The organism is Alphaproteobacteria bacterium (genome assembly GCA_030739735.1).
Lineage (GTDB): Bacteria > Pseudomonadota > Alphaproteobacteria > UBA7887 > UBA7887 > UBA7887.
On sequence record JASLYQ010000001.1, the window covers coordinates 114071 to 170621 of the forward strand.

General features: G+C 62.9%; 56 protein-coding genes and 2 pseudogenes (2 of these 58 cut by a window edge). 27 read left to right on the plus strand and 31 right to left on the minus strand.

Translation table 11 applies throughout. The annotated features are described in order from the left end of the window. The 5 genes in view from QF629_00580 to QF629_00600 are tightly spaced (at most 48 nt apart) and all read left to right on the plus strand, a layout consistent with a single transcriptional unit that may run on beyond the window. Positions 1-786: the 3' portion of an MATE family efflux transporter gene (locus QF629_00580; protein MDP6012034.1), read on the plus strand. 513 nt of this gene lie to the left of the window's left edge; only the last 786 of its 1299 coding nucleotides appear in the window; the start codon falls outside the window, past its left edge; it ends in the stop codon at positions 784-786. Between the two features lie 48 nt (positions 787-834). Then, positions 835-1989, plus strand: coding sequence for a Re/Si-specific NAD(P)(+) transhydrogenase subunit alpha (locus tag QF629_00585; GenBank protein MDP6012035.1), 1155 nt, complete (start codon positions 835-837; stop codon positions 1987-1989). A gap of 2 nt (positions 1990-1991) precedes the next feature. Next, complete coding sequence (locus tag QF629_00590) at positions 1992-2306, plus strand: proton-translocating transhydrogenase family protein (GenBank protein ID MDP6012036.1); 315 nt, start codon at positions 1992-1994, stop codon at positions 2304-2306. A 9-nt stretch (positions 2307-2315) separates the two neighbouring features. Beyond that, a complete protein-coding gene (locus tag QF629_00595) occupies positions 2316-3704 on the plus strand; it encodes an NAD(P)(+) transhydrogenase (Re/Si-specific) subunit beta (GenBank protein MDP6012037.1) in 1389 nt (462 codons plus the stop codon). 11 nt (positions 3705-3715) lie between these two features. Then, positions 3716-4453: a glycerophosphodiester phosphodiesterase family protein gene (locus tag QF629_00600; GenBank protein MDP6012038.1), complete on the plus strand. Its 738-nt coding sequence runs from the start codon at positions 3716-3718 to the stop codon at positions 4451-4453. Positions 4454-4935: 482 nt separating this feature from the next. Here the strand turns inward: QF629_00600 and QF629_00605 are convergent, their stop codons facing one another. The 7 genes from QF629_00605 to QF629_00635 all read right to left on the minus strand — a co-directional run bounded on the left by QF629_00605 (position 4936) and on the right by QF629_00635 (position 10057). Next, positions 4936-5310 carry an EthD domain-containing protein gene (locus QF629_00605; protein MDP6012039.1) on the minus strand — a complete coding sequence of 125 codons (375 nt, stop codon included), beginning with the start codon at positions 5308-5310 and terminating at the stop codon, positions 4936-4938. Continuing rightward, on the minus strand, positions 5307-5522 hold the full coding sequence (locus QF629_00610) for a hypothetical protein (GenBank protein ID MDP6012040.1): 216 nt from the start codon (positions 5520-5522) through the stop codon (positions 5307-5309). Before QF629_00610 ends, QF629_00605 begins: the two co-directional genes overlap by 4 nt. Continuing rightward, on the minus strand, positions 5492-6100 hold the full coding sequence (locus QF629_00615) for a hypothetical protein (protein MDP6012041.1): 609 nt from the start codon (positions 6098-6100) through the stop codon (positions 5492-5494). The genes QF629_00610 and QF629_00615 overlap by 31 nt, the downstream gene beginning before the upstream one ends. Further along, positions 6097-7326, minus strand: coding sequence for a CoA transferase (locus tag QF629_00620; protein MDP6012042.1), 1230 nt, complete (start codon positions 7324-7326; stop codon positions 6097-6099). Before QF629_00620 ends, QF629_00615 begins: the two co-directional genes overlap by 4 nt. 12 nt (positions 7327-7338) lie before the next feature. Further along, positions 7339-8016 (minus strand): glutathione S-transferase family protein, encoded by a 678-nt coding sequence (locus QF629_00625; GenBank protein ID MDP6012043.1) that lies wholly within the window; start codon positions 8014-8016, stop codon positions 7339-7341. Continuing rightward, complete coding sequence (locus tag QF629_00630; protein MDP6012044.1) at positions 8013-8195, minus strand: hypothetical protein; 183 nt, start codon at positions 8193-8195, stop codon at positions 8013-8015. Before QF629_00630 ends, QF629_00625 begins: the two co-directional genes overlap by 4 nt. 317 nt (positions 8196-8512) lie before the next feature. Beyond that, positions 8513-10057: an acetolactate synthase large subunit gene (locus QF629_00635; protein MDP6012045.1), complete on the minus strand. Its 1545-nt coding sequence runs from the start codon at positions 10055-10057 to the stop codon at positions 8513-8515. Between the two features lie 76 nt (positions 10058-10133). Between QF629_00635 and QF629_00640 the strand changes: the two genes are divergently transcribed. Together QF629_00640 and QF629_00645 are read left to right on the plus strand one after the other, a co-directional pair. Continuing rightward, positions 10134-11114, plus strand: a complete 981-nt coding sequence (locus tag QF629_00640) for a 2-dehydropantoate 2-reductase (GenBank protein ID MDP6012046.1) — start codon at positions 10134-10136, stop codon at positions 11112-11114. Between the two features lie 4 nt (positions 11115-11118). Continuing rightward, the gene (locus tag QF629_00645; GenBank protein ID MDP6012047.1) at positions 11119-11466 is read left to right on the plus strand and encodes a TraR/DksA C4-type zinc finger protein; all 348 of its coding nucleotides are present in this window, start codon (positions 11119-11121) and stop codon (positions 11464-11466) included. Positions 11467-11521: 55 nt separating this feature from the next. Here the strand turns inward: QF629_00645 and QF629_00650 are convergent, their stop codons facing one another. The 3 genes from QF629_00650 to QF629_00660 all read right to left on the minus strand — a co-directional run bounded on the left by QF629_00650 (position 11522) and on the right by QF629_00660 (position 14612). Next, positions 11522-12922: an FAD-linked oxidase C-terminal domain-containing protein gene (locus QF629_00650; GenBank protein ID MDP6012048.1), complete on the minus strand. Its 1401-nt coding sequence runs from the start codon at positions 12920-12922 to the stop codon at positions 11522-11524. A gap of 160 nt (positions 12923-13082) precedes the next feature. Further along, the gene (locus QF629_00655; GenBank protein MDP6012049.1) at positions 13083-13511 is read right to left on the minus strand and encodes a heme-binding protein; all 429 of its coding nucleotides are present in this window, start codon (positions 13509-13511) and stop codon (positions 13083-13085) included. 192 nt (positions 13512-13703) lie between these two features. Next, entirely contained in the window at positions 13704-14612 is a 909-nt protein-coding gene (locus QF629_00660) for an aminotransferase class IV (protein ID MDP6012050.1), read from the minus strand. Between the two features lie 69 nt (positions 14613-14681). Here QF629_00660 and QF629_00665 point away from each other — a divergent pair, with 69 nt between their 5' ends. The 3 genes and pseudogenes from QF629_00665 (at position 14682) to QF629_00675 (ending at position 17746) form a co-directional block, all read left to right on the plus strand. Continuing rightward, a complete protein-coding gene (locus tag QF629_00665; protein MDP6012051.1) occupies positions 14682-16430 on the plus strand; it encodes a monovalent cation:proton antiporter-2 (CPA2) family protein in 1749 nt (582 codons plus the stop codon). Between the two features lie 6 nt (positions 16431-16436). Beyond that, positions 16437-16862 (plus strand): annotated as a pseudogene (locus QF629_00670) (hypothetical protein). Beyond that, the gene (locus QF629_00675; protein ID MDP6012052.1) at positions 16859-17746 is read left to right on the plus strand and encodes a DMT family transporter; all 888 of its coding nucleotides are present in this window, start codon (positions 16859-16861) and stop codon (positions 17744-17746) included. The pseudogene QF629_00670 and the gene QF629_00675 overlap by 4 nt, the downstream one beginning before the upstream one ends. Positions 17747-17984: 238 nt before the next feature. On the opposite strand, the gene QF629_00680 is transcribed toward QF629_00675, so the two are convergent. From QF629_00680 to QF629_00730, 11 genes are all read right to left on the minus strand, one after another. Continuing rightward, positions 17985-19478: a carboxypeptidase M32 gene (locus QF629_00680; GenBank protein ID MDP6012053.1), complete on the minus strand. Its 1494-nt coding sequence runs from the start codon at positions 19476-19478 to the stop codon at positions 17985-17987. Further along, positions 19468-20373, minus strand: a complete 906-nt coding sequence (locus QF629_00685) for a COX15/CtaA family protein (protein MDP6012054.1) — start codon at positions 20371-20373, stop codon at positions 19468-19470. Before QF629_00685 ends, QF629_00680 begins: the two co-directional genes overlap by 11 nt. Next, a complete protein-coding gene (locus tag QF629_00690) occupies positions 20370-21032 on the minus strand; it encodes an SURF1 family protein (GenBank protein ID MDP6012055.1) in 663 nt (220 codons plus the stop codon). The genes QF629_00685 and QF629_00690 overlap by 4 nt, the downstream gene beginning before the upstream one ends. After that, a complete protein-coding gene (locus QF629_00695) occupies positions 21007-21354 on the minus strand; it encodes a DUF983 domain-containing protein (GenBank protein ID MDP6012056.1) in 348 nt (115 codons plus the stop codon). The genes QF629_00690 and QF629_00695 overlap by 26 nt, the downstream gene beginning before the upstream one ends. Before the next feature lie 23 nt (positions 21355-21377). After that, positions 21378-22205, minus strand: a complete 828-nt coding sequence (locus QF629_00700; GenBank protein ID MDP6012057.1) for a cytochrome c oxidase subunit 3 — start codon at positions 22203-22205, stop codon at positions 21378-21380. A gap of 28 nt (positions 22206-22233) precedes the next feature. Then, positions 22234-22833, minus strand: a complete 600-nt coding sequence (locus QF629_00705; protein ID MDP6012058.1) for a cytochrome c oxidase assembly protein — start codon at positions 22831-22833, stop codon at positions 22234-22236. Positions 22834-22835: 2 nt separating this feature from the next. Beyond that, a complete protein-coding gene (locus QF629_00710; GenBank protein MDP6012059.1) occupies positions 22836-22967 on the minus strand; it encodes a hypothetical protein in 132 nt (43 codons plus the stop codon). Then, a complete protein-coding gene (locus QF629_00715) occupies positions 22964-23881 on the minus strand; it encodes a heme o synthase (GenBank protein MDP6012060.1) in 918 nt (305 codons plus the stop codon). Before QF629_00715 ends, QF629_00710 begins: the two co-directional genes overlap by 4 nt. Positions 23882-23922: 41 nt before the next feature. Beyond that, positions 23923-25524 (minus strand): cytochrome c oxidase subunit I, encoded by a 1602-nt coding sequence (gene ctaD, locus QF629_00720; protein MDP6012061.1) that lies wholly within the window; start codon positions 25522-25524, stop codon positions 23923-23925. Positions 25525-25547: 23 nt separating this feature from the next. Then, positions 25548-26399 (minus strand): cytochrome c oxidase subunit II, encoded by an 852-nt coding sequence (gene coxB, locus QF629_00725; GenBank protein ID MDP6012062.1) that lies wholly within the window; start codon positions 26397-26399, stop codon positions 25548-25550. 159 nt (positions 26400-26558) lie between these two features. Further along, a complete protein-coding gene (locus tag QF629_00730) occupies positions 26559-27881 on the minus strand; it encodes a DUF3422 domain-containing protein (protein ID MDP6012063.1) in 1323 nt (440 codons plus the stop codon). Between the two features lie 93 nt (positions 27882-27974). Here QF629_00730 and tldD point away from each other — a divergent pair, with 93 nt between their 5' ends. Further along, positions 27975-29408, plus strand: a complete 1434-nt coding sequence (tldD, locus tag QF629_00735) for a metalloprotease TldD (GenBank protein MDP6012064.1) — start codon at positions 27975-27977, stop codon at positions 29406-29408. A gap of 178 nt (positions 29409-29586) precedes the next feature. On the opposite strand, the gene QF629_00740 is transcribed toward tldD, so the two are convergent. Then, positions 29587-29895, minus strand: a complete 309-nt coding sequence (locus QF629_00740; GenBank protein ID MDP6012065.1) for a putative quinol monooxygenase — start codon at positions 29893-29895, stop codon at positions 29587-29589. A 68-nt stretch (positions 29896-29963) separates the two neighbouring features. Here QF629_00740 and QF629_00745 point away from each other — a divergent pair, with 68 nt between their 5' ends. Next, positions 29964-30743 (plus strand): enoyl-CoA hydratase-related protein, encoded by a 780-nt coding sequence (locus tag QF629_00745; protein MDP6012066.1) that lies wholly within the window; start codon positions 29964-29966, stop codon positions 30741-30743. 462 nt (positions 30744-31205) lie between these two features. Here the strand turns inward: QF629_00745 and QF629_00750 are convergent, their stop codons facing one another. Both QF629_00750 and QF629_00755 read right to left on the minus strand, forming a co-directional pair. Beyond that, entirely contained in the window at positions 31206-32564 is a 1359-nt protein-coding gene (locus QF629_00750) for a glutamate--cysteine ligase (protein MDP6012067.1), read from the minus strand. 31 nt (positions 32565-32595) lie between these two features. Next, positions 32596-33354, minus strand: coding sequence for a 16S rRNA (uracil(1498)-N(3))-methyltransferase (locus QF629_00755; protein ID MDP6012068.1), 759 nt, complete (start codon positions 33352-33354; stop codon positions 32596-32598). 42 nt (positions 33355-33396) lie between these two features. Between QF629_00755 and ubiA the strand changes: the two genes are divergently transcribed. The 4 genes and pseudogenes from ubiA to QF629_00775 all read left to right on the plus strand — a co-directional run bounded on the left by ubiA (position 33397) and on the right by QF629_00775 (position 36624). Beyond that, positions 33397-34272 (plus strand): 4-hydroxybenzoate octaprenyltransferase, encoded by an 876-nt coding sequence (gene ubiA / locus QF629_00760; GenBank protein ID MDP6012069.1) that lies wholly within the window; start codon positions 33397-33399, stop codon positions 34270-34272. 356 nt (positions 34273-34628) lie between these two features. After that, positions 34629-35063 carry a DUF411 domain-containing protein gene (locus QF629_00765; GenBank protein ID MDP6012070.1) on the plus strand — a complete coding sequence of 145 codons (435 nt, stop codon included), beginning with the start codon at positions 34629-34631 and terminating at the stop codon, positions 35061-35063. Next, positions 35063-35827: a fumarylacetoacetate hydrolase family protein gene (locus tag QF629_00770; protein MDP6012071.1), complete on the plus strand. Its 765-nt coding sequence runs from the start codon at positions 35063-35065 to the stop codon at positions 35825-35827. The genes QF629_00765 and QF629_00770 overlap by 1 nt, the downstream gene beginning before the upstream one ends. Before the next feature lie 8 nt (positions 35828-35835). Next, positions 35836-36624 (plus strand): annotated as a pseudogene (locus QF629_00775) (phytanoyl-CoA dioxygenase family protein). Here the strand turns inward: QF629_00775 and phaZ are convergent. Both phaZ and QF629_00785 read right to left on the minus strand, forming a co-directional pair. Further along, on the minus strand, positions 36602-37828 hold the full coding sequence (gene phaZ / locus QF629_00780; GenBank protein MDP6012072.1) for a polyhydroxyalkanoate depolymerase: 1227 nt from the start codon (positions 37826-37828) through the stop codon (positions 36602-36604). The pseudogene QF629_00775 and the gene phaZ overlap by 23 nt on opposite strands. 66 nt (positions 37829-37894) lie before the next feature. Beyond that, positions 37895-38431, minus strand: coding sequence for a GNAT family N-acetyltransferase (locus tag QF629_00785; GenBank protein ID MDP6012073.1), 537 nt, complete (start codon positions 38429-38431; stop codon positions 37895-37897). A gap of 136 nt (positions 38432-38567) precedes the next feature. On the opposite strand from QF629_00785, the gene QF629_00790 reads away from it, so the two are divergent. The 6 genes from QF629_00790 to htpG all read left to right on the plus strand — a co-directional run bounded on the left by QF629_00790 (position 38568) and on the right by htpG (position 47224). After that, positions 38568-40076, plus strand: a complete 1509-nt coding sequence (locus QF629_00790; protein MDP6012074.1) for a UbiD family decarboxylase — start codon at positions 38568-38570, stop codon at positions 40074-40076. Beyond that, positions 40067-41050 carry a TraB/GumN family protein gene (locus QF629_00795; protein MDP6012075.1) on the plus strand — a complete coding sequence of 328 codons (984 nt, stop codon included), beginning with the start codon at positions 40067-40069 and terminating at the stop codon, positions 41048-41050. Before QF629_00790 ends, QF629_00795 begins: the two co-directional genes overlap by 10 nt. A gap of 61 nt (positions 41051-41111) precedes the next feature. Beyond that, entirely contained in the window at positions 41112-42452 is a 1341-nt protein-coding gene (locus tag QF629_00800) for a TldD/PmbA family protein (protein MDP6012076.1), read from the plus strand. Beyond that, positions 42449-43234 (plus strand): 3'(2'),5'-bisphosphate nucleotidase CysQ, encoded by a 786-nt coding sequence (locus QF629_00805; GenBank protein ID MDP6012077.1) that lies wholly within the window; start codon positions 42449-42451, stop codon positions 43232-43234. Before QF629_00800 ends, QF629_00805 begins: the two co-directional genes overlap by 4 nt. Continuing rightward, complete coding sequence (gene msbA, locus QF629_00810) at positions 43231-45015, plus strand: lipid A export permease/ATP-binding protein MsbA (GenBank protein ID MDP6012078.1); 1785 nt, start codon at positions 43231-43233, stop codon at positions 45013-45015. The genes QF629_00805 and msbA overlap by 4 nt, the downstream gene beginning before the upstream one ends. 325 nt (positions 45016-45340) lie before the next feature. Continuing rightward, positions 45341-47224, plus strand: coding sequence for a molecular chaperone HtpG (gene htpG / locus QF629_00815; protein MDP6012079.1), 1884 nt, complete (start codon positions 45341-45343; stop codon positions 47222-47224). A 183-nt stretch (positions 47225-47407) separates the two neighbouring features. Here htpG and QF629_00820 read toward each other — a convergent pair whose 3' ends face one another. From QF629_00820 to QF629_00840, 5 genes are all read right to left on the minus strand, one after another. After that, the gene (locus tag QF629_00820) at positions 47408-47983 is read right to left on the minus strand and encodes a PAS-domain containing protein (GenBank protein ID MDP6012080.1); all 576 of its coding nucleotides are present in this window, start codon (positions 47981-47983) and stop codon (positions 47408-47410) included. Continuing rightward, the gene (locus QF629_00825) at positions 47980-48744 is read right to left on the minus strand and encodes an SDR family oxidoreductase (protein ID MDP6012081.1); all 765 of its coding nucleotides are present in this window, start codon (positions 48742-48744) and stop codon (positions 47980-47982) included. The genes QF629_00820 and QF629_00825 overlap by 4 nt, the downstream gene beginning before the upstream one ends. An 18-nt stretch (positions 48745-48762) precedes the next feature. Beyond that, entirely contained in the window at positions 48763-49605 is an 843-nt protein-coding gene (locus QF629_00830; GenBank protein ID MDP6012082.1) for a crotonase/enoyl-CoA hydratase family protein, read from the minus strand. Positions 49606-49724: 119 nt separating this feature from the next. After that, positions 49725-50228 carry a transcriptional activator RfaH gene (locus QF629_00835; protein ID MDP6012083.1) on the minus strand — a complete coding sequence of 168 codons (504 nt, stop codon included), beginning with the start codon at positions 50226-50228 and terminating at the stop codon, positions 49725-49727. Further along, entirely contained in the window at positions 50225-51010 is a 786-nt protein-coding gene (locus QF629_00840) for a YdcF family protein (GenBank protein ID MDP6012084.1), read from the minus strand. Before QF629_00840 ends, QF629_00835 begins: the two co-directional genes overlap by 4 nt. Positions 51011-51112: 102 nt before the next feature. Here QF629_00840 and QF629_00845 point away from each other — a divergent pair, with 102 nt between their 5' ends. The 5 genes from QF629_00845 to QF629_00865 form a co-directional block, all read left to right on the plus strand. Beyond that, positions 51113-52591: a glycosyltransferase gene (locus tag QF629_00845; protein ID MDP6012085.1), complete on the plus strand. Its 1479-nt coding sequence runs from the start codon at positions 51113-51115 to the stop codon at positions 52589-52591. Further along, positions 52588-53580, plus strand: a complete 993-nt coding sequence (locus QF629_00850; protein ID MDP6012086.1) for a glycosyltransferase family 4 protein — start codon at positions 52588-52590, stop codon at positions 53578-53580. Before QF629_00845 ends, QF629_00850 begins: the two co-directional genes overlap by 4 nt. Positions 53581-53616: 36 nt before the next feature. Beyond that, positions 53617-55221, plus strand: a complete 1605-nt coding sequence (purH, locus tag QF629_00855; protein ID MDP6012087.1) for a bifunctional phosphoribosylaminoimidazolecarboxamide formyltransferase/IMP cyclohydrolase — start codon at positions 53617-53619, stop codon at positions 55219-55221. A gap of 106 nt (positions 55222-55327) precedes the next feature. After that, a complete protein-coding gene (locus QF629_00860; GenBank protein ID MDP6012088.1) occupies positions 55328-56158 on the plus strand; it encodes a methyltransferase domain-containing protein in 831 nt (276 codons plus the stop codon). Between the two features lie 363 nt (positions 56159-56521). Beyond that, positions 56522-56551, plus strand: partial view of an NADP-dependent oxidoreductase gene (locus QF629_00865; GenBank protein ID MDP6012089.1) — the 5' portion only. The gene runs 993 nt beyond the window's last position; 30 of the gene's 1023 nt are visible here — the first part of the coding sequence; it begins with the start codon at positions 56522-56524; its stop codon lies off the right edge, out of view.

Here is a 56551-nt window from a genome sequence, read left to right on the forward strand (position 1 = left end):
GATATGGCCCTTGCCCGCGGCCTGGAGATGAACGTGGCCGGCGTGGCGCTAGCAACTGTGATCGGGCAATGGCTCGGGGCCGGGGCTGGCATCGCCGTGATCCTGCGTCAGAGCCCCCGCCTGGCGCCCGCTTGGCCCTGGGCAAGCGTACTCGACAGAGTGCAGCTGGCAGAAATGCTGCGCCTCAATGTGGACATCCTCGTGCGCACCCTGCTAGTCATCACCAGCTTCTCGATGATGACCGTGCTCGGCGCGCGCTTTGGCGACGAAGTGCTAGCCGCCAACGGCATATTGCTGCTGTTACAGGGCTTCCTCTCCTATGGCCTCGACGGCTTTGCCCACGCGGCGGAAGCACTGGTGGGTGAGGCCGTAGGCGCTCGCGATAAGCGGGCCCTGAGCGCCGCGGTCAAGGGCACCACGATTGCGGCGGCAAGCGTTGCAGCGGGCTACATGATCGTCTTTTGGCTGGCCGGTAATACCTTGGTTGGGCTGGTGACCAGCGTGCCGGAGGTACGCGCAACCATCGCGCTTTATCTGCCTTGGACCGTCGCCTCCCCGCTGATCTCGGTCTGGTCCTATCAACTCGATGGCATCTTCATCGGCGCCACGCGAGGCCGTGCCATGCGCAATGCCATGATCGCTTCCGTCGCGTTCTACGTGGTAGCGCTACTACTGCTCGTACCAGCCTATGGCAATGGCGGATTGTGGACCGCTTTCCTGGTGCTGATGGCGGCGCGCGGCGTTACTTTGACAATCGCTTATCCACGGCTCGCGCGCACGATTTAAGCGTGTTAATAAGGGGTCCTATTTGCTACTTCACTCTGGAAAACTAGTATGAAAGTCGCGATTCCGAAGGAAATCCGCGAGAACGAAACTCGTGTGGCCGCCTCGCCAGCCATGGTGAAAAAGCTCGTCGAACTAGACCTTGAGGTGGTCGTACAAAGCGGTGCCGGTCTGGCCGCGTCCACCCCCGACGAGGCCTTCGTTGAGGCTGGGGCCGACATCGCTACCGATGCTGCCGCCACCTACGATGGCGCCGATCTCGTGCTTAAGGTGGCGCGGCCGATGACGGCTAACGAGGGCACGGACGAGATGGCGTTGCTGCCGAGCGGCGCGACGTTGGTAGGCCTGCTCGCGCCCTTGCAGCATCGCGACCAGGTGGCGGCCTATGCTGCGGGGGGCATCACCGCCTTCGCCATGGAGCTGATCCCGCGCATCAGCCGGGCCCAGAGCATGGATGCGCTGTCGTCCCAAAGCAATCTCGCGGGCTACAAGGCGGTGCTCGACGCGGCCAACGAGTTCGGCCGCATCTTCCCCATGATGATGACCGCCGCCGGCACAGTTGTCCCCGCCAAGGTGCTGGTGCTCGGCGCCGGCGTCGCCGGTTTGCAGGCAATCGCGACGGCCAAGCGCCTCGGCGCCGTGGTTTCCGCCTTCGACGTGCGGCCCGCGGTTAAGGAGCAAGTCGAGAGCCTCGGCGGCAAGTTTATCGAGGTCGCTGACGAGGATGCCGAAAGCGCCGAAAGCGCGGGCGGCTACGCCACGGAGATGAGCGAGGACTATCAGCGGCGCCAGAGCGAGCTGATACACGAGACCCTTAAGAGCCAGGATATTGCCATCTGCACCGCCCTGATCCCAGGGCGCACGGCACCGACCCTAATCACAGAGCTAATGGTTAGCGGCATGAAGCCAGGTTCGGTGATCGTCGATTTGGCGACCGAGACCGGCGGCAATTGTGAGCTCAGCGAACATGGCAAGGTGGTGGTCAAGAAGGACGTGAGCATTGTCGGCCACGCTAATGTGCCGGGCCGCGTGCCAGTCGATGCCAGCGCGCTTTATGCCCGCAACCTGCTCAATTTTCTCAGCCCCATGATCAATACCGAGTCCAAGAGCTTGGCAATCGATTGGGAGGACGAGGTAAACACCGGTGCCTGCCTCACCCGCGACGGCAAGGTGCTCCACCCGTTGTTGACAGGGGGAGTGAACTGAAAATGATCGATCCGTTCATCGTTGATTTCACTATTTTCGTACTTGCCGTATTCGTCGGCTATTACGTGGTCTGGAGCGTCACCCCGGCACTCCACACACCGCTTATGTCGGTAACCAACGCCATTTCTGGCATTATCGTGGTCGGCGCGCTGATCGCCGTCGGCACCCAGGTCGATACCATTGCGAAAGGCGTCGAGGAAGGTATGACATTCTCGCAGGTGATCGGCATCGTCGCGGTTGCCATCGCGTCTGTAAACATATTCGGTGGCTTCATCGTCACCCAGCGCATGCTAGCGATGTTCAAGAAGCGGCGCTGAGGGGCGGCCATGTCAGTAAATCTCTCTGCGCTCGCCTATCTTGCCGCCGCAGTCTGCTTCATTTTTGCCTTGAAAGGACTGTCCTCACCAACTTCGTCACGGCGCGGAAACCTGTTCGGCATGGCCGGCATGGCCATCGCTATCGCAACCACGTTAGCCCAGCCTGGCATGAGTTCGTTTGGCTGGATTGTCACCGCCATGGCGGTCGGCGGCGCGGTCGGCGCAATCATCGCGTTAAAAATCGAGATGACGGCGATGCCACAGCTCGTTGCGGCCTTCCACAGCCTGGTCGGCCTAGCGGCAATATTCGTCGCGGCAGCCGCATTATATGCGCCCGAAGCATACAGTATTGCCGGCGCCGACGGCGTTATCAAGACCGCCAGCCGCATCGAGATGTCGCTCGGCGTGATTATCGGCGCCATCACCTTCACCGGCTCAATCATCGCCTTTGCCAAGCTGCAGGCACTGATGTCGGGTGCGCCGGTTACCTTTCCCATGCAGCACCTGGTAAACCTGTTCGTGGGCGTGGCAATCGTTGGACTGATGATAGGCTTCTGCCTCAATCAGAGCCCGGAGCTGTTTTGGGCCATGACGGCGCTAGCTCTGGCCATCGGTATCATGATCATCATCCCTATCGGTGGCGCAGACATGCCGGTAGTGATCTCTATGCTCAACTCCTATTCGGGCTGGGCCGCGGCTGGCATCGGCTTCACGCTGCAGAACACTGCACTGATTATCGTCGGGGCGCTGGTCGGTTCGTCCGGCGCAATTTTATCCTACATCATGTGCAAAGGTATGAATCGCTCCTTCATCAGCGTCATTCTCGGCGGTTTCGGGGCCGAGGACGGGGCGCAGGCTACAGGCCGCAGCGACAAGACCGTGAAGTCGGGCAGCGCTGACGATGCTGCCTTCATCATGACCAACGCGGAGACAGTCATCGTCGTGCCCGGCTACGGCATGGCGGTGGCGCAGGCCCAGCATGCCCTGCGCGAGATGGCGGATGAGCTGAAGAAGGCAGGCGTCACGGTAACCTATGCCATCCACCCCGTCGCCGGCCGCATGCCGGGACACATGAACGTGCTCTTGGCCGAAGCAAATGTACCCTACGAGGAAGTTTTCGAGCTCGAGGAGATCAACTCCGACTTCCCAACAGCCGACGTCGCCTTCGTTATCGGCGCCAACGACGTCACCAACCCGGCCGCGCATAACGATCCGCAAAGCCCAATCGCCGGCATGCCCATCCTCGATGTTGAGAAGGCGAAGACGGTACTATTCGTCAAGCGCTCGCTGTCGCCGGGCTATGCCGGCATCGACAACGAGGTGTTCTACCAGGACGACACCATGATGCTGTTCGGCGACGCCAAGAAAATGGTTGAGGAGATCGTTAAGGCTTTATAATAGCACCTATCGTGATAGGTCACCGGGGCGCCCCGGCGCTCGCGCCCGAGAACACCCTGAGCGGCATTCGTGAGGCACAACGAGCGGGGCTTGACTGGGTCGAGCTCGATGTCATGCTGACCAGAGACAGGGTGCCGGTGATCTTCCACGACCACCGCCTGGAGCGGCTAACAGGAACAAATGGCTTCGTTTCACAAACGCTGTCGGACGATGTCGTCGGCCTGTCTGTATCGGGTTGTAAGTCGCCAGAGAACACGGTGCCTACGCTTGCCGATGCCTTAGCGTTGGTTGTCGAGCTATCTCTCAATCTGAGCCTTGAAATCAAGGTCAACAGGCTCGCCCACGGGCGGACGCCAGAGCGCTGGCAGGTAGCGACAGCCGAGACCGTCTGCGCCGTGCTGGGGACCTGGCGACCGACGAGCAAGCAGCGCATCATTCTTGGCAGCTTCCATGCCGCTTGCCTGCATGTAGCGCGCGAACGCCTGCCGCAATGCGACCGCGACTTCAAGGTCGGCCGCCACCGCCGCGGCTGGCGTCAGATAGTAGCCGAAACTACACCGCAGATCCTCTCCTTCGACCATCTCTATGATGGCCCACGGCGCATCGCTGACTATGCCGGGCGCGTGTCCACGGTCTGGGCCTACACGATCAACGACCCCATCGCCGCCCGCAAGCTGGCCGGGCGCGGCGTCAGCGGCATCTACACCGATAGGCCGGGACCGATATTGGCGGGCTTCGACCGGCCCTAAGCCTCCAGATCTATGATGTGAGATCTGTAATAGGGCCGCTTCTATAGGCCATAACACAGCGTGACCAGCCACGATTCTGGCCATGTTTACACACTACACTCCAGAATGTGGTAGCGCCGTTCCTCAACGGGCGCTGTGCGCAAATAGTGGTCATAAGGGTGGCCAGAGTAGGTGGTCTTGAGCTTTATCTGCCGCTGCTCGACGTCCTGCAAGTCGCAGGTGCCCTTGGCACTCGCAATCGATGCTGTGGCACCAGACCTCAACGAGACCGACCACTTGGCATTGCACCAGCGTGCAATCGACGAGGGTGTTCACGTTGTGGCTCGGTATGTCTGTATTCTGCACCAGTACGAAATCTGGAGTGGTCCCTCCCGAGGTGTGGACGGGATTAGGCGCCAATGCGGCGGCGGTATAGCACACAGACAAAGAAGAGAAGCCCTGCAGGCATCGCAGCCTGCATATCCTCCCCTGTCCTTAATGGTCTATCCACTCGCTATCACCTCGTGCTCCTCGCCGACCCAGATAGCCGAGTTGGCAAGATCGATAAAGCGACATTCATCCTCGTAGAGGGCCTTACCTGCGGCACGAGCCTCCGGGCTTTCATGCAGCGTAGCGACGGCCTCGCGACTTTCATACCAGAGCTCGGCGATGCCGTCATAGGCTTGCTCGCAGCCGCGCGAGGCGGTCAGCCCCTCGGTCAGTGCACCATGGTCGGTGTGGAGTTGGACGTAGCGCAGAATGCCGAGCGCCTTCTGGTTCTGGCGCACCAGCGGCGCATGATCCTCGCGCCAGGTGCGCTGGAATTCCTCGACGCTAAGATGGGGCAGACGCCGCAGACAAAAAGCAAGCTTGATCATGCGGCGATATCCCTTTTTAGCTTCTCCAGATACGGCGCGACGTCGGGCGCAAAGGCCTTGTGTGTGGCGAGACGACGGTAATGTGCCATGGCGCTCGGATAAGTATTATCCTCACCTACGATGGGGGCAAGGTCTTGTGCTGCAAGCTTACGGTGCAATGCTTTCTCTCGCGAGAACAGTGTTAGCTCACAAACAAAATAGATATCTGCCAGCGTGATACCGTCGCCGACCAGATAATCATGCCGTGCAGCGCCCGCTCGATGCCGCTCATCCAGGTGTCCCAGACAGCGGCGGCGCGGACATGGATCTCCAACGTCACACTATCGGCGTTCATGGCTAGCAAATAGATCTGGCTGTCACGCGCAAAGACCAAGCTGGCATCGAGAAAGCTGTCGATACGCGAGGCCTGGTAGGCGTCGTCCCCATAGAGCGGATAGCGCGCGGTGCCAAGGCGCGCGACCGTACGCATGATGCTGTTGGATTCGAAAATACCGGTCTCGCCGTCGGGGCTGAAAGCGGCGGGCACGGTACCGAAGGGATGGGCTTTGAGAAAAGTGTCGGTCTTGTAGAGCACGCCGTCGAAGCCGGTGCGGCTTTGCCGTGCTAAAGGGCCGTCTGGGTCGCCCTCGCCGTCTCGAAGCGGACGGGCGTCGAAATCCCACAGCCAATCGCGTAAGGCCCGCGGCTTGTCGCCACGCACCTCGATCTCCAAACCACTGAGCCGCGCCGCGATCGCCGCCTTCCAGAGCCGCGGATTGGGCAGGTAGATGAAGACGCGCAAAGCACTCATTTTGGGGCTCTCTCGCGCGGTGGGCTGTGCTGGAGAACGCCCGTCTCGTGCAGGCGGGCGATCTCGTCTTCCGCATAGCCGAGCTCGCTCAGGAGCTCGTCATTGCTGGCGCCGAGAAAAGGTGCCATGGCCCGCACCTGCGCCGGCGTGGTCTCGAAGCGTGCGGCGGGACGCGGTTGGCGCACCTGGCCGAGCACGGCGTCCTCATGGATCTCGATAATCGCGTTGCGCTGTACCTGCTCGTTGTCTAGCAGCGCTTCACGGCTGAGGATCGGCGCACACGGCACTTGCTCAGCAACGAAGCGGGCGAGGATCTCTTTCATCTGCCACTTAGCAATTTCCTCGCTCATGATACGCCGACGATCGGTGATGTTGGCAAAGCGCGCGGCGGGGCTGATGAAGCGCTCATCCTCAATCAACTCCTCGCGCTTTATGGCGCGGCACATGCCGGCCCATTCGCGGTCCGTCACGGCCCCAGCGGTAACGTAGCCGTCCAGTGTCTTGAAGACCAAGTCGAGACCCATCTGACTGCGCTTCGGATCACCCTCGTTACCGACGAAGTTAAGCGCTGACATGGCCTCTGGCCAGAGATAGGCAACCATAGTGTCGAGCATGGCGAGGCGCACATGCTGGCCGCCGCCGCCACGCTCGCGCGCCAGCAACGCCGCGGTAATCGCCTGAGCCGCGGTCACCGACGTGGTCTTGTCGGGGATGATGGTGCGCACCATACGTGGCTCGCCAGTGCCATGGTCGGCCTGGATCTCGGCCAGTCCCGAAAGCGCCTGAATGACCGGATCGTACACGCGCTGCTGAGCATAGGGTCCGTCCTCACCAAAGCCCGAGATCGAGACGTAGATGATGTCCGGGCGTATCTCGCGCACCACATCTTCGCCGAGGCCCATGCGCTGGATGGCACCCGGCCGAAAGTTCTGCACCAACACGTCGGCGGTGGCGACGAGCTTCTTGAGTACAGCAAGACCATCTTCGGTTTTGACGTCGACAGAGAGCGAGCGCTTGGAGCGGTTGCACGACAGGAACGACGAGGTCATGCCGCGGTTGTCGATGCCGACGCGGCGCATCAGCTCGCCTGCTGGCGGCTCGATCTTGATCACGTCGGCGCCCTGGTCGGCCAGCATCATGGTCGCGATTGGCCCTGAGACCATGGTCGTCAGGTCAAGCACGCGAAAGCCGTGCAGCGGGCCCGTTAATTCTTTTTTATCAGCCATTCTCTCGCATCTTTACTTCGCTTTCTCGCCAACGATACGCCCGTCCTCTATCACAAAATCAGGGAAGTTCTGCGCCAGCGCCTGGCGAAACGCGGGGCGCTCGGCAACGCGCTCGCGATAGGCGAGATAAGGCCCTGGTACCTTTGCGCCATAGAGAATCGCCCAGTCAACGCAGGTCATCAAGACCACGTCGGCGACGGACAAACCCGCGCCAAGCACATAGGGTGCGGCGACAGCGATGCGCGGCGCCATGGCGGAAAGCTGCTTTTCGCAATATTCGAGCGCCGAGGCGACGGCCACGGGCGCCTCGCCATAGATGTGCGAAAGGTATTGGTGGCGGCGCACGAGATAGAGCGAATGGGCGTCAAGCTCCATGGCAGCGAAGGAACACCATTCGTTGAGTTTCGCCCGGCCCGCGGCATCGTCCGGAACAAGGAACCCGGCCGGCACTGGAAAAGCCTCGCTGATATATTGGGCGATGGCGACGCTTTCGCTCAGGACCAGATCACCGTGCCGAAAGGTTGGAATTTTCTGTTTTGGATTCAATGCTTTATAGGCATTTGTCAGAGTTTCGCCCGTCCGCGAGCCGATAGCGTGGTGGGTGAACGGCAGGCCAAATTCCAACAACGTCCAGACCACCCGCATGCTACGCGTGGTGCCCGCCCCCCAGACATCTACCTTTTTCGTCATTCCATCTCCCCAACCGACAGCGCCAGCGGATAAACGAGTGGTACGTGCGGATCGCCAGTGCGCCCGCACGCGCTCCAGGTCTTAAAGCTAAAGCACCCCACATCGGTTTTAGCCGTCGCTACATCGCGGGTCGGCTCGACAATCGTATCGTCGGGCCGCCAGGGCATCATCTGGTCCATGCTCCCCCTCCTTCGTTCGCGGCGCACTATGCCATAAGAGTGCTCACTCGTCGAAGTAGCCCAGCCGCATGCGGTTGAAATAGGGCACCAATGGAAAGCAGGCCCGCTCGCTCGGTCAGCACTGACCGAAGCTCACACCCTCGCACTCGCACCAGATGCCGTGGACGCACCGTCAGCGGCAGGGTCGACGATGATATGAAGGTCGCCGTTTCTATGCTCAATGTCGGTCATTGCCGTTTCACCAGGCTCTCTTTAGCCGAAAGCACCCACGCACGGAGCAACTTGAATCAGTGATCGCGGGCCGCACATACCGAGCTCTACAAAACCACTTCGATCAGATACGGCTTATCGCTGGCCAAGCCCCGCGCTAGGGCGCCGCTCAGAGTCTCGGCATCGTCGACGCGTTCCGCCTCGACACCCATGCCGACGGCGAGCTGGGTCCAGCCTAGATCGGGGCGGTCCAGTGTCAGCATGTCGTTGGCCCGCGGCCCTGGGTGGTTGCCGGCGCCAACCTTGGCGAGTTCGCCCTTGAGGATGTTATAGGCGCGATTGGAGAAGATTAGCGTGGTCACGTCACAGCCCTCGCGAGCCTGGGTCCAGAGCGCCGGCAGGTTGTACATGGCGCAGCCGTCGCTTTCGAGGCAGACGACCTTACGGTCCGGGCAGGCGATCGCCGCGCCCGTCGCCATGGGTAGGCCGAGCCCGATGGCACCGCCACGGTTCTGCAGCCAGTCATGTGGCGGCGCGCCGGCGGTGGCGGGGAGAAAGTGCCGGCCCGTGGTAACGCTTTCGTCGACCACGATCGCCTGCTCGGGCAACAACGCGGCAATGGCTTGGGCGATGCTCTCGGGGCTGATGGCGCCCGTCGGTGTGTCCGGCCGGGCGGGCTCTTGCCGAGCTGCGGCGTCCGGCGTCACCTCGAGCGCTTCAGCCAGCATGTGCAAAGCACCCCGGCAGTCCTGCTCGGCGTCGGCCAGCGCGAACACCTCACAGCCCAGCGGTGTGACCAGGCTCGGCGTGTCAGGATAGGCAAAGAAGGCGGCCGGATGCCGCGCACCAACCATGATGATGCGCCGGTACGGAGCAAGCAGTTTTAGTGCCTGGTCGACAGGATAGGGGATACGGTCGATCGCAACGCGCCCGGCGCCCCGTTGCAGACGCTTGTTCATGCCCTCCGCAAGCAGGCCACAGCCGGTCGCGGCGGCAATATCGCCGGCCAAGTCCAAAGGCTCGGCAAACAGCGTATCGGCGCCAAGCAGCAAAAGCGCACCGGGCTCACGCAGCATCGCCGCAGCTTGCTCGATCGCGTCTTCCGCTACGGCCTCGGGCGCGACGATCTCAGGCAATGTGCCGACCACGCCACCGTCACCCCAGGCGGCGTCGGCCGGCAGGATCAGGGTCGCCACCTGGCCAGGCGCCGCCCGCGCCGCGGCGATCGCAGCCATGCCCTCTTCGCCGATTGTCGCCGCATCCGTCGCCGTACCGACCCAGGCGGAGACAGGCCGCGCGATGCCAGCAATGTCGGAAGTCAGCGGCGTGTTGTACTGGATGTGATAGGTGGCGTGCTCGCCAACAATATTGACCACCGGCGAGCGAGCCTTGCCAGCGTTGTGCAGGTTGGCCAGCGCGTTGCCAAGGCCGGGGCCGAGATGCAACAGCGTCGCCGCAGGCTTGCCAGCCATGCGAGCATAGCCATCAGCCGCACCCGCGACCACGCCTTCAGCCAATCCCAGCACGCAGCGCATCTCGGCGATGCGGTCGAGCGCCGCCACGAAATGCATTTCGGACGTGCCCGGATTGGTAAAGCACACCTCCACACCGCCGGCCAACAGCGTACGCACCAGCGCCTCGGCTCCGTTCATCACTTTCTCCTCGTCTCGCGACCCGCCGGCACCGTATCTTGGCGGAGAACGAAATCAAGCGGCGATGGGAGAGAGCATGAAGATCGCGGTTGTGGGAGCGGGAGCCATGGGCGGTTCCTATGGCGGGCTGCTGGCCAAGGCAGGCCATGAGGTGACGCTGATCGATATCTGGGAGGAGCATGTGGCTGCGATCAACGCCAAGGGCCTGCGCATCGATGGCGCCTTTGGCGAGCATGTCGTCGAGGTGCCGGCGCGCACCGCGCCCGAGGACAACCAGACCGCCGATATGGTCATCGTCTTCACTGATACCAACAACACGGAAGACGGCGCCAAGACCGCCGCCGGGCTACTCGGCAATGACGGCTTCGCGATCACCTTCCAGAACGGCATCGGCAATGTCGAGACCCTGCAGCGCGTGATCGGACCAGAGCGGGTGCTAGCAGGCTCCAGTATGTGCAGCGCGGCGCGCCACGGCCCAGGCCATGTCGATCTCACCCATCAGCGCTACACCTCGGTCGGTGAGATCGACGGCAGCAACAGCGAGCGGGCACTGGCCGTCGTCGCAGCGCTGGAGGGCGCTGGTTTCAATGCCAAGACGGTACCCGACGTGATGGCGACCATCTGGGAGAAGTTCGTGGTTAATTGCGGCTTCAACGCCATCGCCGCCACCACCGGTCTACGCTCCGGCGAGATCAGCCAGGTGCCCGAGACCGCAGCCTTTCAGCACAAAGTGCTGGACGAGGTAATGGCGGTAGTCAATGCCAAAGGGATCACGCTGCCCAACCCGCACATCGCCAAGCAGATTCTGGTGGGTGCTGGCAAGTCCTTCAACAAGCCCTCTATGCTGCAGCACGTCGAGGCGGGGCGCAAGACCGAGATCGACGCCATAAACGGCGCGCTGTTGAGCGAAGGCGAGGCATTGGGCGTGCCTACCCCTGCCAACGAGGCCCTGGTGGCCTTGCTCAAAGGGCGCGAGCTGGCCCAGATGCGCGCCGTCAACGAGCCCGATCTCGACTACAATGCCTGGCAGGCGCGCCTGGAGGCGGAAGCGAGCTAAAGCCATGGACGACGACCGCCCCGACCTCGACCTCGCCGCCATCCACACCACGCTTGAAGTCGAGCTGGCGGAGATCACCATAGCGAGCGAAGCGGCGGCGGGCGAGCGGAAACCAGTCACCCTCGACCAGCAGAGCGTCGGCCGACTTTCACGCATGGACGCGCTGCAGGTCCAGGCCATGGCCAACGCCGTCGAAGGCCGCCGCCAGGGCCGCGAAGCCCGCATTAAGGCCGCCCTCAAGCGGCTGGACGAGGGCGAATACGGCACCTGCATCACGTGCGGCGACGACATTCCTGCCGAGCGGCTCGAGTTGGACGCGACGACTGCGAGATGTGTGGGGTGTAGCGCGTAACGGTACAGGGCATTCGCGGCCCGCACTCATGGGTCGAAGCTACGGCCCTACAGAATCAGACCCGAACGATCTTGCCTGGGTTCATGATGTTATCGGGGTCTAGCGCCTGCTTGATGGCGCGCATCACAGCGACGGCTTCGCCGAGTTCGATGTTGAGGTAATCGATCTTCCCATAACCGATGCCGTGCTCACCGGTGCAAGTGCCATCCATAGCGAGTGCCCGCGTGACGAGGCGATCGTGCAGGGTGTTTGCCTCGTCGATCTGCGCTTGATTATCGGGCTCGATCATGTAGGCGACATGGAAGTTACCATCGCCAACATGCCCCGCGATGGGGGCCGGAAAGGAGGCGGTGGTGTTGTCAGCTTCGGTCTCGGCGATGCAGTCGGCAAGGCGCGAGATGGGCACACAGACATCGGTCGCTACGGGTTTGGTGCCGGGGCAGGCCGAGATCATGGCGTAGAGCGCGTCGTGGCGTGCTTGCCAGAGTTTGTTGCGCTCCTCCGTGCGGGTCTCCCAATGGAAGTCGCCGGCACCAAACTCGCTGGCGATGGCTTGGGCGCCCTCGGCCTGCTCCCGCGCTGAGGCTTCCGTGCCGTGAAATTCGTAGAACACCGTGTAGCCGACCGGAAAATCGGTCTTGGAGAAGGCATTAATAGCCTTCACCGAGAGCTCGTCGATGAGCTCGATGCGCGCCACGGGGATGCCCGATTGTATGGTCAGGATCACCGCATCCACCGCATCCTTGATGGTGGGGAAGCAGCAGACGGCCGCGCTCATCGCTTCCGGGATGCCATAGAGCCGCAGGCTCGCCTCGGTAATCACGCCGAGCGTACCTTCGGAGCCGACGAACAGCCGCGTCAGATCATAGCCCGCCGCCGACTTGCGGCTGCGCCGCGAGGTGCGGATCACGCGACCGTCGGCCAGCACCACGGTCAGCGCCAGTGTGTTCTCGCGCATGGTGCCGTAGCGCACCGCGTTGGTGCCGCTTGCCCGCGTCGCCGCCATGCCGCCCAGCGAGGCATCAGCACCGGGATCGACGGGAAAGAACAGGCCCGTGTCGCGCAGATGTCTGTTGAGGGTCTTGCGCGTCACGCCGGCCTCAACCGTGCAGTCGAGATCTTCGGTGTTGACCTTGAGGATAGCATCCATCTGGCTGACATCGAGCGAGACGCCACCCTGCAGCGCAGCCACGTGCCCTTCGAGCGAGGTGCCGGTACCGTAGGGGATGACCGGTACCTTGTACTTGGCACAGGCCTTAACAATCTCGCTGACCTCATCCGTCGAGCGCGCAAAGGCCACCGCGTCTGGGCTCACGGGCTTATGGAAGCTCTCGTCGCGCCCGTGCAACTCGCGCACGCCCGCCGAAGTGGTCAGGCGCTCACCGAGTTGCACCTTAAGCTCGTCGAGCAGCGGGCATTCGGGATCAAGACGGCTGGCGGTGGCAGGCTGGCTCATGATCTTTTCTCCCAAAGCTCCGCCCAAACGTTAAGCCAAGGTGCGCGAGTACTTGGAACGCGCGGCGGAGATCGACTCAGACTATGCCGATGCGCAGGCCATGCTTGCCTTCGTAACCATGGTCGAAAACACCTAAGGCTTTAACCCGTACCCGTAAGCTTCACCCCGTCTCCGCCAACAGTCCTGCCCCTTTGATTCCCGCGACGGCACAAATCTCGTCGTTGTCGGAAGTGTCGCCGGTGACGCCGACAGCGCCAAGAGTGGCGCCACTTGCGTCTTTGACCAGCACGCCGCCGGGGACCGGTACCAGGGCACCGCCGGCAAGCGCATTGATGGCCTGGACGAAATAGGGCTGCTGTTGTGCACGCTCGAACAGGGCGCGGGAGCCTAAACCCATGCCGAGCGCCCCAAAAGCCTTGCCGTGGGCGATTTGCGGCCTGAGATTGCTGGTGCCATCCTGGCGCTCGAAGGCCTTGAGGTGACCGCCCGCATCGAGCACCGCTACCGCCAGCGAGTTAAAACCCTGTTCCGCGCCCTTAGCCAGCGCGGCAGCGATGATAGTGCGACATTGCTCGAGCGTCAGGCTCATGGTTCTTCCTCTACTTGGTATTTAGAAACGCGCGCGAAGTGCCATCGATTCAATGCCTAGCTTTCTTTCGAGTCGCCGGCGCTGTCAAGGGTGGCCTTTAGCCATCCGCAAAGTGGATCGCAAATCATTGATGGCGCGGGCGATTCAATATCCATTCCACCATCGGATCTATGGTGCAGCCGGACCGGGATATCAGCTTGGGTAGTCGACCGGCGTAGCAAGCCAGCCCGCTTCGCGTTTTGACCAGTAGAGCTCGTCGATACGCATTGTCAGAATGCCCGGATGGCCGTTACCTATCGTCTGGTCATCGATGCGGGTGATCGGGATCAGACCGCCGCCGGAGGTCGTCAGAAAAACCTCGTCGGCCCGGCGCAACGCCGCGGCGGTAACAGGCTCGCAGGCGTAAGCGACACCGATCTCGTCGCAGAGCTCGAACACCGTGCGCCGGGTCATACCGTCGAGCACGCCGCGCTCGGGGGTCACAAGCGCGCCACCGCTCACCGCGAAGACGTTGAAGCCTGGGCCTTCGGTGACGTTGTCGCGACCGTCGCTTAAGACCACCGTGTCGGCGCCAATGTCGTAGGCCTCGAACAGACCCATCTCGAACTCCAGCCAGTGATAGTGCTTGAGCGTGGGGTCAACCGATTCGGGCGGCACCCGCACCCGTTCGCTCACGTGCAGATGCAGGCCCTCGCACTTCTTTTCCGGAGGCGCGATCCAGACATAGGGGATGCAGAAGACGTGGAAGCGGTTCTCGGCCAGACGCAGGTCACGCGAGCCGACGGGCGGGCGGCCGCGGGTCATGATCATCTGCACATAGGCCTCGCGCAAGCCCGTCCTGCGCACGCACTCGACGACGATCTCGCGGCGTTCTTCCGGCGTATAGGGCCCGGTCATACGCAATTTTGCGATATTGCGGGCGAAGCGCGCCAGATGGTCGTCGAGGCGGAAGAAGGCGCCGTTCCACACTGTCACGGTGTCCTGGTTGGCATCCGAGCGCAGGAAACCCCAGTCGAGCATGGAGATGCGGGCGTCAGCGATCGGCACGTAGTCGCCAGCCGTAAAGGCGATGCCGGCGGCATAGTCGGTCTCTTGGCTCATCAATCCGGTTCCATGTAGGTTGGACCTGCTCGCCTAGCCTACACGCCCCGGACGGAGCCGCCATCCCAGATGCACGCCGAGACCCTCAACTTGCGCGACGTCATCGTCTTTCTGGTCGCCGCCGGGGTGGTGGTGCCGTTTATTCAACGCCTCAGAGTTAGCCCCGTACTCGGCTTCTTGTTCGTCGGCGTCGTCATCGGACCCTACGGGCTCGCGCGCTTTGAGGAGACCGTGCCCTGGTTCTCCTACGCTACGATCAGCGACCGCGACGGCGTGAACGCGTTGGCCGAGCTTGGCGTCGTTTTCCTGCTGTTCATGATCGGCCTCGAGCTCTCCTTCGAGCGACTCTGGAGCCTGCGCCATGCTGTCTTCGGCCTCGGCGGCGCCCAGGTCGCGGTCACCGGCGTCGCCATCGGCGGCATCGCTTATTTGTTCGATAATCCCCTGGCGACCGCGGTGGTGCTCGGCGCCTGCTTCGCGCTTTCGTCCACCGCCATCGTCATGCAGCTGCTGGCCGAGAAGCGCCGCCTAGGCACACCGGTCGGGCGCACCAGCTTCGCCATCCTCTTGTTCCAAGACCTCGCGGTGGTGCCGATCCTGTTCATGGTGAGCCTGTTCGCGACGCAGGCCGAGGGCCCGGTCATCGTCGCCTTCGCAACCGCACTCAGCCAAGCGGTGGTCACGGTCGTTGCGATTCTGCTGATCGGGCGCGTGGTGGTCCGCCCGCTTTTCCAATTCGTCGGCAGCACGGCGAGCCGCGAACTTTTCGTCGCCACGGTGCTGCTGGTGATTATCGGCACCGCCATCACCGCCAACGCGGCGGGTCTGTCGATGGCGCTCGGCGCTTTCCTCGCCGGGCTGATGTTCTCCGAGACCGAGTACCGCCACGAGATCACCGTCGACATCCAACCCTTCCGCGGCCTGCTGCTGGGGCTCTTTTTCGTCTCTGTCGGCATGGGCATCGACATGGCAGAGGTGGCGGTGCGGCCCTGGTGGCTGGCCTCCTCGGTGGTCGGGCTGTTCATGGTCAAGGGCGTGATCCTCTACGTGCTGGCGCGCTTCTCTGGCCACTCGCCCTCGGTTTCGCTGGAGACCAGCGTGCTACTCGGCCAGGGTGGCGAGTTCGCCTTCGTGGTGCTCGGCATGGCCGCAGCCGTCGGCCTAATGCCGCGCGACGTGGCCCAGTTCATGCTCATCGTCACGGGCCTGACCATGATAGCAACACCGCTTGCAGCCCGCATCGCGCGGCAACTGGCGCTAGTGCTCGAGCGACTCGAGGCGCAGCGCGGCGAAACCGATCCCGATCCGCACGGCACCCTCAGCGGTCATGTGGTGGTGGTAGGCTACGGCCGCGTCGGCCGGCTGCTCGGCACCATCCTCGACGAGCAGGAGGTGCCCCATATCGCCATCGACAGCGATGCGTCACTAGTTACGCGCTTCCGCGGCCAGGGCGCCAACATCTATTTCGGCGACGCCAACCGCCCGGAGCTGTTGCGCCACCTCGGCATCAAGCAGGCCGCAGCCCTGGTCGTGACCATGGACGATGCTGAGCTTGCCGAGCATGTGGTTGAGGTAGCACGGCGCGCCTGGCCGCAGCTGCCCATTTATTGCCGCGCCCGCGACCCGGACCATGCGGCGCGGCTGTTGCGCCACGGCGCCACACGGGTGATACCGGAGGTCATGGAGACAACGTTGCAACTCGTCGAGGCCGTGCTTGAGAGCGCCGGCATCCCCGAGGATGCTGCGCGCCAGCTCGTCGAAGCGCGCCGCGAGGAACTGCACTCGATGCTTGAGCTCAGCGACGAGGAGGAGAAGTAGATAAATATGAAACCCGCCGGCAATCGCCAGGTAGTGCTCCCGACCCGGCCCGACGGCATCCCCCAGGCGGAGCATTCCGCATTGCGCGAGGTGGTGCGGCCCGAGCCGGCCACCGGCCAGTTCCTGGTGCACGATCTCTATCTCTCCATCAATTCGACCATGCGCGACTAGGTCAGCGCAGTGGCCAACTATTCCGAGCCCGTGGCGCTCGGCGCGCCAATGCGCGTGGCCATGGTCGCGGAGATGGTGCAAAGCCGGCACCCAGATTACATCAAAGGCGAGATCCTCTGCGGTATATTTAGCTGGCAGGGCTGTGCGCTCGGCAACGGCAGCGAGGTCCGGTTTTGCCACGATGCCTCGCTCGACCTGCCCCATGGCCGCGGCAGGGTCCAGGCGGCGATAGACCGGCTGGCGCGGGCTGCCAGAGTGTGAGCCATCCGGCGGCATCGCGGCGAATTCTGGGGGTCTTGCCTACAACGGCGCTTGCAGCGCTGTGGATGAGCGGCACCGTGGCCAGCTTCATGGCCATGGCCATTTCCGTGCGCGAACTCTCTGACACGCTGCATACGTTCGAAATCCTTACACTACGCAGCATTATCGGGCTGATCGTAGTGTATCTCGTCGTAACTCTCAGCCGCGATAGCACGCTGCAAAGCCGTCAGCCGCGCTGGCAACTACGCCGTAACCTGCTGCATTTCTTCGGCCAGGCAGGCTGGACCTACGGTCTCGGCGTGCTACCGCTGGCCATGGTGTTCACATTGGAGTTCACGGTGCCGGCCTGGACCGCGTTGCTGGCGGTGCTGTTTCTCGGCGAACGCTTCAGCCGCAACCGCGGCGTATCGGTGGCCGGCGGCATTATTGGCGTGCTTGTCATCCTGCGCCCCGACACCGCCATACCCGACGCTGCGGCACTGGTCGTGCTCGGCGCGGCGGTAGCCTATGCCGGCGCCCACACCATGACCAAGCAGCTGACCCGCACTGACGGCGCTCTCGCCATCCTGTTCTGGATGTCGGCGATCCAGCTGCCGCTCGGTCTCGGTGCCAATGCCGCGTTCGGCACCTGGGTCATGCCGACAATGGGCGATCTACCCTGGGTATTTATGGTCGGCCTGGCAGCGCTCAGCGCACATTTTTGCATGACCCGAGCGCTGAGGCTGGCCGATGCCACCATCGTCATGCCCCTCGACTTCATCCGTCTACCGTTGATTGTTCTGGTGGGCTGGGCCTTCTACGGCGAAGCGCTGCGCCTGGAGGTGGTTATTGGCGCCAGCGTCATCATCGTTAGTCTGCTCTACGCGCTACGCTGCGAGCGCTGAGTCGATTTACTGCCGCGCTGTCGTAAGATTGAGACACATTGCATTGGTTGCGTGCGATCTTGAAGCCTCGTGCGAAACGCTGACGAAGATCCTTAGCATCAAGGTCACCTACCCTGACCCCGGTGTGCAAGTCGTCGACCCAGCCACCACGGACACAGCCGCAGCGTTCGCGGAAGCCCGCGCCCGCCGTCTGCTCCATGACGACACCTCAGTCACTATCTGTGGCACGGTATTCAATCTAGTCGGCTAAATATCGTGCCCTGAGATGCGTTTCAAAGTCATCTGCATCCAGCGGCCTGCCAGTGGCGCAGGTGACCAGCGCGCGGGCGTCTAGCGAACTGGCGTGAGCATGGACGTTTTTGCCGAGCCAGCCAAGCAGCGGGCGGAAATCGCCCTCACCGAGCGCAGTCTCCAGCTCGGGCACGGCGCGGCGAGCGGCCTGGAAAAGTTGGGCTGCGGTGACAGCACCCAAGGTATAGGTGGGAAAATAGCCGAAGATACCCTCCACCCAGTGTATGTCCTGCAGGCAGCCGTCTCGGTCATCTGGCGGGACGATGCCGAGGTCATCGCGCATTCCTTCGGCCCAGGCGCCGGGCAGGTCGGAAACCTCCAACTCGCCCGCGATAAGCAGGCGCTCGAGGCGCGTACGCAAGAGAATGTGCAAGGGGTAGGTCACCTCGTCAGCATCGACGCGGATCAGGCTCGGCGCAACGCGCGCCTGCAGGCGGTAAAGATTGTCGGCACTCCAGGCCTCACCCTCACCGCCGAAGGCCTCACGCATCAGCGGCGCCGCGAAGGTCATGAAGGCACGCCCACGACAGGCCTGCATCTCGATAATCAGCGACTGGCTTTCATGGACGCTCATGCCGAGCGCCTCGCCAACCGGCTGGTAGCGCCACTCGCGCGGCAGGCCGTAGTCGTAGAGCGCGTGCCCGGTCTCGTGCAGCACAGCCATGATGGCCGATGTAAAATCGTCCTCGTCGTAGCGCGTGGTGATGCGCAGGTCTTCGGGTGTGCCGCTGGAGAAGGGGTGGCGGCTGGTGTCGAGACGACCGTGCTCGGCGGGAAAGCCCACCGCGGCCATTAGCCGCTCCGCCAGGCGCTGCTGGTCGGCAGCCGCGAAGGGTCCATTAGGCAGGCGTGGTGGAGGCTCGGCCGCCTGGCGCTCGGCCACGGTGGCAACGAGCTGCGGTAGATCGCGGGCGAGGCGCGCGAACAGGTCCTCAAAGTCTGCCGCACGCAGGCCTGCATCCCATTGGTCGAGCAAGGCATCGTAAGGCGTGCAGCCGAGCACCTCGCCCTTTACCGTAGCAACCTCACGGGCGAGCCGCACAACCTCCGTCAACAAGGGCGCAAGGCCGGAGAAATCGTTCGCTGGACGGGCCTCGCGCCAGGCTGTCTCACAGGCCAGCGCAGCACGCGTCTCAGCCTCGTGAAGATCGGCCGAAACCGCCAGTGCGTGCTGCCAGCGCCGACGCATGGTGGCGAGATTGGCACTTTGCCAGCTATCGAGCACCTCGTTCTCGGCGCTATCCAGCAGGTCCGCCAAAGTCGGATCTCTCAGCAACTCATGGCGGATCAGCGTCAGTTCCGTCAATTGCTCGGCACGCGCCGCCGCGCCGCGCCGTGGCATCAGCGCCGCGCAGTCCCACTCCAGCAGCCGGCTAGCCTCGCCGAGCAGGGAGAGGCGTCGGAAGCGCGCTTCGAGCGCGCCATAGGCCTCAGGCGTCAAGGCGCACCATCACGGCCAGGTTGGTAAAAAGCAGGACGCCGATAGCTTGGTGGATGATCCCAACGAGTACCTGCGGCCAAAGGCCAACGCCGGAGAAGACGTAAATCACGCCGGCCCCAAACAGAACCTGGAGTACGAGCACAGAGAGCGCCATGCTGCCCGCTCGCCGGAACGGCGTGTGCTCGCCACGGCGCGCGACTGCCCAGAGCACGGTAACGATCACGGCCGTCGCTAGAGCCAGCACGCGATGGCCGAAATTGAGCGCGATGCCCGAATCACTCAGATCCGGGATCACAGCGCCGTCGCACAGCGGCCAGCTGGCGCAGGTGAGGCTGGCGCCAGACTTGGCCACCATGGCGCCGCTGGCAACAGTGACCAGGGCCAGTACCGCCGCTGGCCAGACCAGGGCGTGGCCCGCACCCTTGCGGGGGTCATCCGGGCTCCGCGCCAGCATGTAGGCGTGCACGACCAGCGCCAGCAGCACCAGCGCCACGCTGAGATGTACCGCCACTGACCAGGGGCTGTTGCGATCGAGCACCGTAAAGCCGCCAAGCCCAGCCTGGATCAGCAACAGAACCGCCGCAACGACCATGACCTTAAAGATTGTCGGAACCTCGCAACGCTTGCGCCAGGCCATCACCAGTAGCGCCAAAGTGAGTGGGCCGACCAGCACCGCAGCGTTGAAGCGATGGGTCCATTCCAACATCACCTGGCCAAAGGTATAGTCCACTTCCAGGGCCGTAAGCTCGGCAGGGCTGGGAAACCAGAGCCCATAACAAAGCGGCCAGTCGGGGCAGGAGAGGCCGGAATCGGTGAGCCGGGTCAGGGCGCCGAGAAGAATTTGCACGAATATTGCGGTCGCCGTGAGTGCCGCGACTTTCCGAAGGGCCGTCATCTTCTCGCTCTCTCCGCCTCTCTGCGGAACAGGACATAGACCACTAGTAAGCCCACCGCCAGCGCGAACCAAGTGAGCGCATATTGCAGGTGGTCGTTGCGCAACGAAAGTGCTCTCTGGCGCGCCAAAGGCCAGCCGCCCGGATTAACCGTCGCCGCTTCCAAATAAAACGGTAAGGCCTCGCTGCCGGCCATCTCGGCGGGATCGATGCGGTACCACTGCTCCGCCTCAGGCTGATTGTCCGGCGTGAAGCGATTTGGCGTCGGCGGTAGGCGCAACAGCCCTTCGACAGTGACGGCGCCTTGCGGCCGAGGAATGACATTACGCACAGCATCAGGCAACCAACCGCGGTCGACCAGTAGCAGGCGGCCGTCGTCTAGACGCAAGGGCGTGACCACGACAACACCGACCTTGCGCTCGTGGGTCTGGGCTAGAATCAGGCGCTCGCGTGTATGATCAAAGGTGCCGGACGTGCTGACGCGGGTGAACTCCTCCGCAGTCGCGGGCAGGGGCACCGCGGGCGCGCGGGCGCGGGTCTCTATGGCAGCAATGAGGTCACGCTTCCATTGCAGGCGGTCGAGCTGCCAGAGCCCGAGCCCGAGCAGCACAGCAAGCGCCAAAACGGCGACGATGTCAGTGACGAGGCCGCTTTCCCGCATCGAGAATGTTGTGGCGATAATACAATCCCACCATGCCGGCCTTGAGCACGGGCAGCAGCACCAGCGACAACCCGAGGATGAGCGGAGTCCACAATAGCATGTGCAGCCAGAGCGGCGGCGCGAAACTGAGCTCGGTCCAAAGCACCAGCCCGACGACGATGAAACCGACGATCATGATGATGAACACGGCAGGGCCGTCGCCGCTGTCCTGGAACCTAAGATCAAGGTCGCAGACCGCACAACGGTCCGCGACCTGGAGATAGCGTCGGTAGAGATGGCCCTCGCCGCAGGCGGGGCAACGACGCTTAAGCGCCGCCGCCAGCAGCGAGGGGAGTGCGCTGAGGCTCAGCTACCGCCCCACCAGTAGATGCAGGTGAACAAGAAGAGCCACACCACATCGACGAAATGCCAGTACCAGGCTGCCGCCTCGAAGCCGAAATGCTGCTCCGGCTTGAAGTGGTCCTTATAGGCCCTGCCCAGGCAAACGATCAGAAAGATGGTGCCAATGATGACGTGGGTACCGTGGAAGCCCGTCGCCATGAAGAAGGTCGAGGGATAGATGCCGTCGGTGAAGGAGAACGGCGCGTGGCTGTACTCATAGGCCTGTACGGCGGTGAAAAGCGCGCCAAGGCCGACCGTGAGCCAAAGACCCAGCACGAGATGCTTCTTGTTCTGCTCCTTAAGGGCGTGGTGCGCCCAAGTGACCGTGGCTCCCGAGGTGAGTAAAATCACCGTGTTTAGCAGCGGCAGGTGCCAGGGATCGAAGACCTCGATCGAGGCCGGCGGCCACTGACCCTCGTTGGCCATCACGCGCTCGAACTGGATCGCTTCGTTGGCGTAGATCGAGGCATCGAAGAAGGCCCAGAACCAGGCCGCAAAGAACATCACCTCCGAGGCAATGAACAGCACCATGCCGTAACGCAGGCCGAGCTGGACGACCGGCGTATGGTGCCCCTCGACGAGTGCCTCGCGGATGACGTCGCGCCACCACACCACCATGGTCAGGGCAACGATGAGGGCACCGAGGATGGCGATGGCGCCGCCACCGCCCTGCTCATGCATGTACATGACCATGCCGCCGGTGATCAGCAGCGCTCCAAGCGCCCCGACAATCGGCCACGGGCTAGGGTCTACCAGGTGATAGGGGTGGTTCTGGTGGGCAACGTCGCTCATGTCAATCTCTCCGCGCTCTGCGTGGTCTTCAGTTCAGCGTTGTCGCCGGCAGCGCCGCGACATCCGCCGTTTGGCTCCGGCGTGCCAGCGCCTCTGGGCCGGCATCGAAGAAGGTATAGGACAGGGTGATAGTGCGAATCCCCGCCGTGTTGGGATCATCAGCTATGGCCGGATCGATAAAAAATTGTACCGGCAGCTCGGCGCTGGCACCGGACTCGAGATACTGCTCCTCGAAGCAGAAGCAGTCGATCTTGTTGAAATAGGCGCCCGCCACCTGCGGCGTGACATTGAAGGTGGCACTGCCGACCAGTGGGGCCTTGCTCAGATTGTCAGCCCGGTAGAAGGCCAGCGCGCTCTCGCCGGCGCGCAAGGTGAGGTGGCCCTGCAGAGGCTGGAATGCCCAGGGCAAGTCGCGATTGGTATCGGCATTAAAGGTGACCGTGATCTCGTGCTGGCTGACGCCGCCCGGCACCGCCTCCGCCACCTTGGTGGTGCCACCATAGCCCGTCACCTGGCAGAACAGCTGGTATAGCGGCACGGAGGCGTACGCGAGGCCGACCATGCCGCAAACGGTAGCGCCCAGCGCCAGCGCCAGACGACGGTTTCGGGATGTCGTACTCGCCCCCATGCTCAACCTCCGCCGCCGAACTTAGCGAGCGTGATGAAGAAGAACAGCGCCACCAGCGCACACAGCGTGGCCGCCAGCGCTAAATTGCGGCGGCGCTGCTTCTTGTGCTGCTCGTGCATAGGCACCGCGCTCATGCCCCGATCCAGACAAGCCAGCGGTCAACGCCGAGCGCTACGAATATCAGAAACAGATAGGCGATGGAAAAACCGAAAAGGCGCCGCGCAGCCGCCTCGCCGTCATCGTGCCGGACTGCCAGCGCGCAGCGCAGCAACCCGCCGCCGAGCAGAATCGCGATCGCACCGTAGAGCCAGCCACTCAGGCCCAGCACCCAGGGTGCCAGCGTCACGGGCACCAGAACCAGGCTGTAGGCGAGGATTTGGCGCCGCGTCTCCGCCGCGCCGCGCACGACCGGCAGCATGGGGACGCTGGCCTTGGCGTATTCGTCCGAGCGGTAGAGCGCCAGGGCCCAGAAATGAGGCGGCGTCCAGAGGAAGATAACGGCGAAAAGGATCAGCGGCAGCAGATCGACCCCGCCCGTGACCGCCGACCAACCAATCACCGGCGGCAAGGCCCCGGCGGCGCCGCCGATGACGATGTTCTGCGGCGTGCGCCGCTTGAGCCAAAGGGTGTAGACGAAGACGTAAAAGCCGATGGCAAAGGCGAGCAGGCCAGCCGTCAGCCAGTTGACCGCAAGCCCCATCAGGGCCACCGAGCCAATGGCCAGCGTAACGCCGAAGCCGAGCGCCGCGCCCGCCGGCATCCGCCCCGCGGGAATAGGCCTGCTGCGCGTACGCCGCATGAGCGCGTCGATATCGCGGTCACACCACATGTTGATGGCACCCGAAGCGCCGGCGCCAATACCGACGCAGAGCAGGGCTGTAAAGGCAATCGCTGGATGCAGCGCACCTGGCGCCAGCGCCATACCCATCAGACCTGTGAAGCAGACCAGAGACATAACCCGCGGCTTGAGCAGCACAAGGAAGTCGCGCGGCCCCGCCTCGGCCGGCGCCACGAAGACACCTGCCGAGCTGGCCTGGATTGCTGTCAGGTCTGACACGCTTTGCCTCGCTTGCCTTGGGTTCCCAAAGCTCACTTGACCTCGGGAAGCTCCTCAAAGGTATGGAACGGCGGCGGTGACGAGGTCGTCCACTCCAGCGTGGTGGCGCCCTCACCCCACGGGTTCTCGGCGCACTTCGAACCGGCCGTTAACGTGCGGAAGACAATGAACACGAAGAGGATCGCCGAAAGGAAGGACAGATACGCGCCGAGCGATGAGATCATATTCCAGCCGGAAAAGGCGTCTGGATAGTCCACATAACGCCGCGGCATGCCCGCCAAGCCCAAGAAGTGCATCGGGAAAAAGGTCAGGTTGACGCCGATAAACATGGTCCAGAACTGGATCTTTCCGAGCATCTCTGGGTACTGGCGGCCGCTCATTTTGCCGATCCAGTAATAGAACCCGGCGAACATCGAGAACAAAGCCCCCATGGACATGGTGTAGTGGAAATGCCCGACCACGTAGTAGGTATCGTGCAGCGCCACGTCCGCGCCGGCATTGGCCAGCACCACGCCCGTTACGCCGCCGACCACGAACAGGAAGATCATGCCCAGCGCGAACAGCATCGGCGTCGGGAACTCTAGCGAGCCGCCCCACATGGTGGCGATCCAGCTGAAGATCTTGATACCCGTGGGTACCGCGATGACCATCGTCGCAGCTACGAAATAGGCCCGCGTGTCGACGTCGAGGCCGACGGTGTACATGTGATGTGCCCAAACGATGAAGCCGACGAAACCGATCGCGACCATAGCGTAAGCCATGCCGAGATAGCCGAAGATCGGCTTGCGCGAGAAGGTCGAGACGACCTGGCTGACGATGCCAAAGCCGGGCAGGATAAGGATGTACACCTCGGGATGCCCAAAGAACCAAAACAAATGCTGCCAGAGGACCGGATCGCCACCCTCGGCCGCCTTGTAGAAGGCAGTGCCAAAGTTGCGGTCGGTGAGTAGCATGGTGATGGCACCCGCGAGCACCGGCAGCGACAGCAGCAGCAGGAACGCCGTGACCAGAACCGACCACACGTAGAGAGGCATCTTGTGCATGGTCATGCCAGGAGCGCGCATGTTGAAGATGGTGGTGATGAAGTTGATCGCACCAAGAATTGACGAAGCACCTGCCAAGTGTAGCGAGAAGATGGCCAGATCGACCGAGGGCCCACTGTGCCAGTCGCTGCCCGACAATGGCGGATATACTGTCCAGCCCGTGCCGGCGCCGCTGCCAGGCCCGCCGTCAACCAGCACCGAGCAGACAATCAGGATGCCCGACGCGGCCAGCAGCCAGAAGCTGATGTTGTTCATGCGCGGAAAGGCCATGTCCGGCGCCCCGATCATGATCGGCACAAACCAGTTGCCTAAGCCACCGATCAGCGCCGGCATGACCATAAAGAAGACCATGATTAGCCCGTGGCCCGTAGTCAGCACGTTGAACTGGTGGCCGTCCTCGACGATCTGAATGCCGGGATCGGCGAGTTCCATGCGCAAGATGACGGAGAATAGCGCGCCAACAAGACCGAAGATGACCGCAAAGACTAAGTACAGGGTGCCGATGTCTTTGTGATTGGTGGAGAACAGCCAGCGCTTGAGGCCGGTCGGATTGTGATGGGCGTGATCGCTTGCGCTATCGGTATAAGCCATCTCGATTTCCTCTTCCGGTATTCTCAGCGCGCCGCGGCGACGCGAATCGCCTCGTCGCCGCCGTTGTTGGCGTATTCCTCGCGGGCCGTCTGCAGCCAGGCTTCATAGTCGGCCTCGCTCACCGCCTTGACCTGGATCGGCATGAAAGCATGGTTCATGCCACAGAGTTCCGAGCACTGGCCATAATAGGTGCCCGGCTGATCAACGCGGAACCAGGCCTCGTTGAGGCGGCCGGGGACCGCATCCCGCTTGACGCCGAACGATGGCACCGCCCAAGCGTGGATCACGTCCCCCGAAGTCAACAGCAGGCGCACCACTTTGCCAACGGGCACCACCACCTCGTTGTCGGTGGCAAGCAGGCGGGGTTGACCGGGTCCAAGGTCCGCTTCATCAACCATTGTCGCGGAAAAGCTAAAATCCGTCTCGTCGTCCGAGTTGTAATATTCATATTCCCAGAACCACGAATAACCCGTGGCCTTGATAGTCATTTCGTGCTCTGGCACCACGCCTTCGGCGTAGAGCACCTTGAAGCTCGGCACAGCAATGAATGCCAAAATCAGGACCGGAATCACCGTCCAGATCACTTCAAGCATCGTATTATGCGTGAAGGTCGAGGGCGTCGGATTATTCTTCCGGTTGAACCTGACCATCGCGTAGATCATCAGGCCCGTCACAAATACCGCGATGACGGTGATGACCACCAGCAGTAGATTGTGGAATGCGTTGATCTCCACCATCACCGGAGATGCAGCCGCCTGCAGGCCCATTTGCCATGGCACCGGCTGACCGGTGATCGTCTCGGCCGCCGCTGTACCAGCAAGCCCAAACGACGCGTGTGCTGCCAGCACACGCAAGAACATCTTGCTCGGAATCATATGAATTTCGTCCTTTATCGAACTTAAGACACAGCCAGCGGCCACAACCTAAAGAGGAAACAACCGAACTTTCCCCCATGATTTTTATAATATAATGCCGCGCGTTGACGGAAATCAAGTTGTGGCATACTTCGCAATCACTTTTTGTCTAGGAACGCCTCAAGGCTCGTCTGAACCCCTGCGTAAACGCCGTACCAACCGCCAAATCAGCAGTACTACCAGCGGCACGGACAGGCCCTGGGCCGTGGCCACGCTGAGTGGCATGGCACTTTCGGGCAGGGCTTTGAAGAGTACGCCGAGCAGGCCGACCACGTAATAGCTGATCGCCGCCACCGAGAGCCCCTCCACGGTCTGTTGCAGGCGCAATTGTAGGCGCCCACGCCGGTTCATCGCCGCCAGGACGCCGCGATTCTGCTCCGAGACCTCCAGCTCGATGCGCGTGCGCAACAAGTTTGATGCACGCGCCAAATGCCGCGAGGCTTTCTCCAGGCGTTCCTGCACGGATTCGCAGGTGCGCACTGCTGGTGTCAGGCGGCGGCGCAGAAACGACCCGACGGGCTGTATCCCCAGCTCGGCGCCGTCACCGTCGCCCTCGCGCAGCTCGTCGATGCGACGCTCAACCAGATCGTAATAGGCGCGGGTAGCGCTGAAGCGATAATTGGTGCCGTTGGCCAGACGCTCGATTTCGGCACCCAGAGCCAAGGCCTGATCGAGCATGGCACGCTGGCCCTGAGCGCCACCGGGCTCGTGCAGACGCTCCGTGAGCTCGGCCAAGCGCCGGTCGATAGCGCTGACCTCGGGCGCCGTCGAGCGAGCCAAGGGGAACCCGAGCAAGGCCAGCATGCGATAGGTTTCGATCTCGATCAGCCGCTGCACCAGAAGGCCGCATCGGCCGCCGCTAAGCGCCTGGTCGTGTACCAGGATGCGACTAGCCCCGTCATGCAGGCAGAAGTTAGTCCACACCTGGGCCGCGCCGTCGCCAACCCTGCCGCCCACCGCCTGTCCAAAGAGCGCCTCGATCTGATCGGGCATTGGCGACGGGACCTGGCGCGGCAACACCACCAGTGAGAGATTGGCCAGGGCCTCGCCGGGCAGGCCCGACAGCCATTCACCCGGCACGTAGCCGAGCGGCAGATCGGCAAAAGGCTGGTCGTAGGTCGCTGCGGCAATCGCCCCTTCGCGCACGAATGTCCAGGCGGCAAACTCCGTATGGCGCTCCCAGCGCAGCTTGAAGGCGCCGAGGTCGACCACGAACTGTTGCGCCCGATGGGCCGGCAGCGGCACGTCGAGGCTGTCGCAAAGAAATGCCAGATGAGCGCGCTCGTCAGCCGCCGCCGCCTCGCCCGAAACCATCACCAGATGGCTGACCTTGGCGGGAACCAAAAGTGGCAGGGGCGGACGCGCATGCACCTCACGGGCAAGCCGTATCCGCTCGGGATGCTCAGTCACGCCATCTTGATCTATCGGCACGGGCTCAATCACTGTTGCAGCTCTCGCAATCACTCATTTTGAGCGTTACATATAGAGCATGACCCGCTGCGGCGGCGCCTTCAAATTCGCGATCGGAACGGAAGCATGACCGATATTGCCAAGCTTGATTCCCTCTTCTTCGAGCGCACCGGCATGGATTCGAGACGCGTCGAGACCCTGGTCGGTGACGCGCTTTCAGGCGCAGACGACGGCGAGCTTTACCTGGAATACCGGCAAAGCGAGAGCTTCGCTTATGACGACAGCCGGCTCAAATCGGCGAGTTTCGACACCACGCAAGGCTTCGGCCTGCGGGCAGTCTCGGGCGAAGCCACGGGCTACGGCCACGCCTCCGAGCTGAGCGAGGCCGCCATCACGCGCGCCGGCAAAACCGTCAAGAGCGTGCGCCACGGCATGGGCACCGTCGATGTGCGCCCACGGCCGACCAACCAGGAGCTCTATGAGCCCGACAATCCACTGCAAGGCGTTGATTTCACGGCAAAGGTGAAGCTGCTGCAGGACATCGATTCCTACGCCCGTAACAAGGACAGGCGCGTCCGCCAGGTCATGGCCTCGCTCACCGGCAACTGGCAGGCGGTGGAGATCTTGCGCACCGACGGTGCCCGGGTCGGCGATATCCGCCCGCTGGTGCGCCTCTCGGTCTCGGTCGTGGTCGAGGACGGCAAGCGCAAGGAGAGCGGCAGCTACGGTTCGGGCGGGCGGCACGACTACACCTCCATGCTCGATGGCGCGACCTGGCGGCACCATGTCGACGAAGCCCTGCGCCAGGCCCTCATTCTGATCGAAGCCGAGGCAGCGCCAGCCGGCGAGATGCCCGTGGTGCTGGGATCCGGCTGGCCGGGCATTCTGTTGCACGAGGCCATTGGCCACGGCCTCGAAGGCGACTTCAACCGCAAGGAGACGAGTGTCTTCTCTGGATTGATGGGCGCGCGTGTCGGCGCCCCTGGCGTCACCGTGATCGATGATGGCACCATCGCCGCCCGCCGCGGCTCTCTCAGCATAGACGACGAGGGCACGCCAACCCAGCGCACACCGCTGATAGAGGACGGGATACTGGTCGGCTACATGCACGACCGGCTCAACGCCCGCCTCATGGGGACGAAATCCACCGGTAACGGGCGCCGCCAGAGCTTCGCTCACCAACCCATGCCACGCATGCGCAACACCATCATGCTGGGCGGCGAAGACAATCCGGAAGATATTATCCGCGGCATCGACAAGGGTCTGTTCGCAGTCAATTTCGGCGGCGGCCAAGTCGATATCACCTCCGGCAAATTTGTCTTCTCGGCCTCGGAGGCCTATCGCATTGAAGGCGGCAAGGTGGGCACACCGGTCAAGGGCGCAACATTGATCGGCACTGGCCACGAGGTGCTTAAGAACGTGCGCGCCATCGCCAACGACATGGAGCTCGATCCCGGCATCGGTACCTGTGGCAAGAACGGCCAGGGCGTGCCCGTGGGTGTCGGCCAGCCGACCGTGCTGGTGGAAGGGCTGACGGTCGGCGGCACCGAGGCGGAATAGACCATGGCAGCACGGGATATCTTACGACAGCGGTTTGCGGCGTCGACCGTGGCGCGCTCGTCGTCGCGCGTCAGTCGCGAATAGTTGCAACATCGGCAACCAATTTGGCCGCTAGCCGGTGTCTCACACCACGATCAGACTTGCCGCCCGCTTATCATGCAAGCCGCACGAAGAAGCCTTACGCAGGCGATAATATCTGGATAACGCGGTCGGCGAGCATGTCCTTAGTCTTGATGGCATAGGCCTTCATGTGATCGGAAACGGCGTGCGCGCCCAGAGCCTCGGCGCTCTCCCACTTCTCGATTACCACGAAAGTATCCTTACCAAACTTAGTGTGCCAGCTGCCCATGTCAGGCGCATCGACCGTGGCACCGTATTCGATGCAGCCATCCTCGGCGTGCACGGCTGGCACGTTGGCCTTGAACAATGCCAGCACCGTATCGCGCAGGCCAGGCTTGGTGGTGATCACCGCGACCACATGAATCATGCTCGTTCGCTCCCATTGCTCTATATGCTGTGCGCCTGTTTACACAGGAAGCGAGCCGGGAGGCAATCATGGCGAAGTACGAATTTCTCAGCGTGGAGCGCGACGGGCGCCTGACCATCGTCACCATCAACCGGCCAGAAGTTTACAACGCCCTGCATTCGCCGGCGCATGCCGAGTTTGATGCCGTATTCAACGACTTCGCCGCCGATCCCGAGCAATGGGTGGGAATCGTCACCGGCGCCGGCGACAAGGCATTCTCAGCCAGCAATGACCTCAAATACCAGGCCGCGGGCGGGACGCGCCAGCGCGTCGCCTCAGGCTTCGCCGGCCTCACCAACCGCTTCGATCTCGACAAGCCGCTGATTGCCGCAGTCAACGGCTTCGCCATGGGCGGCGGCTTTGAGATCGCGCTGGCCTGCGACTTGATCATCGCAGCTGACAACGCGATCTTCGCACTGCCCGAACCCCATGTTGGGCTGGCCGCACTGGCCGGTGGCCTACACCGGCTGCCGCGCATCATTCCCCTCAAACACGCGCTGGGGATGATTCTTACCGGCCGCCACGTACCGGCTGAGGAAGGCAAGACACTCGGCTTCGTCAACGAGGTGGTGCCGCAAGCCGAGCTGATGGACGCGGCCAAGCGCTGGGCCAATCTGATCCTCGAATGTTCGCCGATGTCGGTGCGCGCCTCTAAGCAGGCCATCTACCAGGGCTTCGACAAGCCAACACTGGAAGAAGCCATCAATACCGTCTACCCGGCCGTACAAGTGCTCTACGACAGTGCCGATTTCGTCGAAGGCCCGAAGGCGTTCGCTGAGAAGCGTCCGCCCCAGTGGACTGGTAGCTAGCAAATAAAGTTCCACGCAAAGACTTACACTCTCCACGTCTCCGTGTGCCAAAGCAGACGGTGCGGTCTTCTCGAACGGCGGCGGGAGGTGCTGCGAGGATGGACAGACGTGCCTTCTCACATCGGTCTACACTCGCGTTATCAGTGGAATTCTCTGCGCCCTCTGCACGCCCAGGCGGTGCAGCTTCGCCAAGAAGCGGCTCAAAGTGATACTTTTCAAGCTGCTGATCTAACAATCACGGAGCAAAAATCTAAACCCGAAGCCGAGCCACCCAACTACTAGGGTGATCAACCGCGCCGCGACGATAGCTCCATGATTGGGATGTCCTCTCTGGCAATGGCTCGGGTATTGTGGCTCAGAATGGTGAGCGATCAGCTCTGTAGCGGCAAGCACGGTTTTGGCTATGCGGGTGAAGCACTGAGAATACGTTACTCGTTGGGGCAGTCTAGCCGGGCAGTCTGGTCAGTACGAGAATTCCTCGAACACCGGATCAACCTTGCCGGCCCACCGTCCGTGATAGGCTTCCAGCATATGCTCGGCCGGGGTGCCAGAGACGAGCACGCCGTCGAGGAAGGTAAGGAAGCCGCGCTCGTCGTCGCCTCCCTTATCGAGACAACCGCGAGCCCGCAAACCACGCCGCGCGATGTCGAGAACGTCCTTGGCGATCTCGCGCAGGGTGCGGCCGTCGATCTCGGCATCGAGCGCCCGTGTGGCGGCGTCCGCGCGCAGTGCTATAATGTCCAGATAAGACCACTCGCGCACTAATTGTTTTGCCTCGTCGAGCGCACCAACATCGTAGAGTAGGCCAACCCAGAGCGCGGGAAGGGCGCAGAGGCTGCGCCAGGCCCCCCCGTCGGCGCCACGCATTTCGAGAAACTGCTTCAGGCGCACGTCGGTAAAGATAGTCGTGAGATGGCTCTCCCAGTCGGCGAGCGTCGGCCGCTCGTCGGGCATGGCCAGTAGCTTGCCGTCGAGGAAGTCACGGAAGGACTGGCCCGAGGTGTCAATATATCGGCCCTCACGGGTGACAAAATACATCGGCACGTCAAGCGCGTAGTCCACATAGGCCTCGAAGCCCATGCCCGACTGAAAGACAAAGGCGGGTGCGCCGCAGCGGTCGGGATCAGTGTCGTTCCAGATATGGGCGCGGTAGCTGAGATATCCGTTAGGTGCACCATCAACGAATGGCGAGTTAGCGAACAATGCGGTAGCCAGCGGCTGCAACGCGAGAGAGACGCGAAACTTGCTCACCATGTCAGATTCGCTCTCAAAATCGAGGTTGGTTTGCACCGTGCAGGTGCGCAGCATCATGTCGAGTCCCAGCGTGCCTTTGGTCGGCATATAGGCGCGCATGATATCGTAGCGTGCCTTAGGCATCACCGGCATGTCCTCACGCCGCCATTTGGGTTGGATGCCGATGCCGAGAAAGCCGAGCCCCAGCTCGTCGCTGACCTCGCGCACTTGGTCAAGATGGCTGTTCACCTCCTCGCAGGTTTGATGCACGGTGGCCAGCGGCGCACCAGAGAGTTCGAGCTGGCCGCCCGGCTCGAGCGTGATCGACTGGTTCTCGCGGGCCAGCGCAATAGGCCTGCCGGCCTCCAGCACCGGCGCCCAGCCAAAGCGTTGCAGGCCTTCGAGCAAGGCACGAATGCCACGCTCGCCGTCATAGGGCACAGGCGTGAGGTCGTCGGTGCGATAGCCGATTTTTTCGTGCTCGGTGCCGATGCGCCAGTCCGCGCGTGGTTTGCAGCCTTCTTCCAGATAGGCCACCAGTTCGCGTGCGCTGGATATGGGAGCGGCAAGGGTCTCTTGAACGGCCATAGAAACTCCGGCGGCGCGGGCGTAGGCCTGTCTATAAAGGCAAATTCGTACTCTGTCGCGCGCAATCGTCGCGCCAGTCCCCCGCCACGGCCTGCCACAGGGTAAGCAGGCTCACGGCAGCAGTATCAGCGCGCAGAATGCGCGGGCCAAGCGATGTCGCGAGGGCCCCGTCGTGGGCGACAAGCGCGGCACGCTCATCCTCGGCAAAGCCACCTTCGGGGCCGATCAACAAGGTTGCTGGGCCGGGTCCGGCCTCGTCGAAGGTATCGCAAGCATTGGCACCGCCCTGCTCGTCGGCCCAGAAAAGACGCCCGCAGCCAGCGAGAAAAGCATCGAAGCGGACCGGAGCAACGACTTCGGGCAGGCTGAGGCGCCCGCATTGCTCCGCCGCCTCGATGGCATTGGCACGCAGGCGCTCAACATTGACCCGCGCCGGACCTGTATGGCGAGTCAGGACCGGAATCAGGCGCACCGCACCCAACTCACAGGCTTTCTGCACCAGATAGTCGAGGCGCAGACGCTTGACAGGCGCGAAGGCAAGTATCGGGTCGGTCTCGAAGACCTGCGGGCGTATACACGTTTCGACTAGCAGGCGGCAGCTGCCGCGCCCTTCGGTAGCAATACGGGCCTGCCATTCGCCGTCACGGCCGTTGAACAGTGCCACCTGGTCGCCATCGCCAAGACGCATCACCCGGCGCAGGTAATGGGCCTGTGGCGGACTGGCAACACGCTCACAACCAGCGACCAAAGGGTCATCGACGTAGAGGCGAACCTTGACGCGAGCGGACATCGGGTGAGTCTATACCGGCGAGAGTGACGAAAGCGAGCAAGCATGGCCGATACCCAGGCAGAGGCTCCCAGGCTGAGCACCTTGCAGGCCTATGCGCGTCTGGCGCGGTTGCAGGCGCCGGCCGGCTTTATGCTGCTGATGTGGCCGTGCTGGTGGGCGGTGGCCCTGGCCGGGCCACAGGCCTGGCAGACGGTACGGCTGGTCGTGCTGTTTTTCCTCGGCGCCCTGGTGATGCGCGCCGCGGGTTGTGTCTGGAACGATATTATCGATCGCGACTTCGATGCCCGTGTTGCCCGCACGCGCGACCGCCCGATTGCATCCGGGCGCATTTCCGTCCGCCAAGGTCTTGTTTTCATGATAGGATTGGCGTTAATCGGCCTTGCCGTGCTACTCACCATGGGGACCACCGCCATTGTCGTCGGGGTAGCTTCCCTAGCCCTGATCTTGCCCTATCCTTTGATGAAACGCATCACCTGGTGGCCCCAGGCCTGGCTCGGCGTCACCTTCAACTGGGGGGCGCTGGTGGGTTGGGCCGCGGCCACGGGAAGCCTGGCCCCGACGGCCCTGGCAATGTATGCCGCCGGCATCGCCTGGACCCTCGGCTATGACACCATCTACGCGCATCAGGACAAGGCCGACGACACCCTCATCGGGGTCAAGTCCTCGGCGCGCCGACTCGGCCCGCACACCGGGCCGGCGTTGTGGCTGTTCTATGCGCTGACGATCGCTGGCTTGGCGGTCGCCGCGGCGCTGGCCGAAGCCGCTTGGCCCGCTTATCTCGGCATCGCGCTCGGCGCCAGCCAGCTCGCCTGGCAGATCGCCACACTTGATACCGAGGACGCCGCCAACTGCTGGCTGCGTTTCCGCAGCAACAGCGTTTTCGCAGCCTTGGTATTCCTGGGCTTCTTGGCCGCGTAGACTCGGGACATAGGTTGGGCGCGGCCTCGTCTTGTGCAATATGGCTTGGCTCTGTGCCACGATCCTGACTGGCTTTGCGCTGCTATTGATCGCGGCGGCGGACGTGCACACGCCGCCCGACAGCACTAAGGCGCTCGCTTGTGCCAATTGTGTGTCCGAGCATAAACCGGCGCATCACAAATTCTCGTGCCCCGCTTGCATGTCACCGGCTGAACTCGGCGCGCTGCTTGCCATGCTAGTGGACCCACGCACCACATTGCCCGCAGCTTGTTAGCCATGGCAAGGCCTGGGCCGCATGATCGGTATCGTCCGCATCGCCTGAGTCTGCTATGCTTCAGTTAAAAGGAGCTTCAGCTATGAGACTGCTGTCTTTCCTAGTAGCGGTCATGATTTCCGCTCAGGCATCGGCTGCTTTCGCCCAGAACAAGCCTGAGGCAGTGGTCTACAAGGGGCCCAATTGCGACTGCTGTACGGGCTATGCGGCGCATCTGCAGGCGGCGGGTTATGCTGTCACGTTGTATGACCACGACGACATGGCCGCAGTGAAACGCCATTTTGGCGTGCCCGAAAACCTCGAATCCTGCCATACGGTGCTTATCGAAGGCTATGTAGTGGAGGGCCATGTGCCGCTAACAACGGTGGCACAGCTGCTGGAGGAGCGCCCCAACCTGATCGGCATCGCATTGCCGGGCATGCCCATCGGCACCCCCGGCATGGAGGGGCCGAAGTCCGAGCCCTTCGTCACCCTCGGCTTCAACGCGGATGGCATCGCTATCTACCAGGTAGACTGATGCACCGGGATGCTATCGAAGCCCTGCTCGCCGTGCGCCGGGACAATGTGCCGGCGGCGAGTTTTGCGGAACTCTCTGGCCTCGACGAAGCCTATGCCATCCAAGATGCGCTAGTTGCTGCGATGGGCCACAAGCGCATCGGTTGGAAGATCGGCTGCACCAGCCGCATGGCTCAGGAGATGTCCAACACGGACGAGCCGTTCTATGGCCGTATGTTCGCCCATTCGACCTTCACCAGCCCGGCCACGCTTGCCATGACGCCGCTGTTTGCGCCCATCGTCGAACCCGAAATTGCGTTTCGCCTCGCCCACGATCTGGGACCGGAGAGTGCACCTTATGACGCGTCGGAGGTATTGGATGCCGTCGCCACGTTGGCTCCGGCGATCGAGATCGTTGATTGCCGCTATGGGAGCGGCTGGCCCATCGGCATCCATCCAACGGTTGTCGACAACGGGGTCCATGCCGCCTTCGTCATGGGCGAAGAGGTGAGTGATTGGCGTGCCATCGACCGGCCTGGTATTGCCGTATCGGTCGTCGTAAACGGCAAGACCGTTACAGAAGGCTGCGGCGCCAATGCCCTTGAGGATCCCTTAAATGCGCTCGTCTGGCTCGCCAATGCCGCCACCTCGCGCGGCCATCGCCTGGCGGCCGGCGAGGTAATCACAACCGGCAACGCGGCCAAGCAGGCCGTATTTGCAACCCAGGCCGACAGCGCCGTAGCAAGCTTCGCCGAACTTGGCGACGTCCGCATCGACTTCGCATAGGGAAACCCATGAACAGAAAAGCCCAGTATGACCGTGACGGCTTTATTCGGCTGCCCGGGCTGCTGGACCGCGACGAAGTTTCTACATTGCGCACCGAAATCGCACGTGTTGCCGCCTGCGACTGTACCGACATCTTCCACGAGGGCACAGCGGAAACAGCCAAGATCATGTTCCGCATGCACGAAGCCGACGGGCCGACGGCATCGGTGCCGTTCCGTGCGTTGGCACGCTCGCCACGTGTGCTCGGTGTGGCACAACAACTGCTCGGCGACGAGGCACTTTACCTGCACCACACCAAGATCAACACGAAAGGCGCCATCGAAGGAACAATCTGGCCCTGGCACCAGGATTTCGGCTCGTAGAGCCGCGACGGTATCGCCGCGCCTGATCTGGTCACGGTGATGGTCATGCTGGACAACGCGACGGACTTCTCTGGCTGCCTGCATATGCTGCCGGGAAGACACCGCAATGGTCTGGTGTTGCCACGCTGGGATGAATCGACACCCTACAAGCTCTGGGCCCTGCCGCCGAACTCGGTCCGCGATGCCATGACCGAGACCACGCCCGTGTCTCTCACCGGCAAGGCAGGCGACGCAGTGGCTTTCCACTGCAACCTGTTCCATGCCCCGGGGCACAATCTGTCAGCAAACGACCGCTGGCAGGCCTATTTCTGCTTCAACCGCTGTGCCAACCGACCATCCGACGTGGCCGAGCCGCGCCCGGACTATGTGCGCTCGACGAACTGGGCGCCGTTGCCTGTAGAGGACACTCCCGTCAGCGCGTCTGCTGGGCGATAAAGGCTTTCACCCGAGGGGCTATCTCGTCGCGCCAGCACCCTCCGTTGAAGATGCCGTAATGGCCGACGCCTTTCTGCTCGTAATGCAGCCTGAGCGTTTTCATCAGGCCGGTGCAAAGGCTATGCGCTGCCCGGGTCTGGCCGACGCCCGAGATATCGTCATGCTCACCCTCGACCGTCATCAGCGCCGTCTTGGTGATCGCCGCCGGTTCGATGGCACGCCCACGCGAGACCATCTCGCCCTTTGGCAGGGCATGCTCCTGGAATACCGTCACCACGGTCTGCAAATAGAACTCGGCAGTCAGATCCATGACCGAGCGGTATTCCTCGTAGAAGGCCTGCTTGGCCTGAGCACTCTCGCCGTCGCCCTGGACGAGGTGGCAGAAGATATCGTGGTGGGCGTCCATATGGCGCTCTAGGTTCATGCTCATGAAGCCGGCTAGCTGCAGAAAGCCCGGATAGACGCGGCGCATGGCACCACGGTTAGGCCAGGGCACACGCATGATGACATTGCGCTCAAACCAGGCCAGTGGCGCCGATTCGGCATAGGTATTTACCTTTGTCGGATTAACGCGGGTGTCGATCGGACCGCCCATGAGGATCATCGAGGCCGGGGCGCAGGGATGATCGTCCATCGCCATCAGCGACACCGCAGCCAGCACCGGCACCGAGGGCTGGCACACCGCCATCACATGGGTGCCCGGCCCGAGATACTCAAGGAAGCCTATCAGGGTGTCGATATAATCATCAAGATCGAAGGTGCCGCGCGCCAGCGGCACCTCGCGGGCGTCGATCCAATCAGTGATATAGACCTCATGGTCCGGCGCCATAGCCCGCACAGTGCCGCGCAATAGGGTGGCGAAATGGCCCGACATGGGCGCCACCACCAAGAGCCGCGGATGCCTGCCGGGCGCAACACCATTGCGCGCAAAATGCCGCAGCTCGCAGAACTCGGTGCGCTGCACGACGTCCTCTTCAACCGCAACCTCGCGGCCGTCAACCATCGTGCTCGCGATATCGAAGTGAGGCTTGCCGTAGCGCCGCGTGGTGTGCTCGAAAAGCTCGAAGCCGGCGGCCAGGGCGCGTGTTGTAGGCAGGTTGGCGACGGGATTTAGGGGGTGGCGGATCAGCGCCCGCGTCTGATCCACGGCGAAACGCGCCGGCGCTAAGGCCGCACGCTGCATTTCATAGAGATGGTAGAGCACGCTCTCTCCGCCACGCTAGGACCACAGCCTCACTGTATGCGCTGCGCGAGGCGCGCAGGTCCAGCTTTATTGTGCGACGCAATATACAGAAAGTAGCTTGGAATCAGGTCTTGGCGGTCGCCAGAAGCTTGCCCATGTAACATTCGTCGTCGCTATCCCGAGATACATTATGGACGAAGCCCTGCTTGACAAAAAGCTCTTGCGGCGCTCGTTGCCATTATGGACGGTGACGAAATAGTGCCGCCCGCCACAGGTCGCCAACTGCATCTCGGCGTGGCTCAACAGGCGCCGGCCAACGCCACGGCCCCAGACTCGGGGATGAATGTAAAGGCGGAACAACTCAGGCCCAGCACCGCGGTCCCCGAACTCGCAGAAGCCAAGCACGCGCCCGTTGAACACTGCCACGAGGAAGGTGGCGCGCCGGTTTGCCAGGCTGGCATGCAAAGACACGCGGCTATAGACGCTGGCCAGGAAAGAATCCATCGCGTCCTTGGAGAAGATCTCATGGTAGGCCCCATGCCAGCTGGCCCGCGCTACTCCCTGGATACCAGCGATATCGCCGCGCTGGCCAGGCCGGACGGCGTAATGCAGGGGTTTTTGCAAGTGGTAAGACTGTTCCACGCACACCTGGTGAGTTCGTGCCGCAACACCCCATAAATATAGCGCGCAATCGGTGCGACTGCGATGCCTGGGCGTACGCAAATGTGACAGGAATCACGAAACCTCTTAGGCTGACGCCATGTCCTATCGAAGCCTGCGCGACTTCATCAGTTATTTGGAGGCGGCCGGTGAGTTACAGCGCGTAACGGCGCCGGTCTCGCCTAAGCTGGAGATGACCGAGATCCAGACCCGCCTACTCGCCGAAGGCGGCCCGGCGGTGCTTTTCGAATCTCCCACACGCGCCGACGGCACGCCGTACGATATACCAGTACTCGCCAATCTCTTCGGCACCGTGCGCCGCGTCGCCCTAGGAATGGGCCGCGAGCCCCAAGAGTTGCGCGCGGTCGGCGAGACGCTGGCCTTCCTGCGCCAACCCGAGCCACCAGGTGGCTGGCGCGATGCAGTCGGAATGATGCCGTTGGTCAAAACCGCTATGGCCATGCGCCCGCGCACCGTGCGCGACGGCCCCGTTCAGGAAGTGATGCTCAAAGGCGACGATATCGATCTCGGCGCACTACCCATCCAGACCTGCTGGCCGGACGAACCTGCACCGCTGATCACCTGGCCGGTCGTGGTGACGCAAGGCCCCGGCGACGACCCAGGCGATGCCGCCAACCTCGGCGTCTACCGCATGCAGGTGGAAGGCCGCAACCGCACCCTGATGCGCTGGCTGCGCCATCGCGGCGGTGCCCAGCACCACACCCGTTGGAAGGAAGAGAAGCAGGAGCCCTTGCCGGTCGCCGTGGTAATCGGCGCCGACCCGGCGACCCTACTCGCCGCCGTCACGCCCGTACCTGACACGTTGTCTGAATACCAGTTCGCCGGCCTGTTACGCGGCAAGCGCAGCGATCTTGTCGCTTGCCGCACTATCCCGCTGGCGGTACCGGCCGAGGCCGAGATTGTGCTCGAGGGACATGTTGCCCTCAACGACATGGGCGAGGAAGGTCCCTACGGCGACCACACCGGCTATTACAACGCGGTCGAACCGTTTCCTCGCTTCCGCATCAGCGCCATCACGCGGCGGCGCAAACCGATATATCTCTCAACCTTCACGGGCCGGCCGCCTGACGAGCCCAGCGTGCTAGGCGAAGCGCTTAACGAGCTGTTCATTCCGCTGCTACAACAGCAGTTTCCCGAGATCGTAGATTTCTGGCTACCGCCCGAAGGTTGCAGTTACCGCATCGCTGTGGTCTCGATGCGCAAGGCCTATCCAGGCCACGCCAAGCGCATCATGATGGCCGTATGGTCGTATCTTCGGCAGTTCCTCTATACTAAGCTGGTGATCGTGGTGGACGACGACATCGATGCGCGTGACTGGAAGGATGTGATGTGGGCTATGGCAACCCGCATGGATCCGGGACGCGACATCACGCTGATCGAGGACACCCCCATCGACTACCTTGATTTTGCCAGTCCAGCCTCCAGCTTGGGCGGCAAAGCGGGCTTCGACGCTACCAATAAGATAGTGCCCGAAACGGACCGTGAATGGGGCCGCAAGCTGCGTATGGCCGAGGATATCGTCGCGCGGGTCAGCGAGCGCTGGCCCAACTACGGCCTGCGGGGCAGTGGAAAACCCATATGGCGATGACACTCATCACGCGCCTCCTCTGCGCCACCTTTTTCGCCTCCATCACGCTAGCCGGCGCGCGCGCGGATGATGTCGTCAATGGCCAGGGACTGTTGTGGAAGGTGGAGCTGGAGGGGGTGCCGGCGAGTTATATCTTCGGCACCATGCACAGCTCTGACCCGCGGGTGTTGGCGATTCCGGAGCGAGTGACGCGGGCACTGACAGAGGCTAACACCTTGGTGCTGGAGCTGCGCACCACCGGCGTGGAAGGGGTTGACGCGGCGCAGGCTTTGTTCCAGTCGATGTTGCTAACCGACGGGCGTAAACTGCCGGATGTCCTTGGCGCGAAAACTTATACAGCCGTCGCCGAGGCCTTGGCGGGACACGGGCTTCCGCCGCCGATCCTCGAAGGCATTAAGCCCTGGGGAGCCTATTTGCTCCTGACGGCGCCGCGGCCGCGGGAAAACAATGGCGGGCAAGCCGGCGGCCGGCCTGCGCAGGTCCTCGACCAGGTGCTGGAATTTCACGCCCAGGCCCAGGACATACGCGTCGCCGTGCTGGAGACCGTGCATGAACAGATCGCCATTTTTTCGGGCATGGCAGAGGAGGACATGACGCAGCTAGTCCGCGAGCTCGTCGCTGAAGCCGCCGCCGACGGCCTCAATGCCCATGTCGGTGCCTATTTCGAGACCGTTACCGAGCACTATCTTGCGGGCGACCTTGCCAGCATACTCGTCTTGTCTCGCGAGCAAATCCCGGGCAGCGACGCGGGGCTCAATACGCGACTGGTGAGGCGTTTGATAGACGCCCGCAACCGGCATTTCGCCGAGCGTCTCAGCGAGACACTGCCCGCGGGCGACACCTTTGTCGCCGTTGGTGCGCTGCACTTGCCGGGACGCACGGGATTGCTCAATTTGCTCGCTAGCAGCGGCTTCACGGTGAGCCGAGTCGATATCGTAGTTCCGCGGCCGCCCGCGACCGAAACGGACGACTGAGCTCTCGGCAACGGCGCAGCCGCAGCTTATAAAGGGCACGAATCACGGTCGATAGGCGAGCATGAACGACAGCAACGACCTCGATCTTCTCTCCGATCTCATCAACCGCGCCAGAGCAGCCGGTGCGGATGAGGCGGATGTCATACTCGTGCGCTCCACTTCTCAGGATGCGACCTGGCGCATGGGCCGCAACGAGGGCGTGGAGCGCTCGGAGGCGAACGACCTCGGCCTACGCGTGCTGATTGGCAAGCGCCAGGCGGTAGTCTCAACCACCGATCTCAGGGCCGGCGCCATCGCGGAGATCGTCGAGCGCGCGCTGGCGATGGCCAAGGCGGTGCCCGAGGATCCCTACTGCGGACTGCCGGACATCGAGCGCCTGGCGGTCGAGATCCCCGATCTCGACCTCTCCGACGACAGCGAGCCATCATCCGACGACTTGCTGGCCTGGGCCGAGGAGGCCGAGGATGCGGCGCGTGGTACCAAAGGCATCACCAACTCCGAGGGTGCAGAGGCAAGCTGGAGCGAAGGTCGCGTAGCGCTCGCCGCTTCAAACGGCTTCGCCGGCACCTATCGCGGCACGCGATTCGGCGTTTCGGTCTCGGTGGTCGCCGGCAGCGGCACCGGCATGGAGCGCGATTACGAGTTTCTCTCGGCCCGTCATTGCAGTGACCTCGAGACCCCGGCAACGGTCGGTGGACGGGCTGCGGAGCGCGCGGTCAGACGGCTCAATCCACGTAAGCAGAAAAGCGCACAGGTGCCGGTAGTCTTCGACCCGCGCGTCTCTGGCGGCTTCCTGCGCTTGCTAGCAGCGGTGGTTTCGGGTAACGCCATTACCCGTAGCACCAGCTTCCTGCAGGAGAAGCTCGGTGAAGCCGTCTTCGCGCCCGGTATCAGCATCATCGACGATCCTCTGCGTCCGCGTGGGCTATCCTCGCGGCCCTTCGATGGCGAGGGCGTTGCCGGTCAGCGCCGCGCACTGATCGACGACGGCCGGCTCACCACGTGGCTGCTGGATTCGCGCTCCGCTCGTCAGCTCGGCCTGCAAACCACTGGCCATGCCGCACGCGGGCCATCCGGACCGCCGGCGCCATCGCCGAGCAATCTGTCAATGTCGCCCGGAAGCGTCACGCCAGAAGCATTGATCGGCGAGATCGACAGCGGGCTGTATGTCACCGAGATGATGGGTATGAGCTTTCAGACCACAACCGGCGACTATAGCCGTGGAGCGGCAGGCTTCTGGATCGAGAACGGCGAGCTTGCCTACCCGGTGAGTGAACTCACGGTGGCCGGCAACTTGCTCAATCTGTTTCCGCGCCTGACGCCAGCCGATGATTTAGTTTTCCGTTACGGCATGGATGCGCCGACCTTGCGCATCGACGGCATGACCATGGCGGGCCTGTGAGCCACGCCCTCACCGACGACCACGTCCTGCTTTGCCAGGCGGTGCGCGCCGCCGGACCGGTTGCCATGCACCATTTCGAAACCGGCTTCGAGGTACGCGAGAAGGCTCCGGGCGATCCTGTTACCGACGCCGACATGGCGGTCGATGCGAGCCTGCGCGCCGCACTTTGCGGGCCGCGACCCGACTACGGCTGGTTATCGGAAGAAAGTGCCGAGCACTCCACACGCCAGTCAGCGCCCCGCACATGGGTGATCGACCCCATCGACGGCACCAAAGGCTTCATCGGTGGCAACCATGAATGGGTCATCTCGGTCGCCTTGGTCGAGGCCGGCTCGCCAGTGGCCGCAGCCATCCTCAACCCCGTGACAGACGATTTCTATGACGCCGTGCGCGGCAGCGGCTGTCGGCGCAATCGCGAAACCGTACACTGCACGACAGTGACGAACCTCGCCGACGCCACCCTCGGCTCGAGCCGCAACGAGCAACGACGCGCGTTGTGGTCGAACCAAGTCGGCGAGGCGGCAATCCAGGTCGTCGATGCCATTGCCTACAAGCTCGCTCTGGTCGCCGCCGGCACGCTCGACGGCACTGTCGCGAAACGCCCCAAGAGCGACTGGGACATTGCCGCTGGGCACCTCTTGATCACGGAAGCCGGCGGTGTCATAAGCGACGCTGACGGCAACGCGATGGTCTACAATCGCGACGAGGTGCGTCATCCCAATCTAGTGGCCGGCGGGGCAGCGCTATACCCAGCGCTGCGGGCCGCGCTCGGTAAGCGATGACCGAACCTGACGACGCTGTCGCGTCCGCACCTACGGGGCCGCTGGTGCGGCGTCTCGCGGGCGGGTATCTGCTGCCCTACCGTGCGCGCCTCGGCACGGCCATCGCCTGCATGATCGTCGCCGCCGCAGCCCAGCCAGCGCTGGCCTGGTTAATGGAGCCCGTGGTCGGCGGTATCTTCGTCGACCGCGACGAAACCATGCTGGTGCTGGTGCCACTCGCGGTAATGGCCGTAATGACCGTCGGCGGGCTGGCCAATTTTGGACAGGCCGTCTTGATGAACTGGGTCGGCTTGCGCATCGTCGCGGACTTGCAGCGCCAGGTCTTCACTCATGTCATCCGCTTGGACCTCGCCTTCTTCCACCGCACGCCGACCGGGCGACTGATTGCCAACCTCACCAACGACGCCAATTTGGTGCGCCAAGCGACCTCGCAGACGCTTACTGGCCTGGTCAAGGAGGCGCTCAGCGTCATCGGCCTCGTCGCCTTGATGTTCTATCAAGACTGGCGGCTGGCGCTGATCGTCTTCTTCGTCTTTCCTGTCGCCTACTGGCCCATCGCCAAGCTCGGCCGGCGCATGCGCCGCGTCGCGGTCAATACCCAGGCCGAGATTGGCGAGTTCTCCTCTCTGCTCAGCGAAACCTTCCAAGGCGCACGCCATGTCAAGGCCTATAGCATGGAGGCCTATGAGAGCGAGCGGGCAAGCGGCATCATCGAGCACATCTTCAAGCTTTACATGAAGGCCACGCGCACCCGCGCCCTGGCCTCGCCGATCATGGAGGTGCTCGGTGGCATCGCCATCGCGCTCGTAATCTTCTACGGTGGTGGTCAAGTGGTGACCGGCGCCCAGGAGCCAGGAGCCTTCTTCGCTTTCGTTACAGCTTTGTTGCTCGCCTACCGGCCACTCAAGAGTATCGCCAATCTTAACACCGTGATGCAGGAAGGGCTCGGCGCAGCGCAACGCGTCTTCGCCGTGCTCGACAAGCGCGCCGATATCGCCGAGGCAGCGGATGCGGTGCCGCTTAAGGTGAGCGACGGCGCCGTGCACTTCGACGGCGTGCGCTTTACCTACGGCGAAAACAAAACGGTGCTCGATGACATCGAGCTTACAGTACCTGGCGGGCAGACCATAGCGCTGGTCGGGCCCTCAGGCGCCGGTAAGTCGACTTTGCTCAACCTCGTCGCGCGCTTCTTCGATGTCGACGGCGGCACCGTGACTATCGACGGCCAGGACGTGCGAGGCGTGACGTTCGCCAGCCTACGAGGGGCTATCGCCCTAGTCAGCCAGGAGATCACGCTGTTCAACGACACAATTCGCGCCAACATCGCCTACGGCGCCAACGGCGTGGCCGCCGACGCGGCGATCGAAGAGGCTGCGCGCGCCGCCGCCGCGCACAACTTCATCAGCGCCTTGCCCGCTGGCTACGACACCGTGGTCGGCGAACACGGCGTCAAGCTTTCCGGTGGCCAGCGCCAGCGCATCGCCATCGCCCGCGCCATGCTCAAGAACGCGCCGATCCTGCTGCTCGACGAAGCCACGGCCTCGCTTGATGTGGAGTCCGAACGCCAGGTGCAGGACGCGCTGGAGCGTCTGCAACAGGGCCGCACCACCGTCGTCGTCGCCCACCGCCTCTCCACCATCCGCGACGCCGACCTCATCTGCGTCATCGACGCCGGCCGATTGGTGGAACAAGGCCGCCACGACGCGCTGTATGCGCAGGGTGGACTCTATGCGCGGCTCTATGACATGCAGGGGCACGACGAGGCAGGGAGCGGGGGGTAAGCGCAGCGAATTCATCCTGATGACGCATTGCGGGCGTCTCAGCACAAGTTGGGCCACCTGACTCGGAACCGTGTAAAGGCACGCGCCGCGCCCTCGGCTTTCGTCGGCGGCTCAATGCGATGATCCGGGCCACCGACCGAAAGGCTTTCCGGCGACGATTCGGACCGAAGAATTTTGAGGCCGTATGAACAGTCGACAATTCTGGATTAGTGCCAGGATGGGAGCGTAGTGCGTTCACGCCTGCAATAGCATGAGGGTCTTGACTCGTGGCCAAACATTACACAAATCATCGGCTGAGCATAGCGGTCGAGCGATGAGGCGGACAATGAGCAACACAGACGTAAACGGCGCAGAAACCCACAGTTTTCAGGCCGAGGTGAGCCAGCTGCTCAGCCTCATGATGCATTCGCTGTACTCCCACAAGGAGATTTTTCTGCGCGAGTTGATCTCTAACGCGTCTGACGCCTGTGACCGCTTGCGCTATGCCGCAATCACGGCACCAGAACTGCTGGGCGAGGACGCCCTCGCGATCACTGTCTCTGCCGACCGCAAAAAGCGCACTATCACGGTTAGCGATAATGGCATCGGCATGAGCCATGACGAGTTGATCGCTAATCTCGGGACGATCGCGCGCTCTGGCACCGCCGCCTTCGTCGAGCAGATGACCGGCGAGGGCGCCAAGGATACGAGCCTGATCGGCCAGTTCGGCGTCGGCTTCTACAGCAGCTTCATGGTCGCCGATCGGGTGACGGTGACGAGCCGCGCCGCCGGCAGCAACAAGACCTGGCGCTGGATCTCGGACGGCAGTGATGCCTTTACGCTAGAAGCCGTTCCGGAGCAGGCGCGCGGCACCACCGTGAAGCTGCATCTGCGCCGCGGCGAAAACGAGTTTCTCGAGTCCGACCGCCTGCGCAGCATCGTCACCACTTATTCCGACCACATCGCTATTCCCATCTGCTTTACCAAGGACGATGGCGAGGCAGAGACGGTCAATACCGCCTCCGCGCTCTGGATGCGGCCCAAGAAAGAGATCTCGCAAGAGCAGTACACCGAGTTCTATCACCACGTGGCGCATGCCTTCGACGAACCCTGGCTAACCCTGCATAACCGCGCCGAGGGCAGACTGGAATACACCAACCTGCTGTTCGTGCCGAAGACACCGCCGTTCAATCTATTCGATCCTGAGCGCAAGCATGGCGTCAAGCTCTACGTCAAACGGGTCTTCATCACCGACGAATGCGAGGGTCTGGTGCCAGCTTGGCTGCGTTTCCTGCGTGGCATCGTGGACAGCGAGGACCTGCCACTCAATGTCAGCCGCGAGATGCTGCAACACAGCCCCGTGCTGGCGCGCATCGGTAAAGCGCTTACCAAGCGCGTGCTGACCACCCTGGAAAAGAAGGCAGAGAAGGAGCCCGAGGCCTATGCCGAGTTCTGGGAGGCCTTCGGCGCCGTGCTCAAGGAAGGCCTGTACGAAGGCGGCGATTGGCGCGATACGCTGCTCAGCTTATTTAGGGCGCCCGGCGCCCGTAGCCAAGGCCTGGTCGGGTTCGCCGATTATGTCGCGTGCATGAAAGACGGCCAGGACGCCATCTATTACATCACAGGCGAGGACCTGGAGGGCTTACGCCACAGTCCGCAACTCGAAGGTTTCGTCGCGCGCGGGCTCGACGTGCTCCTGCTGAGCGATCCCATTGACGAGTTCTGGGTCACCGCCGTACCTGACTACAAGGGCAAGCCCTTTAAGTCGATTACCCGCGGCGACATCGACCTGTCTACCGTCAAGGGCGATGACGGCGATGTCAAGGCAGAGGAGAAGCCGCCGCTCGCAGAAGGCATGAGCGAACTCGTCGTGGCGCTGCGCGAAGCGCTTGGCGAGGCCGTAAAAGATGTGCGCACCTCCGAGCGACTAACCGACAGCGCGGTCTGTCTGATCGCCGACGAAGGCGCGCTGGACATGCGCTTGGAGCGCCTGCTACGCGAGCACAAGCAGCTCGGCCAGGCGGCCCAGAAAATTCTGGAGATCAACCCGCAGAACCCGCTCATTACATCGCTCGCAGCGCGTGCCAAGGCCTCACCAACAGACCCAGCGCTAGCCGACGCTGCTCAACTCCTGCTTGACCAGGCCCGCATCATCGAAGGTGAACCGCTCCCGGACCCCGCCGCCTTCGCCAAGCGCATGACCGACGCCATGGCGCGTGGACTGGCATAACGTGCAGACCTATCACTGCAGCTGCTACTGTGGCGCCGTACACTTCGAGATCAATCCCGACTATGTGCAGAATGCTTGGCCCGAGTTCGCGGCATTCAATTCGGTTAATTGGGTCGTCAAGTGCAACCGTGAGAGCCCGGTAAAAGTGAGGCTGAAGATCTCCGAGGGGCTGCCCATAGTTAATTAAATCTCGTTGCGCACGCCAAGAATACCGCTGGCGGTTGCAATCTCTTCGGTCTTGAGACGACGCCCATCCGCCAGCGCTTCTTCGAAGGTCTCGCAGGCCTGATGGCGGGCGAGGCGGCGGGCAATCAGAGTATCGATGTCCTCGCCGCCCGTGGCAACGTGACCGGCGCGGTAGGCAGCAGCCATGATCTCGGCAAAAGGCGTACCCGTCTTCAGCAGATGCGCATTGGGTCCGAGCACGCGCTCATAGGCCTTGTTGTACCAGAGCAGTAGGTCGTCAGCCGTATAGATCACGATGACGGTGTCGAGGTCGTGCACGACGGCTTCGTCGAGTGGCGCCTCGTCTTCGGTCGACAGGCGCAGCAGCCAGACCGCAGCGATCCCCGCCGGCAAGGGTAGAGCCTCAACGTGCGCGCCTTCGACATCGAACGATGTCACAACATTGCCGGATATCGCCCCGGCTAGCATCTCCTGCGTCACGTCAACGCCCATCTCGCCAAAGGCCGGACTGGTCCAGAGTCGGACGAAGTCGCCCGCCGTGCCATCGCAAATAGCGATTGCCGGCTGGCTCAAAACTGTACACGCTGGGTCAACCCGCCATCAACGATGACATTGCTGCCGGTAATGAAGGCGGCGGCCGGGCTCGCCAGGAAGACCGCAGCGGCGGCGACTTCCTCGGGCGTGCCCATACGGCCCATGGGATTACGTGCCAGTGCACCCTGATAAATCTCGGGCTGGTTAAGGCGGCGGTCGTCCCAGACCCCGCCCTCGAAGAAGATGGTGCCAGGCGAGACTGAGTTGGCGCGCACGCCTTTCGGTGCCAACTCATTGGCGAGATTCGAGACATAGGTGATCAGCGCCGCTTTAATGGCGTTGTAAGGGCGCGCGCCACCGAAGAACTCGAGCGCGGCGATACTCGAGATGGCGACGATAGCTCCCGCGCCTGCGGCCTCAAGATGCGCGCGCGTGGCGTCTACGGCATTGAGCGTGCCGAGAATATCGCCCTCGAAGGCCTGCCGCCAGCCGGCCTCATCCTGGGTCAGTCCGAAGCCGCTGACATTGGCCACGAGAATATCGATACCACCGAAAGCTGTGGCACTGTCATCAGCCCAGCCCACGACAGCATCTCGCTCGCGCACGTCGAGGGCACTACCGCTAGCCTGGCCCGAACTGATGCCCGCCAAGGCTTTCACTTCCACCGCCACTGCGTCCGCATTGCGAGCACAGATAGCCACGTCGCAGCCCTCACCAGCGAGCCCACGCGCGATCGCCTGTCCGATGCCACGCGTGCCTCCAGTGACCAATGCTCGTTTTCCTGCCAGACCAAGATTCATGTGTCCCTGTCCTTTCTCTCAGGTGCCCTTTGTCGCCGGCTTTCTGGTCTCGAGAAAATCGTCGAACTCGGCCTGCGTCTTAGCCGCATTAGCTTTTATCTGCCGCGCCACGTCCTCAGTCTGAATCATCGCCGCCTGCCAAGTGGCGATGTGGTTTAGGCCGTCATCGATGCTGTGGTCACGGGCATAATTCAGCATTTGCTTGGTCCCGGTAATGGCCAACGGCGACTTGGCCGCGATATCTGCGCCCATCTCCATCGCCGCGGCGAGTAGCACCTCGGCATCGTCGTGAACCGAATTCACCAGGCCCACCGCGTGCGCCTCCTCGGCCGACAGTGGCCGGCCCGTATAGGCCAACTCGCGCACCAAGCCGGCGGGCATCAGATGGGGCAGACGCTGCAGAGTGCCTACATCCGCAGCCATCCCGATATTGATCTCCTGGATGCGGAAATAGGCATCCGCCGAGCACAGCCGAATATCGCAGGCCGAGATGAGATCTACGCCGCCGCCGATGCAGGCGCCCTGTACGGCAGCGATGACCGGAATGCGGCAACGGTCGATCACGGAAAAGCTCTTCTGCATGTCGAGCACGCTGCGCCGCAGCCGCTCGCCGCGCCGACCGGCATCGCCTTCGCAGTCAGCGAAGGATTCCATGACACTGAGTTCGAGGCCGGCAGTGAAGTGGCGGCCGGTCGAGGAGATGATAGCGGCGCGCACCGCCGCATCGCTGTCGACGGCGTCGAACACCGCAACCATGTCACGCCAGAACGGCAGAATCATGGTGTTGAGCGCCTCCGGCCGGTTGAGTCGGATATGCGCGACGTGATCTTTGACCGTAAGGGTCAAGGTCTCATAGGGCATGCTGGCTCGACCTTTTGGGACATACGACAGCGCTAATCATATCGCACGGCGCCAGATATTGAAGTCAACGAAGTCGAGGCAGTTGAGGCAGCGTCAGCGAGAGCTTGAGTCCGGGCGCCTCAAGCACGGTCGATCTCGTCGGAGGACAGCTTCACCCGCACCTCGCGCCCGAGCAGATGCAGCATGACAACCACGCGGTCCGTGTCACCCTCGACCTCCAGAATGCCTTCGAGAGCGCGCATCGGCCCGGATTCGATGCGCACCTTGTCACCCGACTTCAGGCCACGGGCAAGCGTGTAGTGACCATCCTCATCGGCGCGCGCGCGCAGCGCATCAATCACCGCATCGGCTAGCGCCAACGGGCCGTCGCCGCTACCTACCAGATCGGCGACGCCATAAGTCGAGAGCACGGGGCGCCACTGCTCGCCATCGAGGTCCAGGACGACAAAGAGATAGCGCGGAAACAAAGGCCGCAGCACCTGTTCACTACGTCGGGCACGACGACGCTGCTTGCGGTAGAGCGGCAGCCAGGCCTCGAAGCCCTGGCGCTTAAGGTTCTCCAGCGCCCGCGCCTCCGCATGGAGCCTAGTGTGGACGGCATACCAGCGCTTTCCGGCGCTCATGAACCAGGCTCCAAATCAGCCATGACGATGTGGCCGTTGATCAGGTACCAAAGAATGCCAAGATATTCGTGCAGGGCGGCACGGCTACCGGCCAGGCCTGCGGCACTGGGCAGATAGGGCGCTAGCACACCGAGTGGCTGTCGAGGTGATGCGTGCGGGGCCGGCGCATGGGCACTCACCGTGAGCCCCACATGGCGCAGGTTCGCCGCCATGCGCGCAACATGAACGGGCGAGGTGACGAGCACGATGTGCGTGCCGCCGAGACGCTCGGCGATGGTACGCGCTGCCGCTGCCGTCTCGGCGCTATTGCGCGCGCCAGATTCGAGCAGAACTGTCGGGTCATCAGGCCGGTCGGAACCGATCATGCCAAGTTGGCGAGCGACGCTGACAGCCTCCGTTTCCGCCTCGCCGAGTGGGCTGCCGCCGATCAGCACCAGGGGCAGGCTGGTGCGCTCGGCCAGCGCCTGGCCGGCCACTGCGCGGCGGATGCTGGCCGACGACGGCCACCAGCCACCTTGCGAATCGGCGAAAATACCGGCCGTCGGCACCACGATGGCCACGGCATCGCCTGGCGTTGCGACATCAAAGGACGGCGCCGCCTCGCCGAGCTGGGTCTCGAGCCAAGTCGCGACTAGTGGCACGCTGAGGCCGAGAAAGGCGAGCGTCGCACCTCCAATCAGCACCAGGCTCCAGCCGCGGTGCAACCACAGAACAAGGCCCAATAGCAGCATTGCCAGAATCGGCATAGGCAGGGTGAGCAGGGTCTCAGTCACCTCTCGCATTTCGAGCTTTTTCTCCCTCGGCGCCGCGTTGCAAGCTGCGGCCCGCTCCCATATGGTACAAGGGTCCTGACCACTCCCTGGTTCGCCCACACACTGCCAAGTATGACTCAGCCGAGTGAAAATGCCGAGCCCAGCGGCAAACGCGCGAGCCTTAGCGCGCGCAAGCGGAAGGCGCTCGCCCTGGCCGAGGCGGTGGCCAGCGAGCGCACCGGTTGGATAGCCCGCAATCGGTATTTCTACGACGACCACTACCGCTATCTGCGCTTCCTCGTGCCGGAAAGCTCGCACGTGCTCGACCTCAGCTGCGGTATTGGTGATTGCTTGGCGGCGCTGGCGCCGGAGCGCGGCGTCGGGTTCGACCTCAGCCCGGCCATGATCGAAGTAGCGCGCAAAGAGAACCCGCAGTTCGAGTATCATGTCGGCGACATCGAGTGCACTGCAGCCATCGCCGACCTCGAAGGCCCGTTCGACGCCATTATCTTGTCAGACACCATTGGCAACCTCGAAGACATTGAGATCACCATTGAGGCCCTGCACGCGTTATGTGCCCCCGACACACGACTGATTCTCTGCTATTACTCGCGCGCTTGGCAGCCGCTACTGCGTCTGACCGAAAAGCTTGGCGAAAAGCAACAACAATTACCGCAGAATTGGCTCAGCACCGAAGATATCAGCGCCCTGTTGCAGCTTGCTGATTTCGAGGTGATCAAGCGCGAATGGCGGCAATTGCTGCCCAAGCGCTGGCTCGGTTTGGGTTATCTGATCAACCGTACTTTCGGCACGCTGCCTGTGCTGCGGCGCTTCTCACTGCGAAACTATATCGTCGCCCGCCCGCTTCCCAAGCGCACCATGCCTGCAGAGCTGCCCTCGGCGACCGTGCTCATCCCCTGCCGTAACGAGCGCGCCAATATTGCCGCCGCCATCAAGCGCATGCCACACTTCGCGCCGGAGCAGGAGATCCTCTACGTCGAAGGGCACTCCAGTGACGGCACCTGGGAGGAGATCCAGCGTGTCATCGAGACTTATCCTGACTGGACCATCCGCGCTGTGCAGCAGGACGGTAAGGGCAAGGGCGATGCCGTGCGCAAGGGATTCGACGTGGCCGCGGGTGAGGTGCTAATGATCCTCGATGCTGACCTTACCGTACCACCCGAGACGCTACCCAAGTTTTACCGCGCGCTGGTCGCCGGCAAGGGCGAATTTGTTAACGGCACGCGGCTCGTCTATCCGCTCGAGAAAGAGGCCATGCGGCGGCTCAACTTGATCGCTAACCGCACCTTCTCGCTGCTCTTCTCATGGCTGCTCAACCAACGCCTGACCGACACCCTGTGCGGCACCAAGGTGTTGACCAAAGCCCATTATCGCAAGATCGCCGCCGGGCGCGCCTATTTTGGCGAGTTCGATCCGTTCGGTGATTTTGATCTCCTCTTTGGCGCCGCACGCCTGAACCTAAAGCTGGTAGAGATTCCCATCCGCTATCAGGCGCGAACCTATGGCGAGACCCAGATCTCGCGCTTCGCTGACGGCTGGCTGCTGCTGCGCATGGTCATCTTCGCCTGGCGCAAACTGAAAGCGCTTTGAGCGCCCTGTTAGCGGGGCTCGTTGCTGCCGCGCTGGCCTGGGCCACGACCGGGGCGCTGCGAAAGCTGCTCACGGCCAAAGAGATCCTCGATCACCCCAATGCGCGCTCGAGCCACGCGCACCCTATACCGCGCGGCGGTGGCATCGCCGTGATGGCGGTAATTTTGTTCGGCTGGCTGGCTCTCGGCCTCGCCGAGATCACGCCCTTGCGCCTGATTTGGCCGCTGCTCGGGCTGAGCTTCGGCTTGGCGCTGGTCTCCTGGGCCGACGATTTGCGCGGGCTCTCGCCGCTACTGCGCTTTACGGCCCAGATCGCGGCCGTTTCCATTGCACTCTCGACCGTGCCACTCGGTCCACATTTCCCCGGACCCTTGCCGCTTTGGCTGGCGATCGGCAGCGCCGCACTGGCCTGGCTCTGGTTCGTCAATTTGTTCAATTTCATGGACGGTATCGACACCATCGCTGGTGTCGAGACTGTGACGATCGCAGGCGGAACCGCGGTAGTCGCAGCCGCCCTCGGCCTGCTCGACGGCAGCTCCTGGCTAGCCGCAGTCGTTGCCGGTGCGGCGCTCGGCTTCTTGGTCTGGAACCGGCCGCCGGCGCGCATCTTCCTCGGCGATGTCGGCAGCGTGCCACTCGGCTTTCTGCTCGCCTGGCTGCTCCTGTCGCTGGCCGCCCATGGTGCCTGGGCAGCAGCCTTGATTCTACCCGCCTATTTCCTTACAGATGCCACACTAACCTTGCTACGCCGCGCTTTGCGTGGCGAAAAACCATGGCATGCGCATCGCGAGCATTTCTATCAGCAGGCGGTGCAGAAAGGTGCCGGCCACGGCCGCGTTAGCGCCAGTGTGGCGGTGGCTAATCTGGCGCTATTCGCCTGCGCGTTGGCCAGCCTGCACGGCCTCAGCGCCGCTATCGCAGCGCTTGCCGCATCGCTAGTGATCGTGCTGGTTTTGTTGTGGTACCTTCGCCGCGGTGCCACCTGGTAGGTGCCCATGTCCCAAGCGATCCATCCTGGAGAGACCATGTCCGATCAGTCCGCCCCCGAAGCTGAGGGCCTCCGCCCCATTGCCCGCGCCCTGCTGTCAGTTTCCGATAAGACGGGGCTCGTGCCTTTTGCCCATACCCTGGCAGAGGCGGGCGTGGCCCTGCTATCCACTGGCGGCTCCGCGCGCATGCTGCGCGAGGCCGGCCTGGAAGTAACCGAGGTTTCCGATCATACCGGCTTTCCGGAAATGATGGACGGGCGCATCAAAACCCTGCACCCCATCATCCACGGCGGCATCCTGGCCCGACGCGACCTCGACAGCCACGTTACAGCCATGGCGAAACACAGGATAGGCTCCATAGATCTGGTCGCCATCAACCTCTATCCCTTCGCCGAAACGGTGGCGGCAGGTGCGGACTTCGAGACCTGTATCGAGAACATCGATATTGGCGGCCCTGCCATGATCCGCTCGGCGGCGAAGAACCACGCATTCGTTGCCGTGCTCACCGACCCGGCGGATTACGACACCGTCACCGAGGAGATGGCGCACCACGATGGGCAAACGAGCCTCGCCCTTCGCCACCGTCTGGCAGCGCGCGCCTACGCCCATACCGGCGCCTATGACGGCGCCATCTCGGCCTGGTTCGGCGAGCAAATCGGCGATCCGCTACCAGAACGCTTAGCCCTCGGGGCGACCCGCCGGCAGAGCCTGCGCTATGGCGAGAACCCGCACCAGAAGGCCGCCTTCTACATTACCGGCGAGGATCGTCCGGGGGTGGCCAATGCCGCGCAGCTGCAGGGCAAGGAGCTGAGCTACAACAACCTCAATGACACCGATGCAGCCTTCGAACTGGTGGCGGAGTTCTCAGCGCCGTCTGTCGCCATCATCAAGCATGCCAACCCCTGTGGCGTGGCTAGCGGCGAAAGCGCGCTCGCAGCCTACCGCAAGGCTCTTGCCTGCGATCCGGTAAGCGCTTTCGGCGGCATCGTCGCACTCAACCGGCCGCTCGACACGATGACCGCCAGTGCGATCACAGAGGTGTTCACGGAGGTGGTTATCGCACCAGGCGCGGATGAGGGGGCGTGCGCCGTCTTCGCCACCAAGAAGAATCTGCGGTTGCTGCTGACGGGCGGCATGCCTGATGCCACGGCGCTGGGGCGCACGCTACGCTCGGTCACCGGCGGGCTGCTGGTGCAGGACCGGGATGCAGCGCGTACCGGGGCAGACGACCTGCAAGTAGCCACCAAGCGGGCGCCGAGCGCAGCAGAAATCGCCGACCTGCTTTTCGCCTTTGCCGTTTGCAAGCACGTTAAGTCGAATGCCATTGTCTACGCCAAGGACGGCGCCACGGTCGCGGTCGGAGCCGGCCAGATGAGCCGCGTCGATTCGGCGCGCATCGCCATCTCTAAGGCGGCGGACGCCGCCACCACGGCTGGCGAGACCGGCAGCCGCACCGCAGGCTCTGTGGTTGCCTCCGATGCCTTCTTCCCCTTCGCCGACGGATTGATCGCCGCGGCCGACGCGGGCGTAACGGCGGTGATCCAACCCGGCGGCTCGATGCGCGATAAAGAGGTGATCGCCGCCGCCGACGAGCGCGATCTAGCCATGGTGTTTACCGGCCACCGCCATTTTCGACATTGATGCCGATGACGAGCAAGATTCGCCACCGCTGTGGAGCACAAGGAGGATATCGGACCCGAGAGCTTGCGAATGTTCAGCGCCCGCAAGCCGGCATAGGACGCAATCCATGAACGGCGTTATCTCTTATTACGACGAGCACCCGATCAACGAGGTACAGATCCGCACGGCGCTGGCGCGCGAGGGCAAGGCGATGCAGAACCTTGTGCCCGAAGACCTCTACGACCACGACCAGGACCATTACGGCGGCATCGACGCCACCCGCCGTCTAGCCCTGGTCTGTGGCATTCAGGTGAGCGATCACGTGCTCGACATCTGCAGCGGTATGGGCGGGCCGGCACGCCTGATCGCGCACGAGTGGGACTGTCAGGTCACAGGCATCGACCTCAACCCCAACCGCACACCCTCAGCTGCCCGGCTGACCGCGCTTGTGGGCCTCGAGGCGCGAGTGCGCTTCGTGCGCGGTGATGCCACAAGCTTGCCGTTCGGTGCGGAAAGCTTCGACCGGGCGATCGGCCAGGAGGCCTTTCTCCATATCGCCGACACGCGGGCGCTGTTCCGCGAGTGTTTCCGCGTACTGCGGCCGGGCGGGCGGCTTGCCTTCACCAACTGGATCGCGCTCGGCGCTCTGTCGGACGAGGAACGGAAAGACCTTGCCAAGGGCATAGCCTTTCGCGGTGTTCATCCTCTGGCAAAATACCGCGGCTTCGTCACCGACGCCGGGTTCGACCCGGTCGAGGCAGAGGATGTGTCTGCCCATTGGCGCTGCATTCTGCGCGCCCGACTAGAGATGTATCGCAGCATGGAGGCGGATACCGTGGCCCAGTTTGGCGCCGAGCGCCACCGCGCCTACATCACCGGTTACGAAATCTTCATCAGTCGCATCGAAGGCAAGAAGCTCGGCGGAGCGCGCTTTGTCGCCACCAAACCGCTAGCATAGGAAGCACACCGCTGGGCGCTCGCTGACGGCCTCGACATCTTCCTCCGCCAGGAAGCGGCCGGTCACCAGCTCGTCGCCCGCAACCGGCCCCCAGGTGTAGGCCCGCCAGATCTCGAGAGGGTCAAACCAAACGCCGAATTTGCCCTTCGTCTCCCCACAGCATGAAAAGCCGGCAGCACACCTTTCCCCCCGGTGGCGCAGCTCGCCCGGTCGTGCTCAAGATAGATCGTCGCCCCGGCGCGATAGTCCTCGCACAGGCGCACGAAACCGCCCACGACAGAGACATACTCAGGCGTGAATCCCTCGAAGAACACAACGCCGCTTGGTATAATGCTATCCGCATCCGCAAAAGGAGAGGGGAGCATGAACGACGGCAATCGACAAGTGGTTCTG

Excerpts from the sequence above, each read along its gene's own strand:
- QF629_00585 (MDP6012035.1), top strand. The coding sequence starts at position 835 with ATGAAAGTCGCGATTCCGAAGGAAATCCGCGAGAACGAAACTCGTGTG.
- QF629_00590 (MDP6012036.1), top strand. The coding sequence starts at position 1,992 with ATGATCGATCCGTTCATCGTTGATTTCACTATTTTCGTACTTGCCGTA.
- QF629_00595 (MDP6012037.1), top strand. The coding sequence starts at position 2,316 with ATGTCAGTAAATCTCTCTGCGCTCGCCTATCTTGCCGCCGCAGTCTGC.
- QF629_00605 (MDP6012039.1), bottom strand. The coding sequence starts at position 5,310 with ATGATCAAGCTTGCTTTTTGTCTGCGGCGTCTGCCCCATCTTAGCGTC.
- QF629_00615 (MDP6012041.1), bottom strand. The coding sequence starts at position 6,100 with ATGAGTGCTTTGCGCGTCTTCATCTACCTGCCCAATCCGCGGCTCTGG.
- QF629_00620 (MDP6012042.1), bottom strand. The coding sequence starts at position 7,326 with ATGGCTGATAAAAAAGAATTAACGGGCCCGCTGCACGGCTTTCGCGTG.
- QF629_00625 (MDP6012043.1), bottom strand. The coding sequence starts at position 8,016 with ATGACGAAAAAGGTAGATGTCTGGGGGGCGGGCACCACGCGTAGCATG.
- QF629_00630 (MDP6012044.1), bottom strand. The coding sequence starts at position 8,195 with ATGGACCAGATGATGCCCTGGCGGCCCGACGATACGATTGTCGAGCCG.
- QF629_00635 (MDP6012045.1), bottom strand. The coding sequence starts at position 10,057 with ATGAACGGAGCCGAGGCGCTGGTGCGTACGCTGTTGGCCGGCGGTGTG.
- QF629_00640 (MDP6012046.1), top strand. The coding sequence starts at position 10,134 with ATGAAGATCGCGGTTGTGGGAGCGGGAGCCATGGGCGGTTCCTATGGC.
- QF629_00645 (MDP6012047.1), top strand. The coding sequence starts at position 11,119 with ATGGACGACGACCGCCCCGACCTCGACCTCGCCGCCATCCACACCACG.
- QF629_00650 (MDP6012048.1), bottom strand. The coding sequence starts at position 12,922 with ATGAGCCAGCCTGCCACCGCCAGCCGTCTTGATCCCGAATGCCCGCTG.
- QF629_00655 (MDP6012049.1), bottom strand. The coding sequence starts at position 13,511 with ATGAGCCTGACGCTCGAGCAATGTCGCACTATCATCGCTGCCGCGCTG.
- QF629_00660 (MDP6012050.1), bottom strand. The coding sequence starts at position 14,612 with ATGAGCCAAGAGACCGACTATGCCGCCGGCATCGCCTTTACGGCTGGC.
- QF629_00665 (MDP6012051.1), top strand. The coding sequence starts at position 14,682 with ATGCACGCCGAGACCCTCAACTTGCGCGACGTCATCGTCTTTCTGGTC.
- QF629_00685 (MDP6012054.1), bottom strand. The coding sequence starts at position 20,373 with ATGACGGCCCTTCGGAAAGTCGCGGCACTCACGGCGACCGCAATATTC.
- QF629_00690 (MDP6012055.1), bottom strand. The coding sequence starts at position 21,032 with ATGCGGGAAAGCGGCCTCGTCACTGACATCGTCGCCGTTTTGGCGCTT.
- QF629_00700 (MDP6012057.1), bottom strand. The coding sequence starts at position 22,205 with ATGAGCGACGTTGCCCACCAGAACCACCCCTATCACCTGGTAGACCCT.
- QF629_00705 (MDP6012058.1), bottom strand. The coding sequence starts at position 22,833 with ATGGGGGCGAGTACGACATCCCGAAACCGTCGTCTGGCGCTGGCGCTG.
- QF629_00710 (MDP6012059.1), bottom strand. The coding sequence starts at position 22,967 with ATGAGCGCGGTGCCTATGCACGAGCAGCACAAGAAGCAGCGCCGCCGC.
- ctaD (MDP6012061.1), bottom strand. The coding sequence starts at position 25,524 with ATGGCTTATACCGATAGCGCAAGCGATCACGCCCATCACAATCCGACC.
- coxB (MDP6012062.1), bottom strand. The coding sequence starts at position 26,399 with ATGATTCCGAGCAAGATGTTCTTGCGTGTGCTGGCAGCACACGCGTCG.
- tldD (MDP6012064.1), top strand. The coding sequence starts at position 27,975 with ATGACCGATATTGCCAAGCTTGATTCCCTCTTCTTCGAGCGCACCGGC.
- QF629_00740 (MDP6012065.1), bottom strand. The coding sequence starts at position 29,895 with ATGATTCATGTGGTCGCGGTGATCACCACCAAGCCTGGCCTGCGCGAT.
- QF629_00745 (MDP6012066.1), top strand. The coding sequence starts at position 29,964 with ATGGCGAAGTACGAATTTCTCAGCGTGGAGCGCGACGGGCGCCTGACC.
- QF629_00750 (MDP6012067.1), bottom strand. The coding sequence starts at position 32,564 with ATGGCCGTTCAAGAGACCCTTGCCGCTCCCATATCCAGCGCACGCGAA.
- QF629_00755 (MDP6012068.1), bottom strand. The coding sequence starts at position 33,354 with ATGTCCGCTCGCGTCAAGGTTCGCCTCTACGTCGATGACCCTTTGGTC.
- ubiA (MDP6012069.1), top strand. The coding sequence starts at position 33,397 with ATGGCCGATACCCAGGCAGAGGCTCCCAGGCTGAGCACCTTGCAGGCC.
- QF629_00765 (MDP6012070.1), top strand. The coding sequence starts at position 34,629 with ATGAGACTGCTGTCTTTCCTAGTAGCGGTCATGATTTCCGCTCAGGCA.
- QF629_00770 (MDP6012071.1), top strand. The coding sequence starts at position 35,063 with ATGCACCGGGATGCTATCGAAGCCCTGCTCGCCGTGCGCCGGGACAAT.
- QF629_00790 (MDP6012074.1), top strand. The coding sequence starts at position 38,568 with ATGTCCTATCGAAGCCTGCGCGACTTCATCAGTTATTTGGAGGCGGCC.
- QF629_00795 (MDP6012075.1), top strand. The coding sequence starts at position 40,067 with ATGGCGATGACACTCATCACGCGCCTCCTCTGCGCCACCTTTTTCGCC.
- QF629_00800 (MDP6012076.1), top strand. The coding sequence starts at position 41,112 with ATGAACGACAGCAACGACCTCGATCTTCTCTCCGATCTCATCAACCGC.
- msbA (MDP6012078.1), top strand. The coding sequence starts at position 43,231 with ATGACCGAACCTGACGACGCTGTCGCGTCCGCACCTACGGGGCCGCTG.
- htpG (MDP6012079.1), top strand. The coding sequence starts at position 45,341 with ATGAGCAACACAGACGTAAACGGCGCAGAAACCCACAGTTTTCAGGCC.
- QF629_00825 (MDP6012081.1), bottom strand. The coding sequence starts at position 48,744 with ATGAATCTTGGTCTGGCAGGAAAACGAGCATTGGTCACTGGAGGCACG.
- QF629_00830 (MDP6012082.1), bottom strand. The coding sequence starts at position 49,605 with ATGCCCTATGAGACCTTGACCCTTACGGTCAAAGATCACGTCGCGCAT.
- QF629_00835 (MDP6012083.1), bottom strand. The coding sequence starts at position 50,228 with ATGAGCGCCGGAAAGCGCTGGTATGCCGTCCACACTAGGCTCCATGCG.
- QF629_00840 (MDP6012084.1), bottom strand. The coding sequence starts at position 51,010 with ATGCGAGAGGTGACTGAGACCCTGCTCACCCTGCCTATGCCGATTCTG.
- QF629_00845 (MDP6012085.1), top strand. The coding sequence starts at position 51,113 with ATGACTCAGCCGAGTGAAAATGCCGAGCCCAGCGGCAAACGCGCGAGC.
- purH (MDP6012087.1), top strand. The coding sequence starts at position 53,617 with ATGTCCGATCAGTCCGCCCCCGAAGCTGAGGGCCTCCGCCCCATTGCC.
- QF629_00860 (MDP6012088.1), top strand. The coding sequence starts at position 55,328 with ATGAACGGCGTTATCTCTTATTACGACGAGCACCCGATCAACGAGGTA.